General features: G+C 45.8%; 33 protein-coding genes and 1 tRNA gene. 19 read left to right on the top strand and 15 right to left on the bottom strand.

Annotated features, from left to right (window positions below):
• Positions 1 to 368: 368 nt before the first annotated feature.
• The 4 genes from NDI42_RS20995 to NDI42_RS20980 all read right to left on the bottom strand — a co-directional run bounded on the left by NDI42_RS20995 (position 369) and on the right by NDI42_RS20980 (position 8327).
• Positions 369 to 3056, bottom strand: coding sequence for an ATP-binding protein (locus tag NDI42_RS20995; protein WP_190458244.1), 2688 nt, complete (start codon positions 3054 to 3056; stop codon positions 369 to 371).
• A 106-nt stretch (positions 3057 to 3162) separates the two neighbouring features.
• On the bottom strand, positions 3163 to 3591 hold the full coding sequence (locus tag NDI42_RS20990; RefSeq protein WP_190437801.1) for a response regulator: 429 nt from the start codon (positions 3589 to 3591) through the stop codon (positions 3163 to 3165).
• 53 nt (positions 3592 to 3644) lie between these two features.
• Positions 3645 to 5858, bottom strand: coding sequence for a PAS domain-containing sensor histidine kinase (locus NDI42_RS20985; RefSeq protein ID WP_190458242.1), 2214 nt, complete (start codon positions 5856 to 5858; stop codon positions 3645 to 3647).
• Positions 5859 to 6125: 267 nt separating this feature from the next.
• Positions 6126 to 8327: a sensor histidine kinase gene (locus tag NDI42_RS20980; protein ID WP_190458239.1), complete on the bottom strand. Its 2202-nt coding sequence runs from the start codon at positions 8325 to 8327 to the stop codon at positions 6126 to 6128.
• A gap of 670 nt (positions 8328 to 8997) precedes the next feature.
• On the opposite strand from NDI42_RS20980, the gene NDI42_RS20975 reads away from it, so the two are divergent.
• From NDI42_RS20975 to NDI42_RS20955, 5 genes are all read left to right on the top strand, one after another.
• Entirely contained in the window at positions 8998 to 9720 is a 723-nt protein-coding gene (locus NDI42_RS20975; RefSeq protein WP_190427327.1) for a response regulator transcription factor, read from the top strand.
• A gap of 356 nt (positions 9721 to 10076) precedes the next feature.
• Positions 10077 to 11777, top strand: coding sequence for a SpoIIE family protein phosphatase (locus NDI42_RS20970; RefSeq protein ID WP_190458237.1), 1701 nt, complete (start codon positions 10077 to 10079; stop codon positions 11775 to 11777).
• A gap of 4 nt (positions 11778 to 11781) precedes the next feature.
• Positions 11782 to 12210, top strand: coding sequence for an ATP-binding protein (locus NDI42_RS20965; RefSeq protein WP_190427323.1), 429 nt, complete (start codon positions 11782 to 11784; stop codon positions 12208 to 12210).
• A gap of 252 nt (positions 12211 to 12462) precedes the next feature.
• Positions 12463 to 12894: a hypothetical protein gene (locus NDI42_RS20960; protein WP_190458235.1), complete on the top strand. Its 432-nt coding sequence runs from the start codon at positions 12463 to 12465 to the stop codon at positions 12892 to 12894.
• 5 nt (positions 12895 to 12899) lie between these two features.
• Complete coding sequence (locus NDI42_RS20955) at positions 12900 to 13031, top strand: hypothetical protein (RefSeq protein WP_348231470.1); 132 nt, start codon at positions 12900 to 12902, stop codon at positions 13029 to 13031.
• A 23-nt stretch (positions 13032 to 13054) separates the two neighbouring features.
• On the opposite strand, the gene NDI42_RS20950 is transcribed toward NDI42_RS20955, so the two are convergent.
• On the bottom strand, positions 13055 to 13486 hold the full coding sequence (locus tag NDI42_RS20950) for a ketosteroid isomerase family protein (protein ID WP_190458233.1): 432 nt from the start codon (positions 13484 to 13486) through the stop codon (positions 13055 to 13057).
• A 187-nt stretch (positions 13487 to 13673) separates the two neighbouring features.
• Between NDI42_RS20950 and queG the strand changes: the two genes are divergently transcribed.
• Positions 13674 to 14624 (top strand): tRNA epoxyqueuosine(34) reductase QueG, encoded by a 951-nt coding sequence (gene queG, locus NDI42_RS20945; RefSeq protein ID WP_190458230.1) that lies wholly within the window; start codon positions 13674 to 13676, stop codon positions 14622 to 14624.
• 74 nt (positions 14625 to 14698) lie between these two features.
• Positions 14699 to 15349, top strand: coding sequence for an HAD-IA family hydrolase (locus NDI42_RS20940; protein ID WP_190458228.1), 651 nt, complete (start codon positions 14699 to 14701; stop codon positions 15347 to 15349).
• A 418-nt stretch (positions 15350 to 15767) separates the two neighbouring features.
• On the opposite strand, the gene NDI42_RS20930 is transcribed toward NDI42_RS20940, so the two are convergent.
• Positions 15768 to 17066, bottom strand: a complete 1299-nt coding sequence (locus tag NDI42_RS20930) for an ABC transporter ATP-binding protein (RefSeq protein WP_348231467.1) — start codon at positions 17064 to 17066, stop codon at positions 15768 to 15770.
• 317 nt (positions 17067 to 17383) lie between these two features.
• Here NDI42_RS20930 and NDI42_RS20925 point away from each other — a divergent pair, with 317 nt between their 5' ends.
• Together NDI42_RS20925 and NDI42_RS20920 are read left to right on the top strand one after the other, a co-directional pair.
• Positions 17384 to 18025 carry a TetR/AcrR family transcriptional regulator gene (locus NDI42_RS20925; protein WP_190458226.1) on the top strand — a complete coding sequence of 214 codons (642 nt, stop codon included), beginning with the start codon at positions 17384 to 17386 and terminating at the stop codon, positions 18023 to 18025.
• Positions 18026 to 18121: 96 nt separating this feature from the next.
• Positions 18122 to 19369, top strand: coding sequence for an FAD-dependent oxidoreductase (locus NDI42_RS20920; RefSeq protein WP_190458225.1), 1248 nt, complete (start codon positions 18122 to 18124; stop codon positions 19367 to 19369).
• Between the two features lie 209 nt (positions 19370 to 19578).
• Here NDI42_RS20920 and NDI42_RS20915 read toward each other — a convergent pair whose 3' ends face one another.
• Positions 19579 to 22095, bottom strand: a complete 2517-nt coding sequence (locus NDI42_RS20915; RefSeq protein WP_190458223.1) for a DNA gyrase/topoisomerase IV subunit A — start codon at positions 22093 to 22095, stop codon at positions 19579 to 19581.
• Between the two features lie 165 nt (positions 22096 to 22260).
• On the opposite strand from NDI42_RS20915, the gene NDI42_RS20910 reads away from it, so the two are divergent.
• The gene (locus NDI42_RS20910; RefSeq protein WP_190427293.1) at positions 22261 to 22659 is read left to right on the top strand and encodes a response regulator; all 399 of its coding nucleotides are present in this window, start codon (positions 22261 to 22263) and stop codon (positions 22657 to 22659) included.
• A gap of 588 nt (positions 22660 to 23247) precedes the next feature.
• Here the strand turns inward: NDI42_RS20910 and NDI42_RS20905 are convergent.
• Positions 23248 to 23595, bottom strand: coding sequence for a YlmC/YmxH family sporulation protein (locus tag NDI42_RS20905; RefSeq protein ID WP_190427290.1), 348 nt, complete (start codon positions 23593 to 23595; stop codon positions 23248 to 23250).
• Positions 23596 to 23808: 213 nt separating this feature from the next.
• Between NDI42_RS20905 and NDI42_RS20900 the strand changes: the two genes are divergently transcribed.
• Positions 23809 to 24753 (top strand): DMT family transporter, encoded by a 945-nt coding sequence (locus NDI42_RS20900; RefSeq protein ID WP_190458221.1) that lies wholly within the window; start codon positions 23809 to 23811, stop codon positions 24751 to 24753.
• A gap of 472 nt (positions 24754 to 25225) precedes the next feature.
• Here the strand turns inward: NDI42_RS20900 and NDI42_RS20895 are convergent, their stop codons facing one another.
• Positions 25226 to 25450: a hypothetical protein gene (locus NDI42_RS20895; protein ID WP_190458218.1), complete on the bottom strand. Its 225-nt coding sequence runs from the start codon at positions 25448 to 25450 to the stop codon at positions 25226 to 25228.
• Positions 25426 to 26340 carry a LysR substrate-binding domain-containing protein gene (locus tag NDI42_RS20890; protein ID WP_190458216.1) on the bottom strand — a complete coding sequence of 305 codons (915 nt, stop codon included), beginning with the start codon at positions 26338 to 26340 and terminating at the stop codon, positions 25426 to 25428. Before NDI42_RS20890 ends, NDI42_RS20895 begins: the two co-directional genes overlap by 25 nt.
• Before the next feature lie 390 nt (positions 26341 to 26730).
• Between NDI42_RS20890 and NDI42_RS20885 the strand changes: the two genes are divergently transcribed.
• Complete coding sequence (locus NDI42_RS20885; RefSeq protein WP_190458215.1) at positions 26731 to 27009, top strand: hypothetical protein; 279 nt, start codon at positions 26731 to 26733, stop codon at positions 27007 to 27009.
• 238 nt (positions 27010 to 27247) lie between these two features.
• Here the strand turns inward: NDI42_RS20885 and NDI42_RS20880 are convergent, their stop codons facing one another.
• Positions 27248 to 27916, bottom strand: coding sequence for a class I SAM-dependent methyltransferase (locus NDI42_RS20880; protein ID WP_242017768.1), 669 nt, complete (start codon positions 27914 to 27916; stop codon positions 27248 to 27250).
• A 137-nt stretch (positions 27917 to 28053) separates the two neighbouring features.
• Between NDI42_RS20880 and NDI42_RS20875 the strand changes: the two genes are divergently transcribed.
• From NDI42_RS20875 to NDI42_RS20860, 4 genes are all read left to right on the top strand, one after another.
• A complete protein-coding gene (locus NDI42_RS20875) occupies positions 28054 to 28470 on the top strand; it encodes a hypothetical protein (protein WP_190458213.1) in 417 nt (138 codons plus the stop codon).
• A 169-nt stretch (positions 28471 to 28639) separates the two neighbouring features.
• Positions 28640 to 29839, top strand: a complete 1200-nt coding sequence (gene alr, locus NDI42_RS20870) for an alanine racemase (protein WP_199311337.1) — start codon at positions 28640 to 28642, stop codon at positions 29837 to 29839.
• 385 nt (positions 29840 to 30224) lie between these two features.
• On the top strand, positions 30225 to 30611 hold the full coding sequence (locus NDI42_RS20865) for an SH3 domain-containing protein (protein ID WP_242017767.1): 387 nt from the start codon (positions 30225 to 30227) through the stop codon (positions 30609 to 30611).
• Between the two features lie 470 nt (positions 30612 to 31081).
• The gene (locus tag NDI42_RS20860; RefSeq protein ID WP_190458209.1) at positions 31082 to 31870 is read left to right on the top strand and encodes a mechanosensitive ion channel family protein; all 789 of its coding nucleotides are present in this window, start codon (positions 31082 to 31084) and stop codon (positions 31868 to 31870) included.
• Between the two features lies 1 nt (position 31871).
• On the opposite strand, the gene NDI42_RS20855 is transcribed toward NDI42_RS20860, so the two are convergent.
• Positions 31872 to 33542: a sensor histidine kinase gene (locus NDI42_RS20855; RefSeq protein ID WP_348231466.1), complete on the bottom strand. Its 1671-nt coding sequence runs from the start codon at positions 33540 to 33542 to the stop codon at positions 31872 to 31874.
• A gap of 251 nt (positions 33543 to 33793) precedes the next feature.
• Positions 33794 to 35059: a glycosyltransferase family 4 protein gene (locus NDI42_RS20850; RefSeq protein ID WP_190458207.1), complete on the bottom strand. Its 1266-nt coding sequence runs from the start codon at positions 35057 to 35059 to the stop codon at positions 33794 to 33796.
• A gap of 543 nt (positions 35060 to 35602) precedes the next feature.
• Between NDI42_RS20850 and NDI42_RS20845 the strand changes: the two genes are divergently transcribed.
• Positions 35603 to 35694 (top strand) — tRNA-Ser (locus NDI42_RS20845).
• Between the two features lie 142 nt (positions 35695 to 35836).
• The gene (locus NDI42_RS20840; protein WP_190458205.1) at positions 35837 to 37183 is read left to right on the top strand and encodes an ABC transporter substrate-binding protein; all 1347 of its coding nucleotides are present in this window, start codon (positions 35837 to 35839) and stop codon (positions 37181 to 37183) included.
• Positions 37184 to 37249: 66 nt separating this feature from the next.
• On the opposite strand, the gene NDI42_RS20835 is transcribed toward NDI42_RS20840, so the two are convergent.
• Together NDI42_RS20835 and NDI42_RS20830 are read right to left on the bottom strand one after the other, a co-directional pair.
• Entirely contained in the window at positions 37250 to 38164 is a 915-nt protein-coding gene (locus NDI42_RS20835) for a hypothetical protein (protein ID WP_199311335.1), read from the bottom strand.
• Between the two features lie 212 nt (positions 38165 to 38376).
• A complete protein-coding gene (locus NDI42_RS20830; protein ID WP_190458201.1) occupies positions 38377 to 39333 on the bottom strand; it encodes a serine hydrolase in 957 nt (318 codons plus the stop codon).
• Positions 39334 to 39397: 64 nt separating this feature from the next.
• Between NDI42_RS20830 and NDI42_RS20825 the strand changes: the two genes are divergently transcribed.
• On the top strand, positions 39398 to 40072 hold the full coding sequence (locus NDI42_RS20825) for a C40 family peptidase (RefSeq protein WP_190458199.1): 675 nt from the start codon (positions 39398 to 39400) through the stop codon (positions 40070 to 40072).
• The last annotated feature ends 329 nt before the right edge of the window (positions 40073 to 40401 follow it).

The following is a 40401-nucleotide window of genomic DNA, read 5'->3' as shown; positions in this document are numbered from 1 at the left end:
CTTTTGTTACTTCAAGATATCAAACGATTCCAGCAGTTGGCTCGCACGCAAGGTTTAGACATTTCTGTCTCTGGCTGGCAGTATGGGTAATTGAGAATGGTGCAAGATGTCAGTTTCAACGGGTTTGAGCTTTCAGCCGGAAATTTGTTTCACGGCTCTTTCGTTGGTAGTATCACCTGCGACTTCCTCTCCTGAGTCCTAAATTTACAAATCAAATAGGACTTCTATGGTAGCGATTATTTATTGCTTATTACTTATTAATTATCGGTTAGTTAATATTAATTATACTTTGGTTTCTCACCTGCTCAAACTTCACATCCCTCCAGGGGGGAAAAATAGGCTGACGCGCGAGTCCAACCTCCGCTGACTTACTTACTAACGTTGCGAGCCAACACTACTTCAAAAGTAGACCCTTGTCCCAGCTTACTCACTACTGATATTTTACCGTGCATTAATTGTACTAATGAGCTAGTGATCGCAAGTCCCAAACCTGTACCAGCATACCTTTTGGAGAGGGATTGATCGACTTGCCGAAATTCTTCAAAAATATGGTTTATGTTTTCCTGGGCAATGCCAATACCTGTATCTTTAACAGCGATCGCAACTTCATTAGGAGAAACTTCCCACAGCTTGACCCATACACCACCGGAATCGGTAAACTTAATCGCATTGGAAAGAAGATTTACCAAAATTTGCCGCACGCGAGCGCTATCGTTGATTATTTGCGGGTTAGCTAAATCTGCCTGAACCTCTAAACTCAGGTGCTTTTCCGAAGCAAGCGATCGCAATTCATCAGTGGTTGCTCTGACTAGATGCACCAGGTTAAATTCGTCTGGTTTGAGTTCCAGTTTTCCGGCTTCAATTTTCGATAAGTCGAGAATGTCATTGATTAGCGTTAACAGGTGTTTGCCATTGCTGAGAATCCGTTGCACCATGTCTTCTTGGTGTTCTGTAAGCGGATTTTGCCGCTGGCGCAACAGTAACTGAGAAAACCCAATCACAGCATTCATTGGTGTCCGCAGTTCGTGGGACATGGTGGCGAGAAACTGCGATTTCAATTTAGCAGCTTCCATTAGTTGCAGGTTTTGCAGTTGAATCTGAATTGAAAGGCTTTCCAGATCCCGGTTTTGTTGACCCAAGATTTCATTCTGATAAGCTAAACGTTCCTCTCGCTCCTCTAAAGTATTAATCAGACGAGCATTATTGATAGCGATCGCTGCTTGTTCTCCCACCGCCGCCAGTAGAAATCCGTCTTCCTGGTCAAAAGCATGAGAGTCTTCCCAATTACCAATCGCCAGCACTCCTAGCCGTCCCGCTTGCGCGGACTCAATCGCCACCACATACATCGAAGCAGCCATCTCGGAACCTGTTTGGCTGTGTCCCTCTTTCCCTCTTTCCTCGTCCTGAATCAGCTGGGAAATTCCTGTCAAAAACACCTGAGAAAGCAATCCTTCCTCTGAAGCAAAGCCATTTTCTAGCTGCAACTTGTCTGTACCTATTCCCGCCGTGACCGTCAGCACCAAGCGATCGCATTGGGGATTTTGCAACATTATGAAACAAAACTCAGCGCCTGCGATCGCATCGCAAACCGCTTGCACCATCACCCGCAACAACCCTGGTAAATCTGACAGACGCTGGTTGAGTAAATTTGTCAGTTGCTGTAGCGTCCGCAGTTGTTGCTGTTGTTCCCCCAGAATGATAATTGCCTTGCGTAAATTATTACTCGCTTCCTGCGCTTCCCGATATAGTTGCCCATTTTCCACCGATAAGGCCGCACGACGGGCGAGTTCTTCCGCCAGCGCTAAGTCTGATACGTCGTAGGCTCCTTTTGCTTGGGTGCAAACCAACGAAATCGCCCCTAGCGCCCGCCCGCGCACCAATAGCGGCACTACTATATAAGAGCGGAAGCCGATATCCCGAACTATTTGCAGGTGTTCGGCATCGTGGGTAGCTGCTTCCAGCATATCGTCGGTAATTTCTCGAACTAATTCCGAGTTGCCAGTACGCAACACTTTCATCGCCGGATGTCCTCCGTCGATGTCCGGCGGGTAGCGGTGCTTTAGCTGGCGCACCAAATTTTCTTTGCTAGGATCTGAAACAGCCGCCCCCAGCCGACGCACTAAGCCATCCGCTTCCAGAATGTCTATTAGGCACAAGTCTGCTATGTGATTCACCACCAGTCGCGCCAGAGTTTCCATAGTCGCCTGGTAGTCTAGGGAAGCAGAAAGGACGGCACTAGCCTCAGCCAGGAAACGCTGCCTTTCTAAGGCTTGCTTGCGTTCTGTAATGTCGCTAATAATACCTGACATCCGAAACGCTTTGCCTGTGCTATCCCGTTGCGCTTTGCCTTTGGCAATACAGTAACGATATTCCCCGGAGACATGGCGCAGTTTAAATTCCACATTACATTCACGCTCTAGCTCTAGGTGAGCGGTAACGATCTCGATGATCCGCTGTCTATCTTCTGGATGTATTAGTTGACAAAACGCATCGTAAGTGCTTACAAACCCATCACCGGACAAGCCAGTGATTTCAAAACAGCGCTCATTGCAGTAAATTTGGTTTCTAATGATATCCCAGTCCCAAATCCCGTCGTTTGATCCTTCTAGAACAAATCGGTAGCGTTGTTCGCTTTCTTGGAGTAGCTGATTTGCTCTCTGGGCAAGCGTTTCAGCCCGATTCAGCCGAATGGCATTTCTGAGTGAGCGGGCGAGACTTTCTGGGGAGACTTTGCTTTTAGAAATATAATCTGATGCACCTGCTTTCATCACCTCAACGGCGATTTGTTCGTCTCCTTGGCCAGTTAATACTACCAGGGCGGCTTTGAAACCAGACGAACGGATATCTTGCACCAAGCTCAGTCCGTCACCGTCAGGGAGGCGATAGTCAAGGAAAACGCAGTCAAAATCATCATGACTTAAAGATGCGATCGCTTCTTGACAATTGATTGCTTCCACCACTTCCATTTTTATGCCAGCAGTTTTTAGCGATCGCCGCACCGCCATTCGATCTACTTCATCGTCATCAACTATCAGTATCTTTAAAGTTTCTTCCATGTAAATTAGTTTTAGTCTGTTGTCTGTTGACGTTTTAAAGTTTGAATATCTCCAAGTTTTAATGTGTTGTAATAATTTCTAACGTTTCAACTTGACAACTGACTAATTACGGCATTTCACTGAGCATCCAGTATTGATTGAGTGTTGCCACTGCTTCCACAAATTTAGTAAATGTTACTGGTTTAAGAATATAGCCTGCCACATTCAAATTATAAGCTTCCACCTTATCTTTGTCTTCATTGGAAGTAGTGAGGACAATCACGGGCGTTGATCGGAGTTCCGGATCTGCCCGCAACTCTCGCAAAAACTCAATTCCGCCCATTTTCGGCATATTTAGGTCGAGTAAGATTAACCGACGCTCTCGCGGAATTTTTGTTACATTGTCCTCATCCCGCAAAATAGCCAGCGCTTCTAACCCATTGTGGGCGACATAAAAGGGATTGGTGATATTGTTTTTTTTAAAGGCTCGTCGCACCGTCATCACATCAACTTCATCGTCATCAACAAGCAACAGATTTGTCATTTTACCTTCCATATTCTAAAAATAATTAAAACTGGTAATTGGGAGCATCCTCCCCCAGTCCCAAATTACTTACTTTTTGGCTGTTTGGGCCAGGTGAAATAGAAAGTTGCTCCTTGCCCTAATTGAGATTCCAGCCAAATTGTTCCTCCTTGCTGTTCAATAATTTTCTTAACAATAGCTAGACCAACACCAGTATTTTCTACCTTGTCTCGCGCTTCCAGTGTCTGAAACATCACGAAAACTTTTTCATGATATTGGGGAGCGATCCCATTTCCGTCATCTACGACCGCAAATTCGTAGCAGGTTTCTCTATTCTGGACAGATATTGTCACATTTCCCTCTGACCAAGGGTGGTGTTTAATACAGTTGCTCAGCAGATTAGCAAACACTTGCTCTAAGAGCAAGCGTTGTGTAAATAACGTTGGCATTCCCGGCTCTATAGTGATGGTAAAGGTTGGAGGAGCTGCCAAGGAGCCGATAATGTTTGGCAGTAAGGTTGCTAAGTTTACAAGTTCTGGTGGTTTGTTCACCCGTCCGATGCGGGAATACTGCAAAAGTGCATTAATTAATGCTTCCATGCGATGAACGCGCCCCCGCAGTAAATCCATGTTATGGCGCGTTTCCGGGTCGAGTTTATCTTCGATATCTTCTTCAATCCAAGTCGAGAGATTTGCGATCGCTCTCAATGGTGCCTTCAAGTCATGGGAGACAATATAAGCAAACTGGTCGAGTTCTTTGTTGCGTTTCTCTAGGTCAATGTTAGTCTGGGCGAGAATACCACTCAGACGGGTTAATTCCTTCGCACGGGTAAGCAAATCTTCTTCAGCTTTTTTGCGCTCGGTGATGTCAATACAAGAGCCAATATAGCCAGCAAAAGTGTCATCGGGTATAAATCGCGGTCTTCCTCTATCCAAAACCCAGCGATACTCCCCATCTGCACGCAAAAGACGGTATTCCATCTGGAAATTTTCGCGGGCGTTAAAAGCCGTCATGTAGGTATCTAAGCAACGTTGGAAATCATCTCGATGCACCCCTTGAGTCCAACCGTTGCCCATTTCTTCCTCCAGAGTTCGTCCCGTGAAGGTAAGCCAACTTTGATTGAAGAAATTACACAGTGCATCTGTCCCGGACATCCATAACAACACTGGCGCACTATCTGCCATTGTGCGGAAACGTTCTTCGCTTTCTCGCAATGCTGCTTGCGATCGCTTATTCTCGGTGATATCCATGCACACGCCGAGCATTCTGACTGCATTTCCTGTTTCGTCGCAAAAAACCTGACCTTTTCCCCCAATCCAGCAGATATTGCCGTTAGGGGAAATAATCCGGAATTCAATGGCGTAATTGGTTTTCCGCTCTACAGATTGCGCGATCGCTTTCTCTACAAACTCCCGGTCTTCAGGATAAATCTTTTCAATAAAATCGGCAAAAGTCCCGCTTCCAGTAGCTATAGCATTCATAGGTTCCAGCGTATCCGACCACGCCAGCTCCCCCGTCAGAATGTTCCAGTCCCAAATCCCTATTACTCCCGCGTCTAGGGATAACCGCAGTCTCTCCTCACTTTTACGCAGCGCTGCTTCCGTCTGCTGTCGCTCAGTAATATCTAAAACCAGAGACAGCACCGAAACCACATTCCCCGACTCATCTACTAAAGCCGAGTTGTACCACTCGCAGTAGATAATCGAGCCATCTTTCCTATAGTTCCGGTTTTGAGAAATATTACGCCGTTCGCTGCCATTGAGTAACCGGGATACTACCCCATTGACAGATGCCAAATCTTCAGGTACTACGAATTTCCATTCGCTCGGATGTTTACCCATTAGTTGGTCGTCCCATCCGAATAGGGTTTCGGCTTGCTGCGACCACTTGATCACCCGAAAGTTACTATCCCACTCAATGACTGCTAGTGGTGAGTTTTCTAGATGGAAGCTGAGTATCTGGAGTGCATCTTGTGTAGTTTCTTGCTTTTGGGTAGGGATAGCGCGATCGCCTTGCAGCTTTTGGCGATAAGTATTAACCACACTCGCTACGCTTGTTGTCGCCAAAGTAGTTTTACTTTGGCCGCTTCTAGTTTCTTGATGCTTTTTTACCTGCAAGAAAGTGGCTAAAACAGAGGTTAACATTCCTCTTTGGATGCCACCATACAAGACACCAATTAAAATAGCGATAAAAATCAAGCTAAAATAGCTATTTTTTTCACTATTTATATTTAGAGTGTCTACTAGCAGTTTAATTAGCAAAGCTAGTATTACCGCTACTATAGGGACACCGTAACGCATAAGCTGAGAGCAAACCACTAGGCAAAAGCTCCATCCTCCTAATGACAAAATGCCACACAACAGCTTCTTCGGCATCCACCACTAGGAGGGCGACCAATTTTTTTCATAGTTTTGCGTTTTGAGTAAAAACGCCTTCTAAATGTAGAGACTTTGCTAGCAAAGTCTCTACACGCGGGTATACAAACTAAGCTACCTTACCCTTAGGGAACGCTTCGTCTACAGCCTATAGGCGTGTATTTAACGAGCAAACTTCTCGCCTCTCAACTCCTAACTCATAACTTCTAACTCCTCGCTTCTTGGCGCAGATTTAGACCAGGTAAAGCGAAATGTCGATCCTTGACCTATTTGAGATTCCAAGCGGACGCTTCCCCCTTGAGCCTCGACAATTTTTTTAACCAGAGATAAACCAACGCCAGTGTTTTCTGCTGTATCGCGGGCTTTTAAGGTTTGAAAAATCTCAAAAACTCTCTCATGGTACTCGGTAGCAATTCCTGGGCCATCATCTGCTACGGCAAATTCGTAAAAGTTGCCTTGGTCTTGAACAGATATTGTCACCGTTCCATCGGCTCGATCGTGGTGTTTGATGGCGTTGGAAAGCAGGTTGGCAAAAACTTGTTGTAAGAGCAGGCGTTGGGTGGAAAGAGTGGGCATTCCCGGTTGTACGCTGATAGTAAAGGCGGGTGGGGGTGCTTGGGAGTCTACGATCTCTGCTAGTAAGTTAGCAACGTCCACTTTTTCAACTGATGCTTTGACTCTTCCGACGCGGGAATAATGGAGGATGCCATCGATCAGTGCTTCCATACGATGAACGCGCGATCGCAGTAAAGTTATATTGTGCTGGGTTTCTTCGGATTGACCAGGTAAATCTTCTTCAATCCAAGTGGAGAGGTTAGCGATCGCTCTCAAGGGTGCTTTCAGGTCATGGGAGACAATATAAGCAAACTGGTCGAGTTCTTGGTTGCGTTTTTCTAGGGCGGTGTTAGTTTGAACCAGGATAGAACCTAGTCTGGCTAATTCTCCTGCACGCGATCGCAAATCTTCTTCAGCTTTTTTGCGGTCGGTGATGTCGCTGTTAATTTCCAGAATTGCTAACGGTTCCCCGTCATCATCCACCTGCAACGACCAACGACTAGAAACAGTAATCTTGCTTCCGTCGCGCTTGGTGTGAACAACTTCACCCTTCCAATAACCTTCTTCTTGGAAGACTTCTTGAATTTCTTCTAACGGTTGCGGAAATTCGGTTTTGAATAAGGCATGGCTCAATTGACCAATCGCTTCTTCTTTTCTCCAGCCATAAATCCGCACTGCACCCTGATTCCAATAGGTAATCAGATCGTGGCGATCGCGCACAATAATCGTATCATTCGCCAAGTCGAGCAGAGTCGCTTGTTTTCGCAGAATTTCCTCCGACTGTTTGCGCTCCGTAATGTCGCGGACAATCCCAATTAACAGGTGCTGATTGTCCAATCGCATTTCGCTAAAGACTAACTCCATCGGGAACACTGTCCCATTCTGCCGCTGTCCCACCGTCTCTTGCAGCCGCCGAATTTTGGAATAGTCATTGCCAACAAAGCGGTTCAGAGTTTGGACGCTATCACCGCTAAAGTATTGTGCCAGCAAGAGTTTCAGGTTTTTGCCAACAACTTCCTCCGGTTCATAACCAAACATCATCCCCGCAGCTTTATTAAAAGACTCCAGGTGTCCCTGCTCATTGATAGTAATAATCCCATCAACCACATTATCCAAAATTGCTTGGATGCGAATGTTACTTTCGCGCAAGCCAGTTTGCCGTTCTGCGAGTTCCCGGTCTAACTGGTCAAACAGATACACAGCTGCCAGCGAGCCTACCACCCCAAGTATTACCGTAGTGCCTAGTACGCCTATGGTAATTACCTGCTGCTGGTTTAATTCCTGTTTGCGCTGAGAAAGCAGTATCTCCTCTTCCCTAGAAAAATCAGTAATTTGCCGACGAATGGCATCCATAGTGATTTTGTCTTGAGCATCCAATCTGAAGGTGTCAGTGGCTCCTTGTTGGATGGCTCTTAACCTAGCCACATTTTGGTTCATAATGTCGATTTTTCGCTGGGAAAGCGATTGAATCTCTCGGACTCGTTGTTCCTGTTCTGGTTTATTTTTGACTAGCTGACTCAGTTCCTCGATAGTGTGAGGAATGCTAGCCATCCCAGCATCATAGGGTTGCAGATATTCAGGGCGATTCGTTAGAGCATAACCCCGAACTCCAGTTTCGGCATTCACTAAAGCTGTGAGCAAGCGATTGGCATACAAAAGCACCTTTTGAGTATGGTCTACATACTGTTGCGCCACTGCGTTACTGCGTTGAAGTGCCGCAAACGCTACTACTGAAGTTAAAAGACACAAAATGGGAATGGCAATAATCAGCGCACCCCGCCGACGCACGGGTAAGTCTGACCAGAGAAGACGCAGTTGTTGAGTTCCAGAGGCGGTCATTACGAACTTCTTGTTTTGTGCTTTTATTTCAATCCCTGATAGGGATTAATATAGAACCACCCCTGTTCCAACAAGTCAAACCCTAATAGGCATTAGGCAGACTATACCATGTCCATGAGGCAGCGCTGTATTTGCTTTGCCCTAATCCCCAATCCCTCTTGAAGATCGAGATTTTAAGAAATCCGCAAAAAGGGTGATTCTAAGGCTGCCAACCCGGTATACTCATACCAGCGCTAGTTGAAAACCGTGATTGTTCTAATGGCACCGACTCAAGCAATGTGGAGAATTATAGCCGATAACATCCAGCGATTTCCAGCAACGTATATCTCTGGCTGCGATCGCGTGGTGTGCTTTGGCTGTGTTCCGTGTTTGAGTATAGGGTCTTGACAAAATCAAGAGCAGTGGTGGTTTAAAGGGCGCGATCGCTCACAGGTTTGTACTACAATTAACCAGTCCCTAAACTGTCACCAGAAACAAACGCTGCCCTTGACATTAATGTAGTGTAATGTTTACCTAGACTACCCTTAGTAAACAAGAGTGCTGAAATTTGCTTGGGAGGGAATAAATTATCAGAACACTGAAGGGATGCACTTTAATTGACTGCTGCAAAATGTTTATAAACTCAATTATTTTAAGAAAGTCATAGAATTGGAAAGTGTGGAAGTAAAAGATGAGCCAAATTCGCGTAGCTTTAATTGAAGACCACGACCTAACCAGGGTCGGGATACGAACAGCGCTGCAACAGCGTGGGGAAATAGAATTTGTCGGCGAGGCAGCAAATGCCGCCGAAGGTCTGAAGTTACTGGAAGCGACCAAGCCAGATGTCGCCATTGTCGATATTGGTCTGCCAGATATGGACGGGATTGAATTAACAAGAACGTTCAAAGAAGCGCAGGCGGCATTGGAAGACCCAGCTAACACGAAAGTATTGGTGTTGACCTTGCAAGATGACGAAGAAGCAGTGCTGGCGGCATTCGCAGCAGGTGCAGACTCGTACTGCATGAAGAATATCAGTTTTGATAAATTGCTGGAAGCGCTGCAAGTGACTCACGAAGGCAACGGATGGATTGATCCAGCGATCGCCCGAATTGTCTTAAGGCAGACCAGAGCCAGTCAAGCAGGAGGCGATTTAGCACCTGCATCAAAAACGGTAATAATTCATGCTACAGAGCCAGAATACTCTCAGCTAATAGAAGCTTACCCGCTGACAGAAAGGGAATTGGAAGTTCTGCAACTGATTGTAGAAGGCTGTAGCAATGCCGCGATCGCCGAAAAACTATACATCACCGTAGGAACCGTAAAAACCCACGTCCGGAACATCTTAAATAAGCTGTGTGCCGATGACCGCACACAAGCAGCTGTGCGTGCATTGCGCTCTGGTTTAGTAGGATAAACACTGTTGAGCCATCATTTAAAATGCAAAATTAAAAATTTAATCATCACTTTTTAAATTTTTAATTTTGCATTTTAAACGTTTTATCAGCTGTCGTTCTGACCAAATCATCAACCAGCGGCATCTGACAGGGTAAAAACGCTTTTAGCGTTGTCTCCGGTTGGCTGTATTAAAACAAAGTATGACCATTTGGATTACCCTTAAGCTGTCGATGTTTAATCTTAACCCTCAAGCGATATATGGAGAGGAGGTGACTGGGGAAGAGGTGAAAAGCAAAAATGGGGTGTTAGTAATTACCTTTTTTCCAATCCACAATCTACAATCCACAATCCACAATCCAAAATTGGTATGAGCCGATGAGTCAGGCAGAAGGGAGCAAACTCAAACTGATGGTGGTTGATGATGAGCATGACAACCTAGATTTGCTGTATCGAACATTCCGCCGAGATTTTCGAGTCTTCAAAGCCGACAGTGCCGCCTTGGCGCTGCAAGTATTGGAGGCAGAAGGGGAAATGGCTGTGATTATCTCTGACCAGCGAATGCCCCAGATGAACGGCACGGAATTTTTAAGCAAAACAGTTGAGCGCTTCCCTGATACAATTCGCATCCTGTTAACCGGATACACCGATGTTGAAGACTTGGTGGATGCAATTAACTCAGGTCAGGTATTCAAATACATCACCAAACCCTGGAACCCAGAGAACCTGAAAGCAGTAGTTCAACAAGCCTCAGAAACCTACAAGGTTCTAAAGCAAAGAACAAACGAACTGCGCCGTGCTTTGCGACGAGAAGAACTGTTTAATGCGGTGACAACTGCCATTCGGGAGTCACTGGACTACAACAGTATGCTGCAAACGGTTGTCAATACAATCGGTCAGACATTTGAGGCAAGCCGTTGTATTCTCAGACCAGTAGAAGGCGATCGCTTGACGAGCGAAGCCTTCTCATACCAAGATCCTAATGCCGCCGCTAGTCAATTCCCTAATATTGATTCCGCCCTGGAAGCTGCCCTTGAGACTCACCAAACACAATTGGCTCAAGGCGAAGAACAAGGAACGCAATACACCCATCTAGTTGTACCCCTGATCTACCAGCAGCAGCAGCAATCAGTTCTCTGCCTCTATCAGGACACTCAAAATGGGATGTGGGAACCCCAAGAAGTGCAGCTAATTGAAGGTGTTGCCGAACAAGCAGCATTGGCAATTTCTCAGGCAAAACTCTACCAGCGCACGCAACAGCAGGCTCAGCAAATGCGCGCCGAACTAGAGGTAGCACGGCAAATTCAAAACAACCTACTGCGGCAAAGCTGGCCAGAAGTAGAAGGTCTTAAGGTACAAGCCTGTTGCGTAGCAGCTAGAGAAGTGGGGGGTGATTTTTTTGAAGTATATTTCCATCCCCAAGGCGACATCTGGCTGGCAGTAGGAGATGTATCTGGTAAAGGTGTACCAGCCGCATTATTTATGGCTAGTGCGATTTCCGTGTTGCGCCGGGAACTGGCTCAAGAAATTTCTCCGGAGCCAGATGTCGTAATGCGGAATTTAAACAGTATTATGTCAGATGATTTAGTCAGCACTAACTGCTTTATTACAATGGTGCTGGCTCGTTATACTCCAGCAGATCATACTCTCGTCTATGCCAATGCTGGTCACATCTATCCCCTCATATGGTCGCATCAAGCAGTGTTGCAACAATCAGCACAACTTGAGGACTCGGCACTTGAGCCGAATTTCCTGAAGACTCGTGGCATTCCTCTAGGGATTTTACCAGTCTGGAAAGCCAAGCAGGGACAGGTAACTTTAAATGCAGGGGAAATATTCTTGCTGACGAGTGACGGGATCACCGAAGCGACTGTCACTCAGTCGCTCGAACCGGGTCAATCTGATGTTGGTGGGAGCTTAGAACCCCAGGGTAGTATGCTGACACAAGATGGTCTTTGGAAACTTCTTAGGCAAGAGCCAGCGCCTTTCAATTTGACCAACTTATTAGCCCGCATTCGAGAACAGACGAACAACGTTCAGGAAGACGACCAAACTATACTCTCTCTGGAGGTTCTTTAAATAAATGAGAACTGAGCTGCACGTACCAAGTGACTTAAAGTTTTTGACGATTGTCGAAAGCTGGCTGCTGGGCTGTTTGGAAGTTGAGCTGACCGACTCGGTTGATTGGCCTCGTCAATCGAATCGCTTACGATTGGCTTTGGTGGAGGCATACTCAAACGTGGTGCGTCATGCTCATAGAGATCAACCAAATCTGCCAGTGTTGATTCGTCTGGAGCTGAAAGATCGGGATATTGCTCTAGAAATTTGGGATCACGGTCAGGGATTTGATTTATCAACTTATCTACCACCCAACCCGGATGATAAACAGGAAAGCGGCTATGGTTGGTTAATTATGAACCGACTGATGGACAGGGTGGAATACCGCTTACAGGTAAATGGTCGCAACTGTCTGAAGCTGGAAGCAAGTTTACCAGAGGCAACTAAAGCTTAGGGACGTATCAGGGAATATTCAATTAGGGTGTCTTACAGTTAAACGCAGGGGACTCAAGCAAAGCTTTTGACCTAAAATTTGCTTACCTTTTAAAGCTGGTTGTTGACAATGGGGATGGGATAGCTTTGTAAAGGAGCTTCAAGAAAAAACCTGTTTGTCAAGTTTTACTAAGAAGAATTGATTTAATCTAATTAATATTTACTATTTGAAAAAGTTAAGACATTAAATTTTAATTTTGCGTTGGCGATCGCTATGAAACAGTTGTTTCCCCTGGCTCCACGTTACCGCCTTGATGATGAATCACCCTGGCTGGAGGGAATCGATCCAGCACGCTACTACTGGATTGCGGTAAATGGCGATCGCACTCTGAAAGTAGCAATTCCTGGCTTAAATGTATGCTCTCTGGATGAGTGGAAGCAAACAATCCGGCTGTTTAGAGCTATGCAGCCAGAGGAGCAGATGAGGATAGAGCGGACAACCTGTTTTTGTACAATTCACTGTATCAGCGAAAATTGCTTTGCCGTAGCGTCTGTTGTGAATGGCGCACCCGTATGGCACCTTTTTGACCAAGAAACACTCGAAAGTCTGCTGCGGACAAGTCACCCAGATTGGGTATGCGCTCCCAAGGATCTAGAGTTATGGCGTGAGATGTTGGCACTTTCTTGGCAACAATCAGCAGCGTAATCAAATTGCCCTCGTTTCCAAACTGGGACTCGGAACGCCGATTGGGAGGTGCCTCCTTCCTCTTCAAATTTAAGCGTGTTAACGAAGCGGCGCTTACCCGCCGCTTTGTTAACACGGTAGGCATTCTCAGTCTGTGACTCTTAACGAGAGACAATATCGTTTAGCGGCGTAGATTTAAGAGTTCTTGGGGAGATGCCAAGAGTTTGATGGTGGCGGAAATAATTTGATGTTCTGGGTTAAGGATAAATAGCCAGGAGACATTGATACCAAACACAGGTGTTTGTACTTTGCCGCTGACTTGGACTTGTGTATTAGTGTCTTCTAAAGTTTCGGCAATTCCCTGACGGGGAGAAAGTGTAAATCCTTGGGCTTCTGCTTTCAGGTAAGATGCGATCGCATCTGGCCCCTCTATCGCCGACTCAAACGGAGGGTTCATTGCTCCATCTTCTGCAAACAAAGCAGCTGTTGCTTCAAAGTCACTTGCGTTCATCGTTTCAAAGTAACGCAGTACCACTGGCTCATTTAGTCCTTCAATTTTCAACTCAGTGGTAGAAACAGATTCGGTTGCGGGCAAATTGTCGGCAAGTGTCATCAGTTTAAGAAGAAACCACGCTATTAGTATTAAACAAAAAAGCAGGTTTATACCTGCTCTTTTAGAGGGATTTTCCCAAAATGTTCTCATTAGACATTTTTATAAGAAAAACAGTACAGAAAAGCTAAACTATATAGTTTTTTATTGACGTTAGAATGAAATTCGGATAATTAAAAACGTATCCAAAATGAGTGTGAAAGTTTCCGTCAGCAGCAGTCAGGTGAAGCAACTCGCCTTGGAGTTGGGATTCCACAAGGCGGGAATTGCGGCTGTAGATGGGGCAGCAGACGGTTTAGAGACGCAGAGATTGCAGGCGTGGCTGGCACAAGGCTATCAGGCAGATATGGAATGGATGGCGAATCCCAAGCGTCAGGATATTCGCCTGGTGATGCCAGAGGCGCGATCGCTTATTTGTGTTGCCCTCAACTATTACACGCCTCAGCAGCGCCCCGAAGGCAGCGAATATGCGAAAATTTCCCGTTACGGTTGGGGACGGGATTATCACAAAGTTTTGCATAAAAAGTTGAAAGCACTAGCTAACTGGTTGCAAGAACAAGGCGAAGGTATTCAGGCACGTTACTATGCTGATACTGGGCCAGTGCAAGATAAAGTCTGGGCGCAGCAGGCTGGGATTGGCTGGATTGCCAAAAACGGGAATGTCATTACGCGAGAGTACGGTTCTTGGGTATTTTTGGGGGAAGTTTTGACTAACCTCGACTTAACGCCTGACTTGCCTCATACTGAACATTGTGGGACTTGTACTCGTTGTCTAGATGCTTGTCCTACGGGTGCAATTACTCAGCCCTTTGTGGTAGACGCTTCGCGGTGCATCGCTTACCACACGATTGAGAATCGAACTCAAAAGTTGCCGGATGCGATCGCCCCCCATTTACAAGGCTGGGTTGCTGGTTGCGATATCTGCCAGGATGTTTGCCCTTGGAACCAGCGTTTCGCTAAGCCTACTGATGTTGCAGAGTTTCAGCCTTATCCTGCAAATGTGGCTCCCACTTTAACAGAACTAGCTGAAATTTCTGATGAAGAATGGGATCGTCGGTTTCCAGCCTCAGCCCTGCGGCGGATCAAACCAGAGATGTTGCGGCGCAATGCCAGAACAAATCTAGAAGCTTCAGGCAACTAAACCAATAAAATAGGGTGGAGATGTGGGCGGTACCCAAAACAAAATTTATCCCAAGTTGAGATACACCCAAACCGATGACCGAAAAAGCCATTATTTTTGATTTTGATGGCACAATTGCTGATACGTTCGATGCCATTGTGAGTATTACTAATTGTTTAGCCTTAGAATTTGGTTATAAGCTAGCCACTCTAGAGGATATAGAACAATTCCGAAATTTAAGTTCTAGAGAAATTATTCACAAATCTGGCGTTTCCTTCTTTAAGTTACCCTTTCTGCTGAGGAAAGTTAGAGCAGGCTTAAATAATAAAATTCAAGAGCTAAAACCATTTCCCGGAATTAAAGAAGCTCTTATAGAGCTAAAAGCTCAAGGTAATACTTTAGGAATTATTACTTCTAATTCCCAAGATAATGTGACATTATTTTTGGAAAATAACGTATTTTTAGAAGTCTTTGATTTTCTTTACTCAGCTCCTACTGTTTTTGGCAAGCACAAGGTAATAAATAGTTTTTTAAAACAACATAAAATCAAACAACAAGATGTTATTTATGTTGGAGATGAAACTAGAGATATAGAAGCAGCTAGAAAAAGTAATGTGAAAGCGATCGCAGTCAGCTGGGGGTTTAATTCCAAAGAAGTGTTAGCCAAGCATAATCCAGATTTTCTAATTTACAATCCTCACGAATTGATTGAAGTTATAGAAAGCTTGAAAAAACAGAGTTTTTAAAAACCAGGCACAGGATTAAATTACCAAATTTGTAGAAGCAAGTAGGTTGGGGAGCCCCCCCCGTGCGCGGGTTCCCCGCGTTGAGGGGCGTGGCGTTTGAGGTAATTAAACCCAAAGCTAATATTAGTTTTGTTGGGTTGGGAGCATCTCTTTACTTGTCCTTATAAGACTTTTCCTACTGATAGGTAGTGCTAAAGGTCATTTCTAATTTGTACAAGTTCTTGGTGTTCAAATTCTGTCAGAGTTTCTAGCGATAATAAAGGTGTGAATGATCCGTTGTACTGCTCTTGAAATCTTAAAATACGATGAACATCGTCTATAGATAAATTGCGGGCGTTTATTAGTGTCATAAGTTAATCAATAGCTAATGGTAATAAAGTTAGTAATGAGTCATTAGCTCATTGCTAATGACTCATTACTAACGCGAGGTGATTGCCATGCCAGTTTGTGGATCGAAGAAATGAATTTTTTCTGGTGTTAAGGATAACCACAAACGATCGCCTATTTTCACCTCTTTATCTGGTGGGATTCGGACTTGTAAGGGAGATGTGGTGGGTGAATCAAGCAAAGTTACAGATAAATAAGTTTCGTTGCCTAGTGCTTCCACCAAATCAACTCGCACCTGTAGATTTTTAGGGGCGGGAACGCCGATACTTAAGTGTTCGGGACGGATGCCTAAAGTAAGCGATCGCGTGTCGTATTTTTGCAGTGTCGATGCCCAAATATCAGGTAAGGTGAGGCGAAACTGAGAATGGGTAATTAACAAAGGGGCTTTCACCTGTACTGGGAGAAAATTCATCGGCGGAGAACCGATGAATTCCGCCACAAAGCGGTTAGCAGGATGGTTGTAAATTTCCAAAGGTGCGGCGATTTGCTGGATTTTACCGTGATTCATCACCGCAATGCGATCGCCCATCGTCATCGCTTCAGTTTGGTCGTGGGTGACGTATATTGTTGTCGTACCTAGTTGTCGCTGAAGCTTGACAATTTGGGCCCGAGTTTCCGCCCGGAGTTTAGCATCTAAGTTAGATAGGGGTTCGTCCATCAAAAACACTTGGGGGTTACGCGCGATCGCTCGTCCCAATGCAACTCGCTGCTTTTGTCCTCCCGATAGTTGTTTTGGCAACCTGTTTAAGAGTGGCTCAATTTGCAACAATTGAGCAACCGTCCGTACCTGCTCATTAATCGCTTTCTCGCGTTCGGGTATGTAGCGAAGATGTTTAGGAAGCGATCGCGTCATCTCCACCAACAGATTTTCCGCCCAAATTGGCAAAGAAGACTTAGGAGTGAGTAAAGGGTTTTTCTCCCCTTCTCCCCCTCTCCCTGTGCGTCGCAATCCAAAGGCGATGTTGTCATAAACCGTCATGTGGGGATAGAGGGCGTAGCTTTGAAACACCATCGCGATGTCTCGTTCCTTCGGCGGTAAGTCGTTCACCAAGGAGTCGCCTACCCAGATATTGCCGCCAGTCAACTCTTCGAGTCCGGCAATAATCCTTAACAGGGTACTTTTGCCGCAACCAGAAGGCCCCACCAACACCATAAACTCACCATCTTCCACCGTCAGATGAATCCGTCGCAAGACATTCGTATTTCCAGTGGGCGAAGACTTGTCTGCTTCATCTACTGATGTCAGCATTTCTGCCGTTACTGGTGCGACAACTTCCCCTTTACGAACGGAAAAGCTTTTGTAAACGTTCTCTATAACAACTTTTGCCACGATAAATCAATATCCACTACCAATCTATTCTCGGTTACTTACAAAGCAGCGCAACAATCAGCGTTGCACATTGATTGGATGTGCCAACTGGTAACGTATAACACTCTTCTAAGCCGTTGAGGTAGGCTATTAACCCCTATCGCCTACAGTTAACAGTAGCCGCACCCTTTAGCCTGTGGGCTTATCCGAGCCGTATTACCCCCATTGCCTACCCAACAGCTAAATAAAATCTAAATCGAAAATAAAGATCCTGCTTAAGCTTGCTATTAGCTATCTGCTAGCTTATGATTGATTAATCAGTCAATCAATATTGAACCATGCCTGCACGGGATGAGCAAGACTTTGAGAGTCGGCGACAGCAGATTATTGACGGTGCTTTGGAAGTCTTTGCCAGCAAAGGCTTTGAGAAGGCGACCAACAAAGATATTGCCCAAGCCTCTCAGATTGGCTCACCTGGTCTGATTTACCACTACTTCAAGGATAAAAGCGACCTGTTCCAGCAGGTAGTACAACAACGCATCCCTTTGCTGCAATTACTCACCCACAGCGAAGAGATGATGACCAAACCACCGCAGGAAACGCTTACCCTCTTTGCCAGCACGTTTCTCAAGATAGTGGATAATCCCACTGCGATCGCGCTGATGAAGCTGATGTTAGGTGAAGCAACTCGCCGCCCTTTGGTTGCTGAAATGATTAATACCATTGGGCCTGGGCGCGGTTTTGCCTTCTTAACTCGTTATCTAGAAAAGCAGATGGATGCAGGTGTGCTGCAAACCATGAATCCAGGGGCAGCAGCACGATGTTTCATTGGCCCTTTGATCGCTTACGTTCTTTCGCGAGAGGTTTTTCCACAGCCTGATGCCCAGGATTTAAGCCCGCAGACGATGGCGACGACTGTGGTTGAAGTTTTTTTGTGGGGCATGGAAAAAGGCAATCCTGTAAAAGGATATGGGGAATAGGAGCGTTAAGAGTTAGGAGTTAAAAGCTACGAGTTATGAATCCCTCACTCCTAACTATTTATTGATTAATCAGTCAATCAAGAAGGAGTTGTTTTTATGACTATCAACACAACATCCACTCAGAATCAGGAAACAACCAAAACCTACGAAGTAATAGATGTACAGCAGACAGATTGCTGCATCGTAGGTGGGGGGCCTGCGGGTGCTGTTCTGGCGCTACTTATGGCGCGTCTTGGGATTGGGGTGATGCTGCTGGAGGCGCACAAAGACTTTGATCGCGACTTCCGGGGGGATACACTTCACTCTTCAAGTATGGAGATTATGGAACAACTGGGACTAGCTGACCGTTTGCTCCAGCTACCTCACACCAAAATTCGTCAAATGAGCATTATTACCCCGTCAGGTTCGCTAACGCTTGCCGACTTCAGTCGCCTCAAGACTCCCTACCCGTACATTACGATAATGCCGCAGGTGCGATTCTTGGAATTGATCGTGGAGGAGGCAAAACGTTACCCTAACTTTGTGCTGGTGCTGGGTGCAAACGTGCAGGAGCTAGTTGAAGAAGATGGTGAGATTCGGGGCGTGCGATATCGGGGACACGGTGGCTGGCACGAAGTGCGATCGCGTCTTACAGTCGGCGCGGACGGTCGCCACTCCAAAATGCGTCAACTGGCTGGCTTTGAAGCTATCAGCACCTCACCCCCGATGGATGTCCTCTGGTTCCGCTTACCGCGTCATCCAGAAGACCTAGAGGGTCTGATGGGTCGCATTGGTAGCGGTAAGATAGTGGCTATGCTTGACCGTTCCGACACCTGGCAAGTTGCGTATGTCATCCCCAAAGGTGGCTACCAGCAGATTCGGGCTGCGGGTCTGGAGGCGCTGCGAGAAGCAATTGTAGAGGTGGTGCCAGAATTTAGCGATCGCGTGCAGCATCTTCACGACTGGTCGCAGATTGCCTTTCTCAGTGTCGAGTCGAGTCGCTTAAAGCGTTGGTATCGTCCAGGGCTGCTGCTCATCGGTGACGCTGCTCACGTAATGTCGCCTGTCGGGGGAGTTGGTATCAACTACGCCATTCAAGATGCAGTTGTAGCGGCAAATGTACTGAGTAAGCCGCTGAGGACGGAGCAGTTAAAACTGAGCGATTTAGCGGCGGTGCAGCGTCGGCGCGAGTTACCGACACGAACTATACAGGCATTTCAGTCTTTTGCCCAGAAGCAAATTATCGCCCCGGCGATCGATCCCAATCGGCAATTTAAACTGCCAGCGATTCTCCGCTTGCCGATTTTACGCGACCTTCCGGCGCGATTAATAGCCTTCGGGATTTTGCCTGCTCATGTTAATTAGTTATGGCTCAATAACTAATAGCTAAGAGGATGTCCCAGAATCAAAAGTTAATTTAATCCCTCCCAGCCGCTGCGCTAGAGAAAAAGGGGAGAATCAAGTCTTAGTCCCCCTTGAGAAGAGGGATACAAGGGGGATCTCCACCATCTAAGCGTCTCGATGATGACTTTTCAGACATCCTCTAATGGAAAGAGAAAACAATGAGCCATTAGCTACTGACCAATAACTACATTGACGATTTTCTCGTCAGCGCTGAGTTGAAGAATGCGATCGCCTGTCCCATCTTTCCCCCAAAACCTGATTGAATCTATGGGACTTCGCACTACTCGCTCTCGATTCGTCAGCAGTATTACCGCCTCTCCCTTTCTAGCTGGTACCATTCCCAGCAAAACATCAGTTTTATCAGTAAACTGCATCACCTGAGTTCCAATGTCGCCCAAATTTCCCAATCTCAGAGTATTTTCAGGCAAGCGTTTAGCGTAACCCAACCCAGAAACCAGCAATACACTATCATCAGGACGCAGTGTTACACACCCGACAACTTGCTCACCACGCCGCAAACGCGATGCTTGCACTCCCATCGTTGCCCGTCCCATTGCCGGGAACTGTTCCTCAGTAACTTCCACCTTGAGCAAGCGTCCGCCAGTAGTTGCCAAAATTAAATGTTCGCCGCTTTTAGTCAGGTTGACATACTTCAATTCATCATCTTCTTTCAATTTAATTATCGTCAAGCCGCGACCGGAAATATTAGCAAGTTCTACCATTGGTAAACGCTTAATTTTCCCCTGTTTGCTCAAAAGAATTAAATCGGCGTTTTCCGGATCTTTTGGTAAGACAAAATGGGAAAGAATTGTTTCAGCAGCAGCTTGAGCAGAACTAGACAACAATGTTATGAGTGGCGTGCCTCGCGACTGTCCAGTTGTGGGCGGAATATCGCGAACTTTGACCGGGTAAGCTTTGCCGCCACCAGTCAGAACTATTAATTCTGCTGTAGTGTCAGTCTGCTCTAATTGCACCACAAAATCATCTGGACGACTTCCACCGTTACCTTTACCAGACGCTGATTTATTTCCACTTTTTGACAGTCGCCGCACATACCCCCGGCGGGTAAATTCCAGAGTAACTTCTTCTAAGGGTTGTGGATTGTCTGTTGTTTGTTGTGGGTTGTCGGCTGTGGTTTTTTTGTCAGTTTTTCGTTCTTTAGTTTCAGCCGTTTGTCGCGACTTACGAGGGACAACTATTTTGGTACGACGCGCATCTGCGAATTTACGTTTGAGAGTTCGCAAATCTTTCTTCAAAGCTTTCAGTAATTCATGGCGATCGCTTAGTAAAACCCGCAATACTCCTATTCTCTCTGAAAGTTGCTCAAACTCAGCTTGTAAGTTTTGCCTCTCCAACCCCGTCAGGCGGCGCATTGGCATTGCCAGAATTGCATCTGACTGCACTTCACTGATGTTCAACCGTTCTTGCAGGGAGATTTTCGCGCTGCTACCATCGGGAGCATTTCTCAGAATTTCAATTACAGCATCCAGCTGAGATAAAGATGCTACCAACCCTTGCACAATGTGGAGACGTCTTTCTGCCTCCCCTAACTCGTGACTATACTGCCGAGTCAGGGTTTGTTCGCGGAAATTGATAAACTCGTGCAACATTTCGCGCAGTGTCAGTTGGCGCGGTTGTCCGTCTACCAATGCCAGCAAAATCGCTCCAAAGTTGGTACACAGCGCAGTTTGCTTGTAGAGATTACTGAGGACATCTTGAGGGTTGGCGTCTCGTTTCAGTTCTACCACCACGCGCATACCCTCGCGATCGCTCTCATCCCGCAGATCGGCGATGCCCTCGATTCGACCATGATTGACCAGTTCCGCCACCTTTTCAATCCAAGATGCTTTATTCACCTGGAAAGGCAACTCTGTCACCACCAGCGCCGTCCGCCCTCGGCGACCGCGACTGGCTGGCATTTCCTCAATTGTCGCCACTCCCCGCACCGGGATAATACCGCGCCCAGTGCTGTAAGCTTCTCTAATTCCCTCCGTGCCAATAATTTCGCCCCCAGTAGGGAAATCTGGCCCCGGAACCAGCTCCCATAACTTTTCGTCCGATAAATCAGGGCGATCGATAAGGGCAATTAAACCATCCACCACCTCACCCAAGTTGTGCGGCGGTACATTAGTCGCCATACCTACGGCAATTCCAGCGCAACCATTGAGTAACAAAATTGGCAACTGTGCTGGCAGTACAGTTGGTTCCTGTTGGGAGTTGTCAAAGTTGCCAATAAAGTCAACTGTTGCCTCACCAATTTCGCTCAAAAGCGCTTCATTGCCAATCGCCGCTAGTCGCGTCTCTGTGTAGCGCATAGCAGCTGGTGGGTCATTATCCACCGAGCCAAAGTTACCATGACCAGCTAGTAGGGGATAGCGACTGGAAAAATCTTGCACCAGGCGCACCAAAGCGTCATAAACCGACTGGTCGCCGTGGGGGTGATATTTGCCTAAAACGTCTCCCACCACCCTCGCGCACTTGCGATAAGGGCGGTCTGGAGTCAATCCCAGTTCGTGCATAGCATACAAAATACGCCGATGAACTGGCTTTAATCCATCGCGGACATCGGGTAAGGCACGCCCGACAATCACACTCATGGCATATTCAAGATATGACCGTTGCATCTCCGCGTGTAGAGGCGTGGGGATGATCTGTCCAGTCGCCAGCAGGTTCAATTGTTTCGCCATGAGTTTTAATTCCTATTTCCTGAACACACAAAATTTTTTTGCATCTAGAGATTGATGACAAATTGCTTAGCAAATGGCAACGTGACAAAGAACCTTTCACAGTAGGATGGAAACGCAGTTATGACCACGGCTCTGCACAAAAGCACCAATGAAAGGAAAAACTCGATGAAAACCGTTCTGATTGTAGAAGACGATCCGATTAATGCTCGGGTTTTTTCTAAGATTCTGAGCAAGCGAGGTGGCTTGGCAGTTAAGCATACCGAAAATGTAGAAGAGGTAATGCAAATTGCCCAGTCCGGAGAAGCTGACATTATTTTGATGGATGTATCCTTGGCACACAGTGTTTACCAAGGTAAGTCGGTTGATGGCATAAAAATTACCCAAATGTTGAAAGCTGATCCCCAAACGGCTAATTTGCCTATTATCCTGGTTACGGCTCACGCTATGGAGGGAGATCGGGAAAATTTCCTTAAGCAAAGCGGTGCCGATAGCTACATTTCTAAACCAGTGGTCGATCATCAACTGTTTGTGGAGCAAATTATTGCATTGTTGCCACCACAATAGTCTTGAGTCGTAGGGGCAGTGCAATCGCCTGCCCAAAAGAGAAAGCCAAAGTATTCCACGAGAACTCGGTTGCGATCGCTTGACCAAAGACTTTAGCATTTCTGCTTTTACCTCTGGACTGGGTAAAACCCAGTTTAGTACATCTGTATTATTAAAGGAATACGTTGGCTAGTAATGGCTGTTTGCTTATGCTTACAGCTTAATTCTGGTTGAAGCGACTTGGCAGGGAATAGCGATAAGTGTTATCCGCCAGAAACTCCGCTCCCACGTAAGTTAGGGGATGAGTCCAAAAACCTAGCGCCCTAGCAAGAAATTCTATTTTATTGTCTGCCCCCTAAGAAACTCCGCCCAGATGCTTCCACAAACTCAACCTACAATTATTCTTTAGAGGATGTTTAAAAAGTGTTTTTTCTAACGTTACCGCTTCAAGTCCCCCAATTTATGGGGATGCTGGCGGAGAAATCTAAGATTTCAGAGTTACATACATAATTCAAACATCCTCTTAGAAAGTAAGGCAGCTTAGTTCATCTATATTTCCCCAAACAAAGATTCAAACATCCACTTAGAAAGTAAGGCAGTTTAGTTCATCTATATTTCCCCAAACAAAGATTCAAATTCAGCCTTTAAGGAATTAAAATCAGCGACTCTGGCAACTAATAAATTCTCTCTTCCCGCATCCTTTAACCGCTTGTTCCAATACTGGATATTTTCTGAATTGTTCACCCAGAAGTCAACTACCGTATTTAAAACTTCTTCTAAATCCCAGCCTCGCTTAGGCGGAACAACCTCGACTGATTCTAAAAAAGCGTCAAGAGTGCATTTAGGGGTTCCCAAATATTCCACCCCAATGCTGGGGTCTTTTTGAATTATTTCCTGTTGGTGGTTGAAGAAGTATAAAACGGGAGAAACACCTAAAATTTCAAAGGTATATTTCATAGCCGTCACCTGAATTTGTTCTCTCTTTGTGAGTCATACCAATTCTTAGAAGATAGTATGGTCACATTGGTTACATCCTTGGCATCCCACTAAAGTAAATTTTATTGATGTGGAATTAAGAAAACTATCAGCCAAAAGGAATGCGATACTGGTAGTAGGTTCTCTACCTTTAGGTAAAATATACATCCAATTTAACCAAAGCCAGAGATTGTAATGATATTTTTAGCAAATATTTTAATTGAGATTACAAATTTTAAAGGAGAACTGGCGGCGCTGGGTGCCGCATTTTTGTGGGCGATCGCATCCGTAGTTTATGGTCGCTTGGGGCGGCAAATTCCCCCACTGGAACTAAATTTCCTCAAGGGGATAGTAGCGATCGCTCTTTTGATTCTCACCCTACTTTATTCCGGTCAGCTGCTACCTGAAATCAACCCAACTGCTTTGACATTGCTGCTACTCAGCGGCGGACTGGGAATTGGCGTAGGAGATACAGCTTATTTTTCCGCCATTAACTATCTGGGGCCTAGACGCACCTTAATATTAGAAACTTTAGCACCGCCCTTAGCAGCACTGCTTGCCCTGATTTTTTTACAAGAAAAGCTCAGCAGCGCTTCCTGGTGCGGTATTTTATTGACAATTTTAGGCGTGGCTTGGGTGGTGACGGAACGCTTGCCCAATTCCACCCCCAACACCACGCATCTGACTGTGCGCGGGATCAGTTGGGGAATGCTTGCAGCAGTCTCACAGGCAAATGGCGCAGTCCTCTCCCGTGCAGCGCTGGCGCAGTCGAGTATCAGCCCTTTGTGGAGTACCCTGGTGCGGTTGGGAGCTGGGGTGCTGGTATTAGTGCTGTGGTTGTTGCTCAAAGGTAAGCAGCAGAAGACTGCCGAAAGTGTCTCGACGTTGAAGATTTTACAATCTTGGCGAGTGTTGGGAGCGATCGCTTTGACTTCCTTTTTCAGCACCTACCTCGGCATCTGGTTACAACAAACTTCTCTGAAATTCGCACCCGTGGGCATTGCTCAAACTCTCACTTCCACAAGCCCTTTGTTTGTTTTACCCCTGGTAATTTTGATGGGTGAAACGGTCAGTTCTAGAGCTATTTTAGGCGTTTTAATTGCATTAGGTGGCGTGGGTTTGCTGTTCAGCTTGCAGTAGGAAGGCTGTTAAGCAAGACGCAGGTATAACCCTAAAGGGTTATACCTGCGTCTTTTTTAGTTTTTGTTAACTCTATGCAACCTTTTATATGGTGACTTGTAATTCTCAACTCACTATTGATATTCCTTAAGTATTTGGATGTCGTTATTACCTGCTCATACGTGGTTTTCATTATTTCATGTTTAATCATCAACGTTTCATACGTGATTCTTAGTTCTCTATATTTAGTTATAAAGTCGCCATTCATATTTACTCCTTGTTCTGTACCTTTAAATAGGTGAGCGTAAATAAACTCAGCCTAAATTACAGAATTTCTCAAATCCATAATTTTAGAGTTTATTTATGTCTAATACTTAGCTGATAAGAGTCATGGGTAAACGTAATTTTCATTATATTTATAAATTTTTCAGTAAATATGGCTCTTTAGGAAGAGCGCTAACCTGTATAAGACAAAACAATTATTAATCATAATTTAGCTGTTAAAGCCAACTGGAGGGAGCGATCGCTTTTTACAGAGTAACAAGACAAGAGCCAGATATCCCCGTCGCAGCTTGTATTGGGGGAAATCCTCGCATAATGCCATTCTGTAAACAGTTAAAACGCCATTTTCTAACCTGCTTGATGGCGTGGATGATACAGAAACGAAATACATCAAACTAGCGATCGCATTCTTTAAACTACCGCTTTTAAAGTGCATTGATCCACACCTCTAAGAGTGTCCAGAAATGCGAAAACAGCCGGACTTTGAAGGGAATTCGCCAGCACCGCTACTTTAATTACTCTTTCTAAAGGAACTGGTAAACTGTAAACCTGCACTTCTGGCGGTAATGGTTCGGCAGCAAGACGAGGAAGAATAGCTGCTCCTAAACCTTGTAAAACCATACCAACCGTTGTCGAATCTTGCTTAACTTCATAAGCAGGATTTACACGAAAGTTTAAATTTACCAAATGTTGCCGAAGCAAAGCGTAGCAGGCATTGCCGTAAGCCAAGATTAACGGGTAAGTTGCCAACTGCTCCCACGTAATTTTGTCAGTCTCTAGTTTGGGAGTCGGAGGGAGTACAACAATATACTCATCCCGCAAAATTTCCCAGCCTTCAAATTCATCACCACCGGGTAAAGCCGTGAAGCCAATATCAGCATGACCGTCGCGCAAAGCTTGTTCTGCACCCAGATAATCAGAATGTTCGATGATGCTGACGGCAATTTTTGGGTAGCGATCGCGAAACCGAGCGATCGCAGCTGGCAATATGTGGGTTGCTACGCTGCGAAAACAAGCAATTCGCACACTCCCCCCATGCAAGCCTTTTTCTAAGTTGGCTTCTTTTTCTATTGCTCCTAGCAGTTGCAGCACGCTTCGCGCATGATCGATGACTCGTTCCCCTACGGGTGTGAGATGAGCGCCGTGACGACCGCGATAGAGCAAAATCACGCCTAATTCTTCCTCTAGGGTAGCGATCGCATGACTGATCGCTGACTGTGAAAGTTCTAAATGCAGCGCGGCTTCGGTGAAATTGCCGTACTCTGCGACTGTAACCAAGGCACGCAGTTGGGAAAGCTTTATCCGACTGCTATTGATTTCATTCATAGACGTCATGAAGGTAATGTATGAATTTTGCCAAAAGTCTTCATCCTCCATCTATGAATTTTATTCATACTAACTATGCAAATATTACTTTGTTTGTTAAATAAGCAATTGTTAGATTTAATTTATCAGCTAAATTTGTTTCTGCAATCTAACAGCCTTGGTTTGGTTGACCGATATTTTAAGTTCCATTTTGTCGCAGAACATCACCCAACTGGGTTATTTGAATGGGTGATATTACAGCGCCATTAATTCACTCTAAGAAATATGTTCCCAGGCTGAAGTAGGATTATCCGTTACAAATTGGGAGATAAAACAAGTTGGCTATACCAAACTTAATGAAAGCAAAATCAGAAATTTAGCGATTTCCCATTTCCCATAAGGTACTTTTTTATGCAATCTTACATCAGTGAGTTAGACAGACAAAAACTGGAAGATATTTATGCTAAACAATACGAGCAGCCAGTCAAAAAATCAAAACTATCTTTGGTAGTGAATAAAATTTGGCAGCTCTTGATTACCACCTTAACCCAAGAGCCAGAAATAAAAGTTTGGCAGCGAAGCGATCGCTTCGGTAATACTTGGTGGGAAGCCTACAATCCTGCTACTGGTCGCTCTGCCACTTTTGGCAATGAAATAGAACTGTTGAGCTGGATTGAAAAGAGTTATTAGGGATAATTTAAACCAGTTTCAGAGGTTAAAGTAATGAAACTTTCATCTAACAACATTCCTAAATAAAGTTCTCAACAGATTGAGAAAACCGACAATAAAAAAGGAAAATATCCTCCTCTGCTTCGCCCGTTGAGCGCGTTTTGGCAGTTTAGCTATTATTATGCCGAATAAAAAGACCGCAGCAGAGGATAGTGAATAACTTTTGGGCGAATCTCATGAAGACTTGGCGGATGCTATATCAACGCTTGAGTGCTAAAGTCAAACCATCAGCAATTGGAACGAGACTCAGAGAAACCCGTTCATCGCCGTGCAATTTTTCATTAAAAGCTCTAATGCCTTTAGTGCTTTGATCCTGAACTTGAAGATCGGCAACTCGTCCAGACCACAAAACGTTATCGATGACAATTAGACCACCACGACGGATTAATTGTAGCGATCGCTCATAATATCCGTCATAATTCCCCTTATCAGCATCAATGAAGGCAAAATCAAACGTTTCCGCCTGTCCAGATGCTAACAATTGATCCAGGGTCTCTAGTGCTGGTGCAATACGCAGCTCAATTTTATCCGCCACCCCAGCCGCCTGCCAATATCGCCGCGCTACCGAAGTGTACTGCTCACTAACATCGCAAGCGACAATTTTACCAGTCGGGGGAAGGGCAAGGGCAACACACAAAGAGCTATAACCAGTAAATACGCCCACTTCTAGCGTTTTCGTAGCACCCAGCAACTGCACCAAAAGCGCCATAAATTGACCTTGTTCTGGTGAAATTTGCATTCTGGCTTGGGGATGATTGGCGGTTTCTTGTCGCAGTTGTCGCAAAATTTCTGATTCGCGCAAAGAAGCCGATAACAGATAATTGTAGAGCTGGTCATCTAAGCCAAGGGCCTTTTTTGTTGACATCATAGATTTATAACTTAAAGACACCCACAGCCTATACTATCGCTTAAAAGCGCCGCCCCGTTCACGGGTACGAGGCGTATAGCAGGGTTATAAAAATTGGGTGCAAGATGTCAAGGAAACAGAGGAGAAGTAAGAGGGCGATGGTGCGGATATTCTTGATTGTGATTTTGGTAGGATTGCTGACAGCTTGTGGTGTTGCTGCACCGCTACTAAATAGCCAACTGATAGAGAAAGCGATCGCATTTCAAGTCAGTCAAACTCAAAAACAGCTAAGTCAGCAGTTGAACCAGCCAACCCCCAGTGTTCAAATTAGTCAGCTGCGAATTAAGAAGCAGGAATCCTCGATAGTTAACAAGTTACCCACTTACCACCTTCAGGGAACCTACAACCTTAACCTCGAATTCCCCAGTCGTCAGGTGACTCAAAAGCAAAACCTTTTTGATGTTTACCTGCAAAGTCAAATTGAGGGTAAAACTTGGCGTTTGTTGATTCCCGAATCCACAACTGAAGATGCTAAACCTATTTGGCGCAGTTATTTAATTCCTCCCTTGTATTAAATGATACGGTTGGCGAATCTATTAATCTTAAACTGCGTCCGGGCGTACCTGCCTAACCTACGCAGATTAAACTGGTGTGAGTGAGTGAGTGTGTGAGGAGTAAGTTTAAATGCTGAGTTGGGAGCAGACTCCTAGAGAGATATCCCCCGAAGGGTATCTAAATGCTGCCATGCGCGGCGATCGTGTACAGACGCTACGCGACAGGGTATCCGCGCCGCTACGCGATCGCGCTTGGGTAGAAATTGATTTAGCCGCTTTAACTCATAATGTGCGGCAATTGAGACATTTTCTATCGCCGCAGACGGAACTAATGGCGGTGGTGAAAGCTGATGCTTACGGTCATGGTGCTATAACTGTTGCCCAAACGGTTTGTGAAGCGGGTGCTAGTTGGTTGGGTGTGGCTACGATTCCAGAAGGGATTCAACTGCGAGAAGCTGGGATTGAAGCACCGATTCTGATTTTGGGCGCGAGTAATACTCCCGAACAAGTACAAGCGATCGCCCACTGGAATTTGCAACCTACTTTGTGTACGCCACAGCAAGCTTTGGTATTTTCAGAGACACTAGGCATTGAAAATCGTTCTTTATCAGTTCATGTAAAATTAGATACCGGAATGTCACGGCTTGGCACCAGCTGGCAGCAAGCCGCTGAGTTTGTCCAGCTAGTGCAACGGTTGCCGCATCTGAAAATTGCCAGTATATATTCCCACTTGGCAACCGCTGACAGTCCAGACCCCACGGTGATGAGACAGCAGCACGAACGGTTTGAGGAAGCGATCGCCTTCATCGAAGCCACTGGTATTAAAGGGCCGAAACTACACTTAGCAAATTCCGCCGCCGCCTTAACTGACCCCTCCTTACACTACGACATGGTGCGAGTCGGTTTAGCTACTTACGGGCTTTACCCAGCGCCGCATCTAAAAGCGATTAACCTCAAGCCAGTTATGCAGGTAAAAGCGCGTATAACGCAAGTAAAAGATATTGCATCAGGTACTGGTGTCAGCTACGGTTATCAATTTATCGCCAGTGAGAATATGCGCCTCGCCGTTGTTGGCATTGGCTACGCCGATGGTATTCCTCGCAATCTCTCCAACAAAATGCAAGTTTTGATCCGAGGTCAGCTAGTGCCGCAAGTGGGGGCAATTACGATGGATCAGTTGATGCTGGATGTCAGCGCTATTCCCGACTTGCAAACTGGCGAAGTTGTCACTCTACTGGGGAAACAGGGAGAATTTCAAATTTCCGCCGACGACTGGGCGGCGACTTTAGGCACAATTTCCTGGGAAATTCTCTGCGGCTTCAAGCACCGTTTGCCTCGCGTAGCAGTAGGTGAAGCACTGGAAATTTCAGATCAAGCTGCATCATCTTAACTTTTCTATCCCTGTTAGATACGGGAAGAACCTCACAAAAACCCCTCTTTGCTGGCAAAGAGGGGTTTTTGTGGCTTGCAGCTTTCTTAGTCCCACTTGGGAGGAATAGCACTTAACTTTTGCCCTGCCCTCAAGCCCTGAACTAACGTACTCTTCGAGAAGCCGCTTCGCGTTTACGGGCTGAAAAGCTTGCTATATATGGGTTTCAACCCTTTCAAACGGGTTGAAGCTTTGAGCTGTGAAATTTATTTCACAGCTCCACTTTAGAGCGATCGCACATCTCGCAGATTAAATTTCTGGAAAATGCCCAAGCTCTATTGGAGTAGAACATAGCTGCACATTGGACAATCTATCCAAAGTCTTAAATAGTTAGTTTGAGGAAAATATGAGAATAGTCAAAAATGTTTTAGTCAATACTCAAGTAGTTACCTTGACGGGGCTTGTGGCTACTTTGATGCTGTCAGCAGCACCTGCTTCTGCACAGTCAAAAATTCCTCAGCGTGAAATGTCTTATTGCATGGCAACGCTGACCGGTCAAACTCCGGGGGCGCGGGTTAATTTGCGTTCCGGCCCTGGCACAAACTATCAGCAGAAAGGTTATGGACTTGTGGGCGATCGCGTTCACATATTACGAGAGTCCGGTGGTACCCCTCAAGATTTAGCAGTCGTTGAGAATCGCCAAGGGTTTTCTTGGTACAGAGTTGGGTTTCCCAAAAGTGGCGCTCGTGGCTGGGTTCGCGGAGACTTCATGACTCCTGAATGCTTCAACTAATCTAAGTTGCGCTCAAAAATGTCATTTTAGGCGAAGCATCTTTGAGGCGCTTCGCTTTATTCTTTTACCACTATTGCCCCCTAGTCTTAAAAAAGGGGGTATTCTCAAAGCCCCTTTGGGTTTGGGCAAAGCAAATGGGTTGGGCAAACTGTATTCAGCGATCGCAGGCTATCGGGGATAGAATTATTTTACTTGCCAATTTTTATTCCTTAAACTTGTTAAAGTGCGATATTGCCATTCACCCTGAATAAATATTCCTTGGCGTATCCTTCAATAACAAATCCCAATCTTTTTATAGCAATCCTATTTGAGTTTTCAGATTACTAGCCCTTCAGATACCCGACTTCTCTAGGAAGTCGGGTATCTCACCTTCACAAATCATTTAGGACTGCGATCGCACATTACCGCTGCGCTGATTGTGGGGTAGATAAAAAAAGATATATTGATTGGAAGTATAAAAACGATTGAGAATGGATAATTTTTCTGTTGAGACTGCATCGCAGTTATGGAACTACCTGGTTAATCAAACGTACTTTAAGATTTTACAGAACCTTCTCTGGGCGGCTGGGATTCTGCTGCTCACACGATTAGCCGTAGGTTGGATAGGTGGTCTTACCCGTAAAACACTCAGTCGCACAGAACCAACTCTACGCAAGTTTCTGGTTCAGGTAGCGGAGATTTTTACGCTGGTGGTCGGAATTGTGGCAGTTCTCAATAAGTTGGGAATTCAGACAACCAGCGTCGTTGCGGTGCTGGGGGCTGCTGGTTTAGCAGTGGGTTTGGCATTGCAGAATACCCTATCCCACTTTGCTGCGGGTGTGATGCTAATTAGTACGCGCCCGTTTGAGGTAGGAGATTTTATTGAAGGTGCAGGGGTTGCTGGTGTGGTAGATGCTATTGGGACTTTCTCTACTACGCTAATAACGCGAGATAACGTGGTGATTACGGTGCCGAATGGTCAATTATTTAGTGGAAATCTCAAAAATACCTCAGCACTGGGTAAGCGACGAGTGGATTTGGAAATTGATATAGGTGAGCGCCCGATTGAACCCACGATAACTCTACTTTTATCCCTAGTTCAACCTCATCCCTTAATCTTGGATGAACCAAAACCGACTTGTCACGTTTCCTCAATCTCAGCAACAGGGACAGTTTTATATCTACGTCCTTGGTGTAGTACGGAAGCTTACGATCATGTGCGTTCGGAAGTGCAACAACTGGTTAAAGAAGCACTGCGGACTGACTCGCCAGTAGTATAAGCTAAGAGCGATCGCTATCTGCTTCCTTGCTTCCCTGAATCGGAATCTCAATCAAAAATTCTGTCCCTTTCCCTAGTTCAGACAGACACTTCAAGACTCCTTTATGCTTCTCGACCACAATTTGATAGCTAATTGATAATCCTATTCCCGTCCCCTTGCCTACAGGTTTTGTGGTAAAAAACGGATCGAATATCTGTTCTCGGATCGCTTCCGATATCCCAGAACCATTATCAGCAATGCTGATTAAAACAGAATTTTCTACTGCCTCGGTGCGAATGCGAATTGTAGGGGTTTTTGACTGGGGATTGGGGATTGGGAATTGGGAAGAGGAAATTGCGTCCTTCTGTTTCCCAGTCAAGAGTTCCCATTCCTCAGTTTCCATCTCCACCAGCGCATCAATAGCATTGCTCAAAATATTCATAAACACCTGGTTCAGGGGGCCAGGGTAGCATTCAACGGGTGGAAGGATGCCGTACTCTTTGATTACTACAATGCCGGGATTAACCCCTGTGGCTTTGAGCCGATGCTGTAAGATTAATAGCGTACTGTTGATACCTTCATGGATGTCAACACGTTTCTTTTTTGCCTCATCCAACCGGGAGAAGCTGCGTAGCGACTTAACGATTTGATGAATACGGTCGGTACCCACTTTCATAGAAGACAGGGTTTTAGGCAAATCTTGCGTGATAAAGTCCAAGTCAATCGCTTCTGCTTTTTCTTGGATATCTAAATCGGGATCGGGATACCGCTGTTGGTAGAGAGATAACAAATCGAGGAGATCGCTAACGTAGTCATTAACATAGGGCAGATTGCCGTGGATGAAGGTGACGGGATTGTTAATCTCATGGGCCACACCAGCAACCAGTTGACCTAAGCTTGACATTTTTTCACTCTGAATCAGTTGAGCTTGAGTTTGCCGTAATGTTTTTAAAGTTTGCAACAGACGCTTATTAGTCTGGCGCAGTGCCTCTTCTACTCGCTGACTCTTAGTGATGGTACGTTCTAACTTAGTTACATTAATCCGTAGATCCAGCTGCGCGATCGCTTGACGACCCAATCTTTGCAGCGCATCCAGTTGTGCTGGCGTTAGATTGCGAGGAACCCGGTCAAGCACGCACAGAGTACCGATTCCAAAGCCATTGGCTGTTACTAGAGGTGTTCCGGCATAGAACCGGATATCGGGGCCATGTGTCACCAACGGATTATTGGCAAATCGCTCATCTTCTAAGGCATCTGGCACAACCAGCATTTCATCCGGTTTGGATATAGCATGGGCGCAGAAAGCAATCTCTCTGGGGGTTTCGGTTGCTTCCACGCCGATTTTTGACTTAAACCACTGTCTATGAGCATCCACCAAGCTGATTAAGGCAATAGGAGTGCCACAAATCTGGGCTGCCAAAGCTGTTAGATCGTCGAATGCCTCTTCCGGGGGAGTATCGATAATTTTGTACTGATTCAGCTCTTTTAGCCTTTCTTCCTCGTTGAGAGGCACTGGAGGGCTTTTACTGACTGCTTTGATGGGCGGGGTTGGCTCCGGGATGGCATCATTTGTAAGGTTTGGTTCGCGCCTTTTAGGAATTGACTGGCGATGCCTTGTTCTGGAAAAATGAATGTAAAGAGCTTGAATACATTCATCAATAAAATCCAATATTCTTTGAAAAAGCCTTTTCACACTTGGGTTATAAACGCTTATTTAAGGTTATGGTAGATCATTTATTATGACTACTATTTTGTACATAGACCCAAGTTATACAACTACGCAAATAGGCTTAAATTTTCTCAGCTAAAAAGCTGAATGTGAAAAAAACCTCCAAGGCTGAGTACAGCGAGGAGGTTTGTAGGGTTTTTTAGAGGCTGTTTTATCCTCGTTACGGTAGATCAGTGTACCTACCGTAGCGAGAAACAGGTTCGCCAGAGCTAATTTTAGGCACTAACTGAACTCAGCTCTTTTGCTGGTTCTTCCAATAAATGAGTGTAGAGTTCACCCAGTTGCGATGCCACGCCATCCCAGCTGAAGTGCTTCTCTACCCGGACTCTAGCTTTCTTACCCAGTTCTTTAGCCCATTCTGGATTTGCCAGAATGCGGTCAATGGCGACGGCAAAAGCTGCATCATCCTTGGGAGGAGCCAGTAACCCAGTTTCTTCGGGTACGACGGTGTACTGGAGTCCACCGACATCGCTGGCGACTACGGGTGTTTCGGAAGCCATCGCTTCAATTGCTACTAAACCGAAGGGTTCATAGTGACTGGGGACAACGCAGACATCGGCAGCAGCATAGTAACTGGGGAGGGTATCGTCGCCCAGCCGTCCGGGGAAGGTGGTGATGTCTCGCAATCCCACTTCGCCGACAATTTTTTCGATGCGATCGCGTTCAATGCCATCACTTTGACCTGGACGAGATCCGCCACCGATAACTAGCTTCACGTTTTGATCGCGCATCTGGGACTTGGCAACGGCCCGAACCACGGTTTCAATCCCTTTACGACGATCAAATCGACCCACATAAAACACGACTTTAGCGTTCGGGTCGATTCCTAGTTTCTCTCTTGCTGCTTCGCGGCTAACTGAACCAAACTTGCGGATATCGGTGCCACAGGGAATGATGTCAATGCTGCCTTTTGTGGAAACAAGCGATCGCATATGTTCTTTTTCCTGCGGGCTTGTTGCTACAATTCGATCTGCTTTCTCTAATACCTTCTTCTCTACTTCTAATCGGGTAGTGGCAATTAGAGGAATGGTTGAAACCGACTTATACTTGACTGCTCCCAAGGAGTGGTATGTATGAACTAACTGGATCGGTAGGATTTTCTTTAGCTCCATTCCTACCCAAGACGAGAGCCAATAATTAGTGTGTACTACAGAATATTCAATACCTTCTTGCTGCTGAAATTTTAGCAGTTGTTCAACAAACGTTGGCAAATACTCGAACAGATTGTCTCTCGGCACAAATTGTTCAGGGCCTGCGCTTAAGCGAATCGTTCGGCAATTGGCACTATGTTCAACAATTGTGGGTTGCTCTGGACTCACTTTGCGGGTAAACATATCTACCTGCCACCCTTGTTTAGCTAGTGCCTCACCCACCTGCCTTACATAAACGTTTTGCCCGCCTGCTTCTTCCTTGCCAATTTCAATTGCTGGATCTCCGTGGACTGAGATGAGAGCAATGTGTTGTTTTATCGTAGATAGCATATGTTTTGTTGGTGTTGAAACTCAACGATGTTTAGGGCGTAGGTTGATATCTTACTCAGTTGCCTCTTTAGCCCACTGAAATTTTGAGCTTGATATTTTACTGTTATCTTACTTCAGCTCACCGAATCTTAAAGAATCTTTATGAGCTATTGATTCTTAGGATATAACCTTAACCTGATGTTCAACATCAACTACTGGGGGGAATCTGCCAGCCTAGTTACTTCCCACTTGGGAAGTAGAGATGGGTACATTTGAGTATTTTGGCACCTTCCCAAAGGAATAAAAAATTTATATCAAATGGGATAGATCCTTGAGTGCGATCGCGAAGCGTATGCGCTAACGCGATCACACTCAATGCTTTTGTTTCTCGGGCTGAGTAAATGACCATTTCCTTGCTAGAACTGTATTATTTGAATCGTCAAGCCCATATTGGTACTGCCCTTAATACCTAATTTTAGTTTATTTCTTTAAAAAAGCAAAAAAAGCTTGAGGCGAACGGTTTGCAATTTATCAAAACCTGCTACTATATATAATTGTCACCCTGGAGAGGTGGCTGAGTGGTCGAAAGCGACAGATTGCTAATCTGTTGTACGGTTGGTAACTCCGTACCGAGGGTTCGAATCCCTCCCTCTCCGTTTTTGAATATATAACCCCTGTCAGCTCCTGGCGATGTTCAAGGATTGCAGCGTTGCGGGTATATTGCGGATATAGTGAGTAACTTAAGATAAATAAAATATTTTATTTCCCTTGCGGACTGTGGAAGAGTTGAGCAAACAAATGGATAAATCAGCAACAGCTTCACGGATCAAGCGTGGTCGGGCGATCGCTTTGTTCATTACCACATTAGCTACAGGTTTATTGACCGCGGCTTGTGAGAATACTACCCAAAGCAGCAGTAACCCACAAACGAGTAGCCCCACCGAGACAACAACTGCTTCAGCCCCAGCCACCAACGCCAAAGGACTCAAAATAGGATCGCTGCTGCCGACAACAGGCGATCTATCCTCAGTTGGACAACCCTTACCGGATGCCGTCCGCTTGTTAGTAGACACTGTAAACCAGTGCGGCGGTGTCAACGGTGAACCAGTGACATTTATTCCTGAAGATGACCAAACCGATCCTAATGCTGGCGCAGCAGCAATGACCAAACTGGCGCAAGTAGACAGAGTGGCTGGTGTCGTTGGTTCCTTTGCCAGCAGCGTCTCTACTGCCGCCCTGCCTATAGCTGTACGCAACAAAGTAATGTTTATTTCTCCAGGCAGCACCAGTCCTGTATTTACAGAACGAGCTAAAACAGGAGAATATAACGGCTTTTGGGCGCGGACTGCTCCCCCCGATACCTATCAAGCGCAAGCGTTGGCAAAATTAGCCAGCGAGAGAGGCTTTAAGCGCGTTGCCACTGTAGTCATCAACAACGATTATGGTGTTGGCTTTGAGAAAGAATTTGTGCAAGCCTTCAAAAAACTTGGTGGAACGGTTGTCAACGAAGGTAAGCCGACTCGCTACGACCCGAAAGCCGCCACATTTGAAAGTGAAGCCGCAGCAGCTTTTAATGACAAGCCTGACGCTGTGGCAGCTGTTCTCTACGCCGAAACTGGTAGTTTGTTCTTGAAGTCTGCCTACGAGCAAGGTTTAAGTAAAGACGTGACGGTGATGCTCACCGATGGTGTCTATTCCGAAGACTTTCCCGAACAAGTGGGTAAAAGCAGTGACGGTAAGTTTATTTTGGATGGAGCAATTGGGACAGTTCCTGGTGCCAATGGCCCAGCTTTAGCTGAGTTCACCAAGTTATGGAAAGACAAGACCGGAAAGGAACTGAGTGCCTATGTTCCTCACGGTTGGGATGCCGCAGCTTTGATGGTACTCGCCGCAGAAGCCGCTAAGTCGAACACTGGCGAAGGCATTAAAAGCAAGATTCGTGATGTTGCTAACGCCCCAGGCACAGAAGTAACTGATGTCTGCAAAGCTATGGAGTTAGTGCGGAAGGGAGAAGATATTAACTACCAGGGAGCCAGCAGCAACGTGGATATCGATGCCAACGGCGATGTAGTTGGTAATTACGATGTCTGGAAGGTAGAACCGGATGGCAAAGTAGATGTAACGGGTAAAGTTAGCCCTCAATAGAAGGAGGAAAAAGGTAAAAGACAAAATTAAGAAATTCTTTTTTTTGCCTTTTACCTTTTATTTTTTTTAGAAGCCGGAGAAGGTGTAACCAACACCAACCATTAGGCCTACTGGTATTTCATCGTCTTGAAAACCAACATTTAAAGCCGCTGTTGCTGTAAATTCGCGTGACAAGGGAACATCGACACCACCAGTAGCCAGGAAACCAATAGTGCTGTCATCACCTGTAGAAATGGTCACGCCGCCACCAACGTAAGGGGCGAATCTGAGAGTTTCAAATGGGTCTGTTTGCCGGATGTTAAAGTCGTAAGTGACGGGAATCAAAAAGGTAGCATCGTCACCGATTAACACCGAGGGACGTACTGACAGAGTGTTGCTAAGACCAATTTTGCTAATTATCGCGAAGCTGCCATCACCCAATGCGGTATCACCGCCAAAACCGATATTAACTCCAGCTCCGATGTAACTACGACCGGAACGGGTAGCGCGACCAAGTTCGATGTCTGTTTGGGCAACTTTGTTTTGCGATCGCGTTTCTGAACTTGTCTGTTGAGGCTGCTCTGTTAGAGCAGCGGCAGAGGTGCTTGCGCCTGGAAATGGTTTATTTGCCACCAGATCGGCAGCTGTTCCGGTTCCATTTGCCGCCGAGCGATCGCGCATCGAAGGCAGAGCAGTTGCATCTGCATTCTCATTGATAACTTTCTCTTGGCTGCTGCTGTCTTGTGGCAAGACTGAAGCAGTTGATTCGGTAGCGATTTGGACACCTAAAGCTGCAACGGCTGGGTTGCTTTCTGTTAGGGGAATCTCCGCTGCGTCTGTCGCTGCTTCCACCGCTACAGGTTCTGAATCCACGGTGACAGCAGTCTCCATGTCAGTGATGGCATCGGGTGTCTCAGCTTGCGCTGACAACCCACCACCTACGACACATAGAGCTGTCAGACCCAATAGGAAAGAAACGTGCTTGAAAAAATTAGTATTCACGGACACTCCTCCAAAATTTACTAAAAAACTTACCAAAGCCCAACTTTACAGCCTATTATCACGGAAATTATAATTCCATGACGTTAATTTAGAAAATTTTCCAAATTTTCGCTACCTACCAGGGAATAAACTTGGCTGGGGATTGGGATTTGGGGATTTGGAATTTGGAATTGGGGATTGGGGATTGGGGATTGGGGAGAATAATTTAGGGTTTAGGCTTCACCGTTGGGAGAAAGACTGCCCATTGCGGCGACGAATTGCTGGGAGAGAAAAGGCAAAATCGCTTTGTTTTGGCTGTTAGTTTTGCCTTCGGTAAAGGCAACTAGCAGAAAAGGTTGCAAGCCTGGTATCTCAATGTAGGCAGCATCGTGACGCACACTTGAAGTCCAACCAGCTTTAGACCACAATTGGGCTTTTTGGGGAAGTCCGGCACCTAAGAAACCGCGAACCTGATTTTCTTCGTTGGAGGTTTCATCGTCTTCTAGTTTGAGACTGCGTTTCATCAGGCTCATCATTGCTTGCGATCGCGCACTCTCAACCGCCACACCACCGACAATGCTGTGCAGCAGCCTCGCTGTGGCATTCGTCGTCACCATATTGCGATTCTCCATCATCTCCCCCACAAATACCCGTTCTCGCCCATACGGACCATCACCCCACGTTTTTTGATTGACATTGATGGTTTCCATCTCTGTCCAACCGAGGGATTGAAAGTAGCGATTGACAATGTTACGCTGCTGCTTCCAGGTTTCAAATGGCCCAGGCGGTAACTCTGGCCCGCTAGTTGTCCCAGTCAAGACATCCAGAACTAAACTGGTCGCATCGTTGCTGGAATCAATTATCATGTCGCGGATGGCTCGTTCTAACTCGGTTGAGGTTTGGATCATGCCTGTTTCCAGCCATTCTTGTACGGCGACGAGATAGAACAGTTTCACGACGCTGGCTGGGTAAATTCGCTCGACACCGCGATAGCTAAAGCCTCGGACTGGGTATTTCCAAAATTCCGCTGCACTGAGCGCACCACCAGTATTTACTGGCACAGGGGGATCGTAAACTATCCAGGTAAGGGCGATTTGGTTGCGCGCTAAACTGGGAAATTCTGCCCAGGCGGTTTCTAAGATGCGATCACCCAGTTTTTCTAGTTGTTCGTTTTTTTGAAAAAATGTCATTTGATCAGATGTTAAATGTCAGTTGTTGATTAGTTTTTACCACCAAGAGAGGTCGCACTGACTAATGACCATTGACCAATTGTGTGAGTATCGTTGCCAAGTTAATCTGAATCTCTATGATTCCCCCAACTGTACTCGTTTGGCAACTCAGGCAGCATCTGGGCGTCACTTGCGGGTTTCGTCGATGTACGATACAGCTTTGCAGGTGTGCCTGTGCGAGGATGACTATACAGCCTGGTTAGCGATTGAAGACAAGAGCAAAATTGAGCAGGCGAAAACGCCTTATCAAGCGATCGCACTCTCCAGGGCAGAAATCCAAAACCGCTTACACAAGGTAATTGCCTTTACCCTAGCAGCAATGCAACAGCCTAATTATTACCTGTGGGGTGGTACACTCGGCCCTAACTATGACTGTTCTGGGCTGATGCAGGCAGCTTTTGCCTCGGTAGGGATTTGGTTGCCCAGAGATTCCTATCAGCAAGAGGCTTTTGTAGAGACGCAAAATTTCGCGTCTCTACAACCAGGCGATTTAATTTTTTTTGGCGTTAATGATAGAACAACCCATGTAGGTTTGTATCTAGGAGATGGGCGTTATATTCATAGTTCCGGTAAAGAGCAGGGACGCAACGGAATTGGAATTGATTGCCTCTCACCACAGGGTGATTCCATTAGTCAGTCTTATTATGAACAGTTGCGTTCTTGTGGGCGAGTGGTTGCAAGTTATCAGCCCCTGGCATAACAAAATTAAATGATTCGTGAAGGCAAGATACCCGACTTCTTCAAGAAGTCGGGTATCTGAAGGGCTGGCTCACAACCCTTATCTTGATTGCTATAGTAGGCTAAGTTTAAGAACGTCACCCAGCACTCATATAGCAATCTTTGCATTAGGAAATATTTTTTGTTTGTAGCACAGGCATCACGAGAGAGATAGGCTGTCTGATCTGTCAGATTGTTATATAGCGTTTCCTAGTCTGCTGAGGTACAGTAACAGCAGTGTGTAAACCAATTTTGGATGTCCTTCAAGGAGAGCTTATTAAATGCTTCCTCTATGGCTTTGGCTAAGTCAGG

The sequence above is a fragment of the Funiculus sociatus GB2-C1 genome (assembly GCF_039962115.1).
GTDB lineage: Bacteria > Cyanobacteriota > Cyanobacteriia > Cyanobacteriales > FACHB-T130 > Funiculus > Funiculus sociatus.
This window is presented reverse-complemented; position numbering and strand designations above follow the sequence as displayed.

What these genes read in the sequence shown, in the direction of transcription:
- queG (WP_190458230.1), top strand. Translation starts at nt 13,674, where the DNA reads ATGAGTGTGAAAGTTTCCGTCAGCAGCAGTCAGGTGAAGCAACTCGCC.
- NDI42_RS20865 (WP_242017767.1), top strand. Translation starts at nt 30,225, where the DNA reads ATGAGAATAGTCAAAAATGTTTTAGTCAATACTCAAGTAGTTACCTTG.
- NDI42_RS20920 (WP_190458225.1), top strand. Translation starts at nt 18,122, where the DNA reads ATGACTATCAACACAACATCCACTCAGAATCAGGAAACAACCAAAACC.
- NDI42_RS20925 (WP_190458226.1), top strand. Translation starts at nt 17,384, where the DNA reads ATGCCTGCACGGGATGAGCAAGACTTTGAGAGTCGGCGACAGCAGATT.
- NDI42_RS20825 (WP_190458199.1), top strand. Translation starts at nt 39,398, where the DNA reads ATGACCATTGACCAATTGTGTGAGTATCGTTGCCAAGTTAATCTGAAT.
- NDI42_RS20910 (WP_190427293.1), top strand. Translation starts at nt 22,261, where the DNA reads ATGAAAACCGTTCTGATTGTAGAAGACGATCCGATTAATGCTCGGGTT.
- NDI42_RS20875 (WP_190458213.1), top strand. Translation starts at nt 28,054, where the DNA reads ATGGTGCGGATATTCTTGATTGTGATTTTGGTAGGATTGCTGACAGCT.
- NDI42_RS20900 (WP_190458221.1), top strand. Translation starts at nt 23,809, where the DNA reads ATGATATTTTTAGCAAATATTTTAATTGAGATTACAAATTTTAAAGGA.
- NDI42_RS20995 (WP_190458244.1), bottom strand. Translation starts at nt 3,056, where the DNA reads ATGGAAGAAACTTTAAAGATACTGATAGTTGATGACGATGAAGTAGAT.
- NDI42_RS20850 (WP_190458207.1), bottom strand. Translation starts at nt 35,059, where the DNA reads ATGCTATCTACGATAAAACAACACATTGCTCTCATCTCAGTCCACGGA.
- NDI42_RS20960 (WP_190458235.1), top strand. Translation starts at nt 12,463, where the DNA reads ATGAAACAGTTGTTTCCCCTGGCTCCACGTTACCGCCTTGATGATGAA.
- NDI42_RS20950 (WP_190458233.1), bottom strand. Translation starts at nt 13,486, where the DNA reads ATGACACTTGCCGACAATTTGCCCGCAACCGAATCTGTTTCTACCACT.
- NDI42_RS20975 (WP_190427327.1), top strand. Translation starts at nt 8,998, where the DNA reads ATGAGCCAAATTCGCGTAGCTTTAATTGAAGACCACGACCTAACCAGG.
- NDI42_RS20990 (WP_190437801.1), bottom strand. Translation starts at nt 3,591, where the DNA reads ATGGAAGGTAAAATGACAAATCTGTTGCTTGTTGATGACGATGAAGTT.
- NDI42_RS20980 (WP_190458239.1), bottom strand. Translation starts at nt 8,327, where the DNA reads ATGACCGCCTCTGGAACTCAACAACTGCGTCTTCTCTGGTCAGACTTA.
- NDI42_RS20885 (WP_190458215.1), top strand. Translation starts at nt 26,731, where the DNA reads ATGCAATCTTACATCAGTGAGTTAGACAGACAAAAACTGGAAGATATT.
- NDI42_RS20970 (WP_190458237.1), top strand. Translation starts at nt 10,077, where the DNA reads ATGAGTCAGGCAGAAGGGAGCAAACTCAAACTGATGGTGGTTGATGAT.
- NDI42_RS20915 (WP_190458223.1), bottom strand. Translation starts at nt 22,095, where the DNA reads ATGGCGAAACAATTGAACCTGCTGGCGACTGGACAGATCATCCCCACG.
- NDI42_RS20965 (WP_190427323.1), top strand. Translation starts at nt 11,782, where the DNA reads ATGAGAACTGAGCTGCACGTACCAAGTGACTTAAAGTTTTTGACGATT.
- NDI42_RS20985 (WP_190458242.1), bottom strand. Translation starts at nt 5,858, where the DNA reads ATGCGTTACGGTGTCCCTATAGTAGCGGTAATACTAGCTTTGCTAATT.
- NDI42_RS20880 (WP_242017768.1), bottom strand. Translation starts at nt 27,916, where the DNA reads ATGATGTCAACAAAAAAGGCCCTTGGCTTAGATGACCAGCTCTACAAT.
- NDI42_RS20890 (WP_190458216.1), bottom strand. Translation starts at nt 26,340, where the DNA reads ATGAATGAAATCAATAGCAGTCGGATAAAGCTTTCCCAACTGCGTGCC.
- NDI42_RS20860 (WP_190458209.1), top strand. Translation starts at nt 31,082, where the DNA reads ATGGATAATTTTTCTGTTGAGACTGCATCGCAGTTATGGAACTACCTG.
- NDI42_RS20840 (WP_190458205.1), top strand. Translation starts at nt 35,837, where the DNA reads ATGGATAAATCAGCAACAGCTTCACGGATCAAGCGTGGTCGGGCGATC.
- NDI42_RS20905 (WP_190427290.1), bottom strand. Translation starts at nt 23,595, where the DNA reads ATGAAATATACCTTTGAAATTTTAGGTGTTTCTCCCGTTTTATACTTC.
- NDI42_RS20940 (WP_190458228.1), top strand. Translation starts at nt 14,699, where the DNA reads ATGACCGAAAAAGCCATTATTTTTGATTTTGATGGCACAATTGCTGAT.
- NDI42_RS20830 (WP_190458201.1), bottom strand. Translation starts at nt 39,333, where the DNA reads ATGACATTTTTTCAAAAAAACGAACAACTAGAAAAACTGGGTGATCGC.
- NDI42_RS20895 (WP_190458218.1), bottom strand. Translation starts at nt 25,450, where the DNA reads ATGCACTTTAAAAGCGGTAGTTTAAAGAATGCGATCGCTAGTTTGATG.
- alr (WP_199311337.1), top strand. Translation starts at nt 28,640, where the DNA reads ATGCGCGGCGATCGTGTACAGACGCTACGCGACAGGGTATCCGCGCCG.